Source organism: Chryseobacterium sp. HNCC26DJ240 (genome assembly GCF_057180485.1).
Genome location: NZ_JBXUGK010000001.1, coordinates 633695 through 681697, shown reverse-complemented (window position 1 = coordinate 681697; position 48003 = coordinate 633695). Strand labels below are relative to the sequence as shown.

Sequence of the window (48003 nt, the reverse complement as noted above, 5' to 3'; positions counted from 1 at the left end):
AATTAGGAAACTGTGTTACAGTCTAAGGATTGATAATCCTCAATCTTTAATTCATAACTTTTGAGATTAGTTAGAAAATCATTTAAAAATTAAAAAAATTATGACAAGAAAAAAAACATTGGCAGAAATCGCTGAACTATGGAAGAATGACAAAAAGCTGTATGTGAAAAAATCAACTTTTTCGGCTTATGTGCTGTTGCTGGAAAATCATTTATTACCTGTATTCAAAGACTATTCTGAGATTGAAGATGACGAGGTACAGAAGTTTGTATTTCAAAAACTAGAACAGGGATTAAGTCAGAAAAGTATCAAAGATATTCTCATTGTTTTGAAAATGGTGCTGAAGTTTGGGGCAAAAAATAAATGGATTGAGTTTATCAATTTTGATGTGCAATATCCTACAGTGAGGGAAACTCATACGATTGAGGTGCTGAGCAGAACACATCAGAAAAAAGTGATGAGCTATATTCAGGAGCATTTTACCTTTAGAAATCTGGGCGTTTATATTTGTCTTTGTTCCGGAATGCGGATTGGTGAAATATGTGCGTTGACTTGGGAAGACATTGATACCGATAACGGGATTATTAATATCCGAAAAACCATTCAGAGAATCTACGTCATTGAAGATGGAGCAAGAAAAACAGAATTGTTGATTGATACACCCAAAACCAAAAACTCAATCCGTGAAATCCCGATGAGCAGAGATTTGTTGAGAATGCTGAAACCTTTTAAGAAAATTGTAAATCCTGCTTTTTATGTTTTAACCAACGATTCTAAACCTACAGAGCCAAGAACTTACCGAAGTTATTATAAAAATCTAATGAAGTTTTTAGAAATTCCTGACATCAAGTTTCACGGTCTGAGACACAGTTTTGCAACCCGCTGTATTGAGAGTAAATGCGACTATAAAACCGTGAGTGTTTTGCTCGGTCATTCCAACATCAGTACAACTTTGAATTTGTACGTTCATCCTAATCTGGAACAAAAGAAAAAAGCGATTGATCAGATGTTTAAAGCCCTAAAATAATTGCTGTTATCACTGATTATTTCTTACATTTGGGAAAACTGAAACAACTTTGTCAGAATTCATACTTCTGACAAAGTTTTTAACCAAAGCTAAGCACGAATGTCAAGTCAGCCGGAATATATTTTAGAGCAGAAATTAGTAGAACAATTACTTCAATTAGGACATAAAAAGGTTACGATATGTAATGAGATTGACCTTATTAAAAATCTAAAGTCTCAGCTCGAATTACATAATAAAAAAGCATTCTCAGATACTGAGTTTGAAAAAATCCTTAACCATCTTTCCAAAGGAAATGTTTTTGAAAAAGCTAAAACATTACGTGACCGTTTTCATTTTTTTAAAGATGACGGTACTTCCGAATGGATTGAATTCATCAGCCAAGACCATTGGTGTCAGAATCAGTTTCAGGTAACGAATCAAATTGCTCAGGAGGGAAATTTTAAAAACAGATATGATATAACCATTCTGATTAACGGATTGCCTTTGGTGCAAATTGAGCTGAAACGCCGTGGTCTGGAAATGAAAGAGGCTTTTAATCAAATTAATCGTTATCATCATCAGTCTTTCAATTCTGGAAGTGGATTGTTTAATTATGTCCAGTTGTTTATCATCAGTAACGGAGTTAATACAAAATATTACTCCAACAACGCAAAGCAAACATTTAAGCAGACATTCTTTTGGTCTGATGAACACAACAATAATATCACTCAACTGGAGCAATTTGCACCTGCATTTTTAGAGCCTTGTCATATTGCCAAAATGATTACCAAGTATATCGTTTTGAATGAAACGAACAAAATACTTATGATTTTAAGACCTTATCAATATTATGCGGTTGAGAAAATTGTTGACAGGGTAAGAAATACAGATAAAAACGGTTTTATCTGGCATACAACAGGTTCGGGAAAAACCTTGACTTCATTTAAAGCAAGTCAGATTCTGAAAGAAATTCCTAAAGTTGAGAAAGTTGTTTTTGTGGTTGACCGGAAAGATTTGGATTACCAGACCCAAAAGGAATTTGATGCTTTTGAAAAAGGAAGTGTTGATGCCACTGAAAACACTGCACATTTGGTTAAGCAACTTTCTGACAATACAAAATTGATTGTTACGACTTTACAGAAGTTAAATACAGCAATTACAAAAGAAAAACACGGTAATAAAATTGACAAACTGAAGGATAAAAAGGTGGTTTTCATTTTTGATGAATGTCACAGAAGTCAGTTTGGAGACACGCATCAGAATATCAAAAAGTACTTCAAAAACGCCCAAATGATAGGCTTTACGGGAACTCCGATTTCTGAAGTTAATTCAATTGGGAAAATAGACGGAGCTCCGGCAACGACTAATAGACTTTTTGAAGATTGTTTGCATAAGTATGTGATTACAGATGCAATTCGTGATGACAATGTTTTGAAGTTTTCTGTAGAATATGTAGGAAGATATAAGGAGAAAGAAGGAAGCAATACTTACATTGATACAGATGTTGAGGCAATTGACACACAGGAACTTCTTGAAAGCCCAAAACGCCTTGAAAAAATTGCAGATTATCTCATTGCGGAATACGGGAGAAAAACGCACAGCAGTACTTTTAATGCAATGTTTTGCGTAAGCAGTATTGATGTTTTACAGAAATATTATGACCTTTTCCAAAAGAAAAAAGAGGAAGGTAAGCATCAGTTAAAGATTGCTACGATTTTCAGCTATGGAACTAATGAAGAGTCTAAAGATGCCAATGGAATCTATGAAGAACCTGAGTTTGGAATGGTTGCAGAACCGCACGCTCAATACGGAGATTCTCATAGCAGAAATGTACTGGAAAGATATATTGGTCATTACAATGAAATGTTTGGAACCAACTTTTCAACAAAAGATTCCCAGACTTTTTACAATTATTATAATGACGTTGCTAAAAGAGTTCGAAGCAAAGAAGTTGATTTAATCATTGTTGTAAATATGTTTCTAACTGGATTTGACAGTCCGCAACTAAATACTTTATTTGTCGATAAAAATCTGAAATACCACGGATTGATTCAGGCATTTTCACGTACCAACAGATTGTTAGGCGAAAAGAAATCTCAAGGCAACATTGTTTGTTTTAGAAATCTAAAATCAGCAACTGATGATGCTGTGACTTTGTTTTCTAATAAAGAAGCGATTCGGGAGATTATTATTCATCCCATTGAAGATTATATTGAACTCTTCAACGCTGCTTTAGAGACTTTAAAGATTGTCGCTCCCGAAATTGATAGTATCAACAGTTATCAAACCGAACAGGAAAAGTTTGAATTTATAACCGCTTTTCGTGAAGTAATGCGTGTTCTGAATGTTTTAAAATCATTTGCAGATTTCGATTTTGATAAACTGGAAATGACCGAATTTGAATTTGACGGCTACAAAAGCAAGTATTTGGATATTTGGACTGAATTAATTCCAGAAAAGAAGCAAGGAAAAGAGAGTATACTGAATGATGTAGATTTTGAATTAGAGCTTATCCATAGAGATGAAATTAATGTAAGTTATATTCTTACTCTCTTAGCCAATCTTACCAATTCGAATCTTAAAGGAGATAAATTAGAGAAAAAGAAAAAAGAAATCCGTGACATTCTTTCTGGTGATGCACAATTACGAAGCAAGAAAGAACTGATAGAAAAATTCATAGATGAAAATCTACCTCATATTTCTGATGGAGATAACGTCAATGAAGAATTTGACAAATACTGGAATAAAGAAAAAGAATCCGCTTTTGAAAAGATTGCCACTGAAGAATCTTTGAATAAAGATAGATTCCGAGATGCGATTGATGATTTTCTTTTTACTTCTAAAACACCGAAAATAAGCGATACGCTAAAGCTACTTGAGATAAAACCAAAGCTGACTGAAAGAAATAATATTGGACGAAGAATTATTCAGAAGGTTCAGGATTTTGTGGATGTGTTTATTGATGGGGTGGCTTCGTAGAAATTAAAAATAAAAATTTGTGTTTACGGATTCCCGTAAATTTTTGTCTATAGTATTTGATATTTTTGAAATTTAAATATTTTTCAATCTTTGTAAATGCAGAATTATACTAAAAATAAACAAAATTTATAAAATTACCCAATAAAAATATTTAAGGTCTTTTGTTTTAAAATATTAGAAATAGATAATTTTTTAAAGTGATTGGAATTTTTCAAAAAATATTAAAATAGAATAAACAAAGCATGTGATTGAAAAAGTTAAATTATGGACAAATACCTAACTAATACTGAAAAATTGATAAATCATATCTATTGGTTTTATGAAGATTTGGAAACGCTACCAAAGAAAGACCATTATGGATTATCTATAAATTATACAGATTTGAAAGAAAGAAAAGACGATTTCCTTTCGGAATTAACAAACACAGTTGTTAGTTGGGTTTACAACAATAGTAAATCTAAAGATTTATTTGATAAGAGATTTGCTGAAACTAGTGACTACGGAAATACGGCGAATTTTTTAACCAATCAAGCTTATAAAAAATTTAGGAAAGGATATCCTCAAGGGCAATTTGGAGAACTATTATTGTTCAATTTGATACAGCATTATTATAAAGCTGTTCCTATTTTAAGAAAACAGAGAATAACAACTTCTGTTGGTCACGAAAGGTTTGGAGCTGATGCTATATACAATTATTAATAAATTACTTAAAAGTAATACCATAAAATATCAATGGATTCTTCTATAAAAAACATAATAAATAACATTTTAAATTCTGAAAGTATTTCTTCTCTAAAAAAATATGAGGGCTTTTATTTTCAAAAAGCTAAAGATGCGTTAAATCATTTCTTGCAGTTAAAAGTGAATGATGAGACTAAAACGTTCCTTCTTGAAAATCGGAAGAATTATGATAACCTGAAACAACTCTTCGAAGACGACGAGGAATTTTCGGTTTTTGGTAGAGCCATTTTGTCAGTAATATCCTATTGTGATTCTAAAGCATTAAAAAAAAATATACTTAATCAATATGATGATAAACGTGTCTTGGCTTTAGCATTTGTAAGAATGAATAATTGGATTGAACAATTAATCACTTATAAATTTGAAGATAGATTAGAAACTGGCTCAATTAAAAATGCAGTTGAATATCTAATAAATCCAGAAGATAATTTTACAATGTTGAGTGAGAATCACCGAAATCAATTATGTGAAAATCTTTTTAAAAAGAAGTATGATAAAGATGATTTTAAAGATAATTTTATTAGCTTTTTTAATGAGTTTTCTATAAAAGTTAAAAATTCTTCCAACTTAACCCATCTGCTTACAAGAATTTGTTATGAAATCAATTCACAATGGAAAGAAATTATCATTGGCTTAATGAGTCCTGATTCGACAGGGTGGCAAAAAGGATCTATTGGTGATTTTAGTAATGCTGATGCTATTACTTTATGGCATCACAAGAAACCAAATGGAACAAATAATACGATTAAATTATTAAGGCAATGTATAGCAGATAATGGATTTTTTAATATTTTTTACTCTGAAAATAATCACATAAAATATGTTGCAGAAATAGTTGATTTTGTGATAAATCAAGATGAATTAGATCAAGTTGAATGGCATAATCATTATTTCAATATTGCTTGGTTTAATGATAAATTAGAAAAATATGATGATGGAAGTAGAACTGCAAGTATTGTTTATTTAGCTAATGATTTTTATGAGATAGAACCAATACATAAGGAGCAATTTAGATATTTTGGAAAATTTGGTTATCCTAGTGTAGGTTGTCAAGGTCCAGTAATAAGCTCTGAAGTTAATATTGAAAAAAAAATAAATACCCAAATGAAAGAATATAAAAAACTCCTAGACTATAAAAAACAAATAATCTTGCAAGGTCCACCTGGAACAGGTAAAACTAAATCAGCCAAGGAAATAGCTCAGATTCTAATTTCTTCAAATATTAAGCTAAAACAAAATATAGAAACTGAAGATGTAATTGTCGTGAATAAACATTTTGTGAAAAATATTTTAGCTACTGGTCAACAAATAAAAGGTCGGAATGATTTGTATGAGGTTGTTTCAATTGATGATAAAGGTGTTTTTTTAAAGACATATAAAACTAGAGAAGCAGGTTGGAAAGCTAGCTTTAAAATGATTATTGATTCTTATAATAAAAAATTGTTTGAAAATGAAAGTAGGACCGGAAGAGGATCTTATGAAGATGCTGTAGCACTTTTAATTAATGAAAAATTTAAAAATAAGGAAGCTAAGATAAGATATAAATACGAAGATTTTCAAAAAATTATTCAATTTCATCCAAGTTACACATACGAAGATTTTGTAAGAGGTGTTGTTGCAAAGCCAAATGAAAAAGGAGAAGGCATTGTTTATGATGCAGAAAACAAGACATTAGCTAAGTTTGCAGAGGATGCTACAAATGATGCTGATAATAATTACGTTCTAATTATTGATGAAATCAACCGAGCTAATCTCTCCTCAGTTTTAGGAGAACTGATTTTCGCACTGGAATACCGTGGTGAAGAAGTTGAAAGTATGTATGAATTAGATGGCTCTCAGAAATTAATTCTTCCACCAAATCTTTACATTATCGGTACGATGAATACTGCTGACAGAAGTGTTGGACATATTGATTATGCTATTAGAAGAAGGTTTGCGTTTGTTGAGGTTTTGCCGAAAGAATTGAAAGATGATAAAATTATATTTCATCAAGATTGGTTTAGAAAAGTTAGTGAGCTTTTTATTGAAAATTATGATGAGTATGTAGCTAACAACAAAGTTGCTCTTAAACGAGCTAAAACGCTTTCAGGAGAATTCAGACCTGAAGATGTTTGGATTGGTCATTCGTATTTTATCCAAAAGAAGTTGGAAAATGGTAGCTTGGAACCAGATGATTTTAGGATTCGAGTTGATTATGAAATTAAACCTATTCTTTTAGAATATGTAAAAGATGGAGTTCTTGTGGGGAAAGTTGGTGCATTAACTATAGAAGATTATATAAAATCTCTGTAATGGGTATTGTGCTAAAGGAACATATTGTTTCCACACTTTTGCTGACAAATGATGCCACTCTCATTAAATCTGAACAAGCAAAATACCTCTTTCTTGACTTAGGAGAAAAACTTGAAATTAGTCCCCGCAAATTTAAAACTGAAAGGGGTAGAAACTACCATTGTTTTTCCTGCATAGCTTCTGAAAAAGAAGTAACGTTAAACTCAGATTATTTTGTAGGTTTAGATTGGCTGACAAAAGATAGGTTCATTCAGGTGGAGCCTAAACTGAATTTTGCAGTTTTGAAAAGCTTCGAAAAGATTTGCTCCAAAATTGATCCTGATATTTCGGAGGAAGAAATTCAAAAATTAGATGAAGAGTCTGAAAAAGAAATAACTTCTACATTTGTTAATAATGATGGGAAAAATGTAGAAGTTAAAGAAATCAATGTCATTGCAATGTTGATGGATATTATGTCACACAGTGAAGTTGCAAAAGAAACCGATTCTTTATTACTGATAGATTGGGAAGCGCCTGAAATTGAAATCGAACAAAAACAAGATTTGCTAACCCCGTTTTTGGTGGTTAAGTTTCTCAAACTTCTTAAGGATATTGCAAGAAAGGGACTTAAAAAATCATATTACAAAGTTCAGGAAAACCTTAGAAACAGAGTAAAAGGTAAAATCTTGGTTGGGAAACAGATTAAACAGAATATTTTTAAAAACCGCTTTACCAACACAGTATGCGAATACCAGGTTTTTGGAGAAGATTCTCTTGAAAATCGCTTTTTGAAGAAGGTATTTTTATTCTGCACGCAGTATGTTGAAAATAACGAGTATTATTTTAAAAATAAAAATGATATTTCGTGGATTGTTAATTTTATTCGTCCGGCTTTTGAGCAGGTAGATTCGGATGTTGATGTGCAGGATATTAAACATTTAAAATACAATCCTTTTTTCAAAGAATATAAAGATGCCATCAAAATTGGACAGCAGATTTTAAAACGATTTTCATACAACATCACTACAACGACAGCTGAGAAAATTTCTACACCCCCATTTTGGATTGATATGCCTAAAATGTTTGAATTGTACGTGTATGCAAAACTGTTGAAAGATAATAGTAACCTAAATAGCAAAAATCTAAATTATCAGTTTTCTACGCATGGTAATTCTCTTGATTTTTTGATTTCTACAGCAGATAAAAAAATTGTGGTAGATACTAAATATAAGTTAAAATATAACTATGGAGAGATTCATGAAGATATTAGACAGGTTGCTGGATATGCGAGATTGAATAAAGTTAGAAAGGAAGTTGGTTTAGAAAACAGTAATGAAGAAATACCTTGTTTAATTATTTATCCAAAATCTGCTGACAGTAAAAATGATGGTAAATTAGAAATCAATAAATTACTTGATGATCAAAATAAAATAAATGCTTATCACCAAGTCTACAAAATAGGAATTGATTTACCACTTTTAAAATAATTATGCACCATACCTACCGCAGCGCACTCTTCGAAGACAATAGCCGTCAACTTGAAAAACTGGAAAGTTATCGACTTAGATTTTCTCGACACTATCCCACCATCACTGCATGCTAGGAAAGATTTCCGTTTTAGATGAGGATGGAAAACTTAATAAAAATATAGGATTCGACATATTGAAGTCAGTAAAAATTGATTAAGTTACAGGAATATTTTAAAAAATGCCCATAAAATTCTACCTCATCATCATAACCCTCCTCACCTTCCTTGCATTCGGATGGGATAAGCGATTGGCAAAAAACGGGAAGCGCAGACTTTCCGAAAGTACTCTGCTCATTCTTACGTTTTTGGGCGGTACTTTTGGAGCTCTGATAGGAATGACATTCTTCAGACATAAATACGCAAAAAAAATATTTGTCCTTAAACTGGTATTGGTGGTGGCGGTACAGTTGGCTCTTGTTTTTCTTTTAAAAGGACATCTTACAGTTGAGTAAATTTTAAACTGTAATATCTATCAGCTGTAAAACAAAAACAGGCAACCTCGTGAGGCAGCCTGTTTTTCATATATAATGTTGAGTTGGTGTCTTATTTGTAATACACGGGTCGTGCATTTTGACGGCTGGCGTTGCGGTAGGTGCGGTTGATTTTCACCTTACCTGTTTTTATATCATCCACCAATTCTACATTGAAATTCTGCAGTCCATAAATGACAGAATGGAAATCTGAACATCTCTGTTCTACTATAATTCTGCCTTCGGTCTGTACCAAAGCCAGCTGTGTCTCGCTGTCGAGTTCTAAAAATTGATCGTAAGTATACATTGTGAGTGGTTTGGAGTTTTACTTACAAGAACTATGCCTTGAATAGTAAGATGGTTGCTATGTGGTATGTTTGTTTGTGATTTGTTGAGTGTTGGGTGTTGGTGAGGGATGCGGGATTCGGTGAGCGAGGGTTTGAGGGTTTGAGGGTTTGAGAATATGGGGTGCGGAATGTGGGTGGTTATGCGTAGGTTTGGGATGCGCATTATAATTTGTGTTTCTCCTTAAAGAAGGTACATCGACATGTTATTTAAATGATGGGAGGAATGGGGGGATACGGGTGTGATCATCTAAATTTTATGAATCTGAGAATTAATAATATTTCAGATTTAAATGAGTAGATTTGCAGAAATTATACTCTATGAGCGTTCTCAAAAGAAATAATGTCACAATAAAAGGAAGTGGAGAGAATGTCATTTTCTTTGCTCACGGTTTTGGCTGTGACCAGAATATGTGGCGTTATGTTTCACCTGCTTTTGAGGAAAAATACACCACAGTTCTTTTTGATCATGTGGGTGCAGGAAACTCAGATCTTTCTTCCTATTCTTTTTCAAAATACGACCGCCTTGAAGGCTACGCCGAAGATATTGTAGAAATTGCTCAGGAGCTTAAAATCTCAGATGCCGTTTTTGTAGGACATTCTGTAAGTTCTATTATGGGTCTTATTGCCACTAAAATGGCTCCCGGCATTTTTTCAAAATTGGTCATGGTCTCTCCCTCTCCTTCCTATATTAACGATGGAGATTATGTGGGTGGCTTCAGCAGGTCGGAAATTGATGAGCTTCTTGGCTCAATGAATGACAATCACCTCGGATGGTCAGCAACAATGGCTCCGGTAATCATGGGAAATCCTGAGAGAGAGGAACTCGCACAGGAACTGACCAACAGCTTCTGCAAAACAGATCCTGAAATAGCAAAACACTTTGCCCGTACAACATTTTTAACGGACAAACGCTATCTGCTCGATGATTCAGAAATTCCCGTTCTCATACTTCAGTGCAGCAATGATGTGATCGCACCGGTAGAGGTTGGCCGGTATATGAACAAGAAAATGGCAGGAAGTACCCTGTTGGTAATGGATGCGACAGGGCATTGCCCAAACCTCAGTGCTCCCGAAGAAACAACCAAAGCGATAAGAGATTTTTTAAATGACTGATATTCCATCAAGTAATTTTTCTGAGGATTTTGAAGACTTTTTTGAATCTTCACTGTGCGGATTTGTTATCGCAGATGCTCATGGGAAAATCACCAGAATCAACACCCGTGCAGCCCAATGGCTCAGCAGCACGCCTGAACAGATGGCGGGAAAACGTTTCTCTGACCTGCTTTCTGTTGGCGGCAGAATCTATTTTGAGACACATCTCTGGCCTTTGCTGCGTATACAGGGTCATTTCGATGAAGTTTCTGTAGAACTGTCAGATACAGGTAAGGGCAGAATTCCGGTTTACATCAATGGTTATGAGAGAAAAGACGAAAGTAACAAACCGCTCTTTTTCCGGTTCACACTATTTCAGGCCACTGACAGACGTCTTTATGAGGAAAATCTTCAGATGGCCAAAAAACTTGCGGAAAAAAACTTAGATACTGAGCAGCAACAGGCAGTTATCAGGGAACAGTTTATTGCTGTGCTGGGTCATGACCTCCGGAATCCTCTTGGTGGAATTATGAGTGCTACACAACTTCTTGCCAGATCTGAACTGAGTGAGCGCGACAGAAAGCTGATGAACATTGTGCATTCCAGTTCCAGGAGAATGTATGAAATGGTCAACAATATCATGGACCTTGCCCGTGGCAGGCTGGGTGGCGGAATCACAATAACCCCAATTACCGTGGATCTGGAACAGCTGCTGAATGAAGTGAGCAGTGAACTGAAAGTTTCCGTACCGGACAGAATTATTGAATCTGATTTTAAAATAAGTACAACCATTGAATGTGATCCAGGCCGGATTTCACAGTTGGTTTCTAATCTTCTCGCTAACGCAATAACCCATGGCTCATCCGACACTCCTGTACTCATCAGCGCTGAAACTACAGAAAAATTCTGGGAAATTTCGGTAACCAATCAGGGACGGAAAATTAATGAAGAAGCAATAGGTAATCTTTTCAACCCTTTCCACCGTGAAGGTACAGACTCAAATCAAAACGGTCTGGGACTGGGGCTTTACATTTCATCAGAAATAGCCAAAGCACACAGCGGTGTATTGTCTGTACGTTCGGATGATGATTCTACCTGTTTTACGATGCGGGTGGAATTATAGGTTTGAGGTTCGAGATATGTGGGATGCGAGCTCACTTCCGTTCGGGGTGATATTGAATTAACGCAGCTCTGTAAATCCGCTACTCAATCTCAGAATTCCGAATCTGAAACTTCGAATTGCGAACCTCAAATGTCAAATCCCGAAACTTGTATCCCGAAACTCGAAACTCGAATCTCGCATCATGAACCCCGAACCTCGAATCTCGTATCCCGAACCTCGTACTCCGTATCCCGAATCACTTCGCCAATCGTATTCCCGTAAACTGCCACTGCAATCCTGTCGGGAAAAAATTACGGTAGGTTTTGCGGCTGTGATCTGGTGGTGTAGCTTCCGAAGCGCCTCTTAAAACCATTTGGTTGACCATGAATTTCCCATTGTACTCTCCCACTGCTCCAGCTTCTTTTTTGAATCCCGGGTATGGAAGATAGGCAGAGTTGGTCCACTCCCAGCGTCTTCCCCAGTCGAAATGGTCGCTGGCAACCTCCCACTCTGCTTCGGTGGGAAGTCTCATGCCTTTCCATGAAGCAAATGCTGAAGCTTCAAAAAAGCTGATATGGCAAACGGGTGCTGACAGGTCGATTTCCTGCAGACCATTGAAAGTGTAATTCATCCACACACCATCTAGGTTATGCCAATACAGTGGTGATTGTGCATTATTCACTTTTACCCAGTCCCAGCCTTCTGCATGCCAGTGTCTGAAGTCCTGGTAACCACCCGCTTCCATAAATTCAAGATATTCACGGTTTGTGACTGGTTCGGTAGAAATTTCGAAATCATTCAAATAGACTTTATGTCTTCCCAGTTCGTTATCAAAGCAGAATCCTTCCTCCTGAAAACCTATTTCGTAATCTCCCTCGGAAAAAGAAATCATTTCTGCCGGCGCTTCAGCTCGTTTTTCTGCAACATGATCATTCGTATAGGCAGGAAAAAGTGGATTGTGTCCTAAAATATATTTAATATCAGTCACCAATAACTCCTGATGTTGTTCTTCGTGATTTAAACCTAATTCAATTAACGGAGCCAGATCATTTGTGTAAAAACTACTGTCTAGAAAGTCGTTCATGTAACGGTCTACATATTCACGGTATCGGAATACGTCTGCGACAGACGGGCGGCTTAAATTCCCTCTGTCCGTGCGGATTACCCTCGCTCCTATCGTTTCATAATAGCTGTTGAAAACAAAATTATACTGATCATCAAAAACCTTATAATTCGGAAAATGGGGCTGCAACAAAAAGGTCTCAAAAAACCAGGTGGTATGACCTAAATGCCACTTTGGCGGGCTCACATCAACAATCGGCTGTACAACATAATCTTCAGTTTCGAGAGGTCTGCAGATTTCCACAGAACGGTTTCTGATTTGGGTAAAACGTTCTGATTCTGTAAGGTTAAACTTTCTGTTTTCAGTTACTATTTTTGTTTCCATTAGGTTTAGTTTAAAATTATACAGTCCAGATTGAATCTACGAACCATCCTTTGGAATCTCCAATTTCATTCACGATTCTGAACCACGATTCCTTTGCCAGATTTTGAATGTCATCCGGAGAAAACTTTTGCGAAATTTCCATGTCAATCAGTTCATTTTCTTTAAAACTGATCATGTGATTTCCGATATGGATGTCTTGTTCCACTAAACTGACTAAAAAACTTCTGCAGGCTCCGGAAACAGGATCATAATTTTGATAATGTTTAAATTTTTCCAAATCAAAATCTGCATCAAGCTCACGGTTGATTCTTTCAAGTAGATTTAAATTGAATGCTGCAGTAATTCCTGCAGCATCGTTATATGCGGACAAAATGGTGTGAGGATTTTTTTTCAAATCAAAACCCGTCAGAAGCAAATCACCCGGACTCAGTCTCTTTCTCAATTCTGTAAGGAAATTTAGAGATTCCTCCTGAGTCATATTTCCGATATTTCCACCCAGAAAAAGCACTACTTTTCTTCTGTCTGAAAGACGAGTTGCCTTATCCAGCATATCAAAATAATCACCTTCCAAAGGAATCATGTTGAGTGAAGGAATTTTCTCGGCAAGATTTTCTTTCAGAACAGACAATATATTTCCGGAAATATCAATGGGCATATAGGTGAAATCACAGTCGATATTAGATAAATGTTCCAAAAGAAAGGTTGATTTCATGGCATCACCAGCTCCCAGTTCGATCAAATCAAAAGGTATAGCATAGCCGATTGTTTCAGCGATTTCCTTTGTTTTATTTTTAAAAATATCCAGTTCGCACTTTGTGAGATAATATTCCGGCATTGCCATAATCTGCTGAAAGAGTCGGTCCCCTTTTTTGTCGTAAAAATATTTGGAAGAAAGTTTTTTGGGATGGGCAGACAAACCTTCAAGAACGTCTTTCAGGAAAGTCTGCGAAGTGCAATTCTCAATGAGAGTTGCCGGTTCGCAAGGTGCATTCATAATAATTTGATTTGGTTTGATTTTCAATGCAAGTATCTTGCCGAGGGTGGAGTAATTTGGGAAATGTGGTATTTGGGGTGCGGGGTGCGGGGTGCGAGGATTGGAGGGGGCGTGATGCAAAGTACGAACTTAGGAGTGTATTGTAGGAATGTAATCTATGCACAGCTACCTCATCTCAATTTTTAAATCGGTGTTGGCAAGCAATTTGTGTATTTATATTCAAATCAAACAATATGAAAACACCAGAGAAAATCGCATTAGGTATCGCAGCTGCGGTAGTGGTAGGTGGGATTACGGTACTTGGATTTCGAAAGAAGAAACCAACAGCCCCCAAAACTTTCACAGCACCGGATGGAAATATTTATCCTGAAAATCATATCTACCGCACTTTTGATAACCAGTATTTCAAAAACGGTAAGAAAATAAAATATCAGACGCCATCACAGAGTATTGAAGATACGCACGGGCATTTTGATTCCGCAAAAATCAAATCAGATTTTAATAACCATGATGCTCCAAACCCTTCTGTAGACTATCATCAGCGGGGCATCAGGCACAGATAAAACGATACAGATTATTTTTTACTAAGAACTTTGGCTTTCGGAATTACTGAAAGCCAAAGTTTTTTTGTTTAAAATATAGTTCAACTGATTTTGCAGTTTAATTCAAATATTCAGAATTATGAATTTTTACACCATATTCGCATCCTAAGTAGCGGGGATCACCATGCTTTTCAGACCAAAACCCATCCAGAATATTTTCACTGACGCAGCGGTAAACAGCGACTCCCTTAAAAATTTCGCCTTCATCTCCTTCATATTTAAAATTGATGACTAAAATATTGTCTTTAAAAAAACCTATTCCGTTTTGTGTGTGATCGCCGATCGTCCATTCAGCGATGATCCGGTTGTTTTCGTCCTTGTCTAAAGTCAAAATTCCCTGATAAGTAAAATCATCTTCCTCCACCTGATTGCTTCCCTGAATAATGTAGCTGCCAACTAAGTCCTGAACTGTCATTTTTTTAAATTAATGATTGCAAATGTAGAAATAGTAAAAAATATAATTCTGATTAAATTTAGATTATTTTTACTTCTTTGAAGGTTAGTTGTAAATAAAAATTGCACAAAAATTTTCTTATGAAAACGTTGGAGCAAGCTATAAAATTAAATTAACGCAAAGGCAGACAAAGAATTATAAATTATTGCAGTTTTTAAGATATACGAAGGCGTAAACTTAAAAGAGAAATACAATGAATTTCCAATTGTATTTTAATGTGCTGACAACTATTTTATCATGAACATAAAAGAACAACGCGGCTTTCAAATGATGAAAACCGCGTCGTTTTAGAAAAAAATAAATAGGTAAATTATGTATTGAATTGATCTGTCAAAATCAATATCTTTTTTTGTTTTAGTATAATACAGCAAGACTTTCTGCAGAGAAATTCTCAAGTTCTTCTGTTTTGTTGTCTTTGATTTTCAAAACCCATTCAGGATCCTGAAGGATTGCTCTTCCTACGGCTACAAGGTCAAAATCGCCTCTCTCAAGTCTGCGCGTCAGTTCAGAAAAATCTGTTTTCTTTTCTGTGCCTTCTCCTGCGAAAGCTTTCATAAAATCGCCATCAAGACCTACAGAACCTACTGTAATGGTTGGCTGACCTGTAATTTTCTTTGCCCAACCTGCAAAATTCAGATCAGAACCTTCAAATTCTTCTTCCCAAAATCTTCTCTGTGAACAGTGGAAAATATCGACTCCGGCTTCTTTTAATGGCAACAGCCACTCCTCCATTTCCGCAGGTGTATTAGCGATTCTTGCCGTGTAATCCTGCTGTTTCCATTGAGAAAGTCTTAAAATAATAGTGAAATCTTCTCCAACAGCCGCCCGGATTGCCTTCACAACATCTACTGCAAAACGGTTTCTCTCCGCAATGGTTTTTCCGCCGTATTCATCGGTTCTTGTGTTGGTTCCTTCCCAGAAAAACTGGTCAATCAGATATCCATGTGCTCCGTGTATTTCCAAAACATCGAAGCCTAAATCTTTGGCAGCCTTCGCAGATTCTGCAAATTTGGCGATGGTGTCTTTAATATCTTCCAAAGTCATTGTGGAAGCTTTTTCCATTTCTACCAACGGATAGTCTTCTGAACTTCTGGTATCTCCAACGTGCCAGATCTGAGGTCCCATTTTTCCGCCATTTTCATGTACAGCATCAATTACATTTTTCCAGCCTTTTAATGCTTCAGTTCCGTAGAAATCCGGGATATTCTGAATATTTTTTGAAGCTGGTCTGTTGATGACCGTTCCTTCAGATAAAATCAAACCTACCTCAGCGGCCGCTCTTCTACCGTAATAATCCGAAATCTGTTGTGTCGGAACTCCGTTGTCAGATTGCGCTCTGGTCATGGGAGCCATTACGATTCTGTTTTTAAGTTCTAAATTCTTGTATGTAAATGGTTTAAATAGCGATTGTATGCTCATTTTTGTGACTGTTTTATAATTGTTACACAAAGTAACTAATAATAGTTTGTATTTGTATCTTTTAAGCTTAAAAAAGTGGTAACTTTGTGGTAACTTTTGATAGTAACTTAAAAGTAACCCGATATTTTAGTGATTCTTCAATCCATTTTTTTTGAAAAATAATTTTAAAGTCGTGCTTAAAACTAAATTTTTTGAAATAATTTTTAAATTATGCTGAAAATATGTAACAAATAACTAAATTATGCTACCAATACATCAACTATAAACTAAACTTAAATTCGTATTATTATGAAAAAGAATGAACTGATGGCCTACAGCTGTCCGCTCGGAAAGGCGATGGCAGCATTGGGAAGCAAGTGGAAACCCATTATTGTGCTCGTGATTAAAGACAGAAAACTACGTTTTGGAGAACTTGCTGCAAGAATCAATGTGATTTCCAGAAAAGTACTGACCGATCAGCTGAGAGAAATGGAAAATGACGGTTTGATTATTCGGGAGGAGTTTAAAGAAATCCCACCCCGTGTGGAATATTCTCTTACCGAAAAAGGTCTCGCGCTGTTACCGATTATGTTTCAGCTTGAAGAATGGGAAGCAAAATATCCCGATAAAAAGTATGATAAAGACTGTGCTGTTACAACATAAATTTAAAACAAAAGCCGCTCAACATGAGCGGCTTTTTTATCTTAAGAAGTTGTTTAATTGTTTTGTAGTTCTTCCATTCTTTCTCTTAACAATTCAGGGTCTGAAAGCGCTTCCATACCGATTAAAGAAATATAGAAAATCATAAATGCTAAAAACAGTATGCTTAAAACTAAACCTATAATAGCTAAAATCCTTCCTGTATTTAAATTACTGTAATTGTTGTAAAGTTGCGGATTTGCCAAATAAAGCTTCTTGTCTTTGCTGTACAAAACTAGTGCGATAACGCCACAGATCATTCCGGGAATACCGTAACAAAAGCATGTTACAAGTGATAAAATTCCCAAAACCAAAACGGCAGTTGCGTTTGGTAAACTTTGTTGATTCATAATTTATTTATTGTGTAGTTTAAAAGTGTTTATAAAAATAAGAAATTACCATGATTAGTGCATTAAGTATTCCTAAAATAACTAAAATATTTCCGTAACTCCTTTTTCTGTCTACAAATGTGAGAATTACTGTTGCAAAAAAAAGCAAAAGTGTATACACCGCCGGAAACATGTGAAATGCTTCCACAAACTTACCCTGAAAAACCAGCAAAATCGCCCTTTGAGTGCCACATCCAAAGCATTCTATTCCTAAAAATTTCTTGCTTGGGCATGAGAGCATATAATCTTCGATTTTCATTTTTGAGGCTGAGGTTAAGGTTAAGGCTGAATGTATTTCTTTTAATTACAATTTTGCACGGAGGTATTGGTGAGGAAAGAAGCAATCTTTGTGCGCTGAAAACGAACTTTGAACTGCCAAAAACGGATTTCGGAGAATTTCTCTTGCCACAAAAATCAAATCTGCTTCATTTTGTCCCATAATATATTCGGCCTGTTCGGCGCTGGTAATTAATCCTACAGTTCCTGTTTTTACATCAGCTTCTTTTTTCACCTGACCCGATAAATGAACCTGATACATTGGTTTAACTTCGATTTTTGCACCGTGAATATTTCCACCGCTTGAAACATCTATTAAATTAACACTGTGATCTTTCAGAACTTTTGCAAGGGCCACACTGTCTTCAATATCCCATCCGTTTTCTGCATATTCTGTTCCTGAAATTCTTACAAACAAAGCAACATTTTCATTTAATTCTTCATTGACAGCGTCAACAATTTCAAGTAAAAAACGAATTCTGTTTTCAAAACTTCCGCCGTATTCATCTGTTCTCGTATTGGAAAGTGGTGAAAGAAACTGATGCACCAAATAACCGTGTGCCGCATGAATTTCAATCACATCAAAACCAGCATCCACAGCTCTTTGGGCTGCAACTTTAAAATTCTGAACCTGCTCCTTGATTTCCTCAACAGTTAAAACATGAGGAATTCTCTCAGTCGGGTGATAAGGAATTGGGCTTGGAGCTAATGTTTCCCAGCCTTCTTCAAGAGAAATCTGTTTGTTTTCCCATGTAGAACCTTTTCGTCCTGCGTGTGCCAGCTGAATTCCTATTTTGGATTCTGTATTCTGATGCACGAAATCAACAATTCGTTTCAATGCGTTTGCCTGCTCATCATTCCAGATTCCCATGCAGTGATTGGTGATTCTTCCTTTTGGTTCGACAGCTGTGGCTTCCACAAAGATAAGTCCGGTTCCGCCCTGCGCACGGCTTACGTAATGTACGAAATGAAAGTCGTTTGCAAGTCCGTTATCGCTGCTGTACATGCACATTGGCGACATTACCCAGCGGTTTTTAAGTTCTACATTTCTGAAGTTGATTGGTGTGTATAACATGAAGTTTTGTTTTAAAAATTTAAAAATACGAAATAACAGTGAGAGTTGGGGAGGAATTTGTTGGAAGATGGAAGGCGGGAGATGGGAGATGGAAGATTGTTGAACCCAGCGGGTTCTGTTGCATATTCGATTCATTGACTATAGATTTCTATTACGGTTATTGATATTGAACCCTGCGGGTTCTGTTCGATGCAAATGTTTTTTAACCATAGGTTTCACCTACGGCTACTCGTATTAAACCCTTCGGGTTTTGTTGCGTGTGTGTAATTATCAGTGTTAACGTTTAGTCTTGTGGGATTTTTGATTTACAATAAAACAAATTTTGTCACCGTTGGAAATTGTTTTACTTTTAGCTCCCTTTATTTAATTTGAATGAAAAAAGATTTTCAGATCCATTTTGAGCATTTTACTGCAAAAAACGAGTTGACCGAAACCGAAATTTCCCTTTTGGAAGCTGCAAAAAAAGCAAGAGAAAATGCTTATGCTCCCTACTCCGATTTTTTGGTCGGCTGCGCTGTGCTTCTTGAAAACGGTGAAATTTTTTCAGGTAACAACCAGGAGAATGCCGCGTTTCCGTCGGGACTTTGTGCTGAGCGAACTGCAATTTATTGGGTGGCTGCCAATTTTCCGAATGAGAAAATCAGTAAAATTTTTGTTGTGGGTGGTCCGAGAAAATCTTCAGAAAAAACACCTCCTATTCCACCTTGTGGCAACTGCCGTCAGAGTTTAATGGAATACGAAACCAAACAGAACCAGAATATTGAAATCTATTTTGCGAGCCTTACCGATGAAATATACAAAGTCAGTTCGGTAAAAGATTTACTGCCGTTTTATTTTGACTCAAGCTTTTTGTAGAATTTTTAAAAAAGGCATTCTTAAATTATTAATTTCTCATTGTCAGTTCTTATTTAAAAGCTTAAATTTGCAACGTTTTAAAAAGGGAATTCGGTGTGAATCCGAAGCAGACCCGCTACTGTAAGTATTTTTCTGAAATCGAGAAAATATAAGTCAGATACCTTTCTAAAGCATTTTTTTGATGAAGCTTTCGTGGAATGAAGCGCAGTCGGTCTCTTTTCCTTTTTGCATTTTGCAAAACAGGTTATTACCTTCTACCTTTTTCATTCAAAGGAATTCTTCTGAATTTTATTTAAACTGAATGAAATATTTTTACTCTTCTGCCCTGCTAATGATGCTCGCTGTACCAGCAACTGTTTTCGCACAAAAAACAGAAACCGACAGTATTGAAACCACAGTAATACGGGATATTATTTTTAACAGAAAGCGTCAGGAAACAGGAGTCATTTCTTCACAGAAACTCTCCGGAGCAGAACTGGAAAAGCTCAACAGCACTTCTGTTGCTGATGCCGTACGTTATTTTTCCGGAATTCAGGTGAAGGATTATGGCGGAATCGGTGGGATGAAAACGGTAAATATCCGTGCGATGGGAACGCAGCACGTTGGGGTTTTCTATGATGGAATTCCTGTGGGTAATGCTCAAAACGGAACCGTTGACCTTGGAAGATTTTCTTTGGATAATTTAGAATCTATTTCTCTCTATAACGGACAGAAAAGCGAAATTTTTCAGGCGGCCAAAGACTTTGGTTCTTCGGGATCTATTTATTTGCGTAGCAGAACTCCATTTTTTACAGGTTCAAAGAAAACGAATGTCAATTTTAATTACCGTTCGGGATCTTTTGGTGTGGTAAATCCTTCCATTTTATTGGAACAGAAACTGACGGATAACATCAGTATTTCTTTAAATACGGAATATCTTACAGGACACGGACGATATAAATTTCATCAAAAAGTAGCTTTACCCGACGGAAGTCTGGGGTGGGAACGAAGCGGAATCAGAGAAAACGGCGACATCGAATCCCTCCGTGCTGAGGCCGGTGTTTTCGGGAAAATCAATAACGGAATTTGGAAACTGAAAGGTTATTATTACGATTCTGAGAGAGGAGTTCCGGGCGCTATTATCAGAAATGGGGATATTTCTTCAAGCAGACAATGGGATAAAAACTTTTTTGTGCAGGGAAGTTTTGAGAAGGAAATTTCATCCAAATACAAGTTTCAGATCAATTCTAAATTTGCTGATGATTACACCAGATATTACAATGATAATCCCGGAGGAACACCCTTATTTATTGACAATATTTACAAGCAACAGGAATTTTATGTTTCAACTGCTCAACAATATTCGCCATACAAATTCTGGAAGATCAATCTTTCGGCAGATTATCAATACAATACTTTGGATGCCAACTTACGACAGTTTGCTTATCCTCAAAGACATACCGAGCTGATTGCTTTGGCAACTCAGTTTGATTTCAATAAATTTAAAATTCAGGGAAGTGTTTTGGGAACTTTTGTTCAGGAGAAAATTGAGAACACAACTTTTTCGGTTCCGCAGAACCGTTCAGAATTTACACCGACTGTTTTTGCATCCTACCAGCCGTTTGCAGCAGATTTTAAAGTTCACGGTTTTTATAAAAGAATTTTCAGGATGCCTACTTTTAATGACTTGTATTATGCAGAAGTCGGAAGTTCGCAGCTGAAACCTGAATTTACCAACCAATACGATTTAGGTTTTACCTTTAATAAAGATTTTAAAACAGGCGTTTTACAGAACTTCAATATCATCGCTGATGCTTATTACAACAGGGTTCAGGATAAAATTATCGCTTATCCGAAAGGCCAGCAGTTCCGCTGGACGATGACGAATCTGGGTGAAGTTGAAATTAAAGGCGCAGATGTTTCGGCACAGGCGATTTGGTTGCTTTCAGAAAATCTGTTATTCAGCAGCCGTTTTACCTATACTTTTACGGAAGCTTTAAATGTTACAAAAAACAACATAACTTCCTATTACAGAAATCAGATTCCATACACTGCAAAACACAACGGAAGCATGCTTTTGGGAATTACATACAAAGAATGGCAACTCAATTACAGTTACATCTATGTAGGCGAGCGTTACAATATGTCTGAGAATATTCCTGAAAATTATGAGCAGCCATGGTACAGCAGTGATATTTCAGGAACGCGGGAATTTAAAATGAAAAACTGGAAGTTCAGACTTGGACTTGAGGTAAATAATCTTTTAGACCAAAACTACAGCGTCATCAAAAATTATCCGATGCCGGGAAGAAATTACCGTGTTAACTTAAGGGTCAACTTTTAAAAGCGAGATTTAAAAATGAAAAAATTACAGTTACTTTTTGCCTTCCTTTTAATTCTCAGTATTCATTCTTGTAGAGAAGATTACGATTACATCAACTACGGAGCTACAGTTTCAGGAGTTCAGGAGCCTGAAAACATCAACATTAAAGGGCTCTACGTATTGAATGAGGGAAATATGGGAAGTAATAAAGCATCCATCGATTTCTTTGATTACACCACGGGAGCTTTTACCAAAAATTATTACAATGCCCAGAACCCAACCGTTGTAAACAGCCTTGGCGACGTGGGAAATGACATTAAAGTATATAAGGATAAACTGTATGCAGTAATTAATCTTTCCAATTTTGTGGAAGTAATGGACGCTAAAACAGCCAAACATATCGGTGAAATTCAGGTTCAGAACTGCCGCTTTATTAATTTTCATAATAATTACGCTTACATCTCCTCTTACGGTGGTGCAGTCGGAGTTTCGCAACCAGGTTATGTGGTGAAAGTGGACGTAAATACGCTGCAGATTGTCGGTCAGGTTTACGTAGGAAAACAGCCTGAAGAACTTGAAGTGGTGGGCGATAAACTTTACGTTGCCAACTCAGGCGGATACAGCTATCCGGATTATGACAACACGGTTTCTGTAATTGACCTGAATACTTTTACTGAGATTAAAAAAATTCCTGTTGCCATCAATTTAAGTAAAATTAAAAAAGACGATACAGGAAAACTTTGGGTGACTTCACGGGGAAATTTCGGAAGTATTTCGCCAAAGCTTTTTGTTTTAAATCCTCAAAATGATCAGGTGATTCAGGAAATCAATATTCCTGTAAGTGACTTTTCTATTATTGAAAACAGACTATACTATTTCAGTTACGAATACACATCAGGCGGAACATCCAGCGGTTACGGAATTATCAATACCGATACTTTCGCACAAACGAGCAGCAATTTCATCACAGACGGCACTCAATCTCAAATTGTAATCCCTTACGGTATCGCTGCCAATCCTGAAAATGGGGATATTTTTATTGGCGATGCCAAAGATTACACTTCATCCGGCGAGCTTTTCTGCTACAACAAATTCGGAAAGCTGAAATGGAAAGTACAAACTGGCGACATCCCCGGCCATTTAACTTTTTTATATAAATAATTTAAAATCAAAAATAATTCAAGAAAAATGAAACAATTTTACTCTAAAATCTTAAAGTTAAGCTTCGTCGTGGCAGGTTTTACACTGGTATCTGCACAATATTCTAACGGATATATTGTGTCTAGTGAAGGAAACTTTTTCGGAAACAATGCAGAAATTTCATATATCGATGTCAATAATAACGTCACCAATAATGTTTACAGCCTAGCTAATAACGGAGAGGCATTGGGAGATATCTTGCAGTCGATTTATTTTAATGGAGACAAGTCTTATCTGGTCGTAAATAATTCAAACAAAATAGTAGTTGCCAACAGAGCCAGTTTTGTAAAATCAGCCGTAATCACAACTAATGTAACACAGCCGAGATATACAACGATAGCCAACGGAAAAATCTACACCAGCAACTGGGGAACTCAAACGACTCAAGACGTTTCTGTACACGATGCTACCACTTTAGCATACATTACAAGCATTCCGTTGAGTCAGGATCCTGAAGAAATCATTACCGTCAACGGAAAAGTTTATGTCAACAAATCTTCATACCGGGCAGGGAACAGTATTGAGGTTATAGATCCCATAACCGACGCTATCGTAGCAACTATTACTTTAAGCAGTGGATTACAATCTATAGTAGCTGTTGGAAATGATATTTTTGCACTGTGTACAAGTTCTGCAGGTTCCACAGTTTATAAAATCAACACAACTACCAATACAGTTGCTGCAAGTATAAATAATATTTCAATAGTACCTCCCTCAGACTACGATGCTTTAAAATTTACTGCAGACGGTACAAAAATTTTCATTACCGGCGGTACCAATGTATATTCATTAAACACAGATTTAGCAACATTCAGCAGCACGCCCGCCTTCACAATCAATGCTGGAACAGGATATGGTAATTCTTATGGTTTTGCAGCCATCGACGGCAAAATTTTTCAGGCAAATGCCAATAATTTTACAGCAAACTCCACAGTAAATATTTATACCCAGGCAGGAACATTCTCAAATACCTTCACTGCTTTGGTGGGGAGCAACAACTTTTATAAAAATGTGTATACACCAGGAAATCTTTCTGTTTCTGATGCTACAAAATTCACAAACAATATTTCAATTTATCCAAATCCGGCATCAGACATTCTTTACGTAAAAAATGCTGAAGGCGCACAGTTTAAAATCGTAGACCTTTCAGGAAGAATTGTAAAATCAGGCGTTTACCAAAATGGAATTGTTGTTTCTGCATTAAACAAAGGAAATTACATTATTCAGATTTCAGGTAAGAACATTCAGACTACTGAGAAATTTATCATTAAATAATTGAATATAAATAGTTTAAACCAAATTAAAATGAAAAATATATTCATTGCAGCAGCGTTTCTCAGTGCTAATTTTCTGCTGGCTCAGACTTATCCTCCGCAGGCTAATGTGGCGGGAACAACGGCGATTCCGGCAAACAGTCCTTTATTTAAATCATGGGCTACGGGAACAACAGTTGTGAGAGGATTGCAGCAAATTAACGGTTCGCAGACATCTTATGCTTCTGCTGGAGATCCTGCCAATTCGATTGGCGCTTCTAACGGTTCAATTGTATGCCTTGGTGACGGAGGAACTGCGACGCTTACTTTTGGGAAACCAATTACCAACGATGCAGGATTTGATTTTGCTGTATTTGAAAACGGGTTTATGTCTAATCAAACCGGAAAAGCATTTTTAGAGCTTGCGTTTGTGGAAGTGAGTTCAGACGGTGTCAATTTTTTCCGTTTCCCTTCGCACAATCAGTATCCTTCAAATTATGTACAGAATGCGCCCGATATGGGCGGACCTGGTTATGCAACAATGGATGCGACCTACCTGAACAATTTTGCCGGGAAATATATTTCCGGATTCGGAACCCCTTTTGATATCAGCGATATTCCTGATAATCCGCTTTTGAATAAGGCTCAGATTACCCACGTGAAAATTATTGATGTAGTAGGAACTAATATTGAAGGTTACAGAACATTTGACAGTTTTGGAAATGTGGCAATCGACCCGTTCCCTACTCCGTTTGCTTCGTCTGGATTTGATTTGGATGCAGTAGGTGTGATTAATGAATACACCGCAGTTTTGGCAACTGCTGAAAACAAGAAAGCATCAGACAAAATCAATTTCTATCCTAATCCGGCAACAGATTTCATTAAAATCAATACCGATAAGGAAGTTTTTGTAAAAATCTACAGCATCACAGGAGCTATCGTAAAACAGGCAAAAACGGTTGACAGAGCGATGAACATTTCAGATTTAAAAAATGGAAATTACATCGTACAGTTTGAAACTGAAAAAGGCAAGCAGAACCTGAAACTTATTGTTTCAAAATAAGTTTTGTAAGCTTTTAAAATGATAAAACCTCTTTCAATTTGATTTGAAAGAGGTTTTTTATGACTTAATTTTAAAACTTTATTATTTGATAATTTTTTTTAGAATCAAGATTTCTAAACATCCAATTAGCCACCATGTAGGAAACCTGAAGTAAGTATATAAAAGTGTAAAACTATCAACAATTTCCTGATCTTTTGTTGCTTGATCAATTTCAAATCCTATTGAGAAGAAAGGAATAATAAATCCACAACACAAAATTACAGTCAGATGTAAAATCCAATTACGCTTTTTAATTATCTTATACTTCCAAACTCCAAAATTGAATAGTAAAATAATTGCTGAAATTACAAAATCAAATGTTCCGAAAAGCATTTTAGACAAGTGTTAATCCAAGCTTTTCCGCTTCAGCAATCACAAAATTTCTTGCTTGTTCGCTGTCGTTGCCAATTTCACCTTCCAAAATGGCTTCTTTTACTTTTTCTTTTAAAATCCCAATCTCTCTTCCCGGCTGTAAATTAAACATCACCATAATTTCTTCTCCGGAAATCGGTGGCTGGAAGTTTCTTACCTGGTCTTTTTCTTCAACCTCTTTGATTTTTACCGCAACATACTGGAAATTTTTCTTGAACCTTTCCTGTTTTCTTGAGTTTTTGGTTGTGATATCAGCTTTACAAAGCGTGAAAAGATCTTCCAAATCTTCGCCAGCATCAAACAAAAGCCTTCTCAATGCAGAATCTGAAGCATCATCGGTAACCAAAGCAATTGGGCGCGATGAAAGTTTGACCATCTTCTGAACATATTTCATATCGGCATTCAACGGTAATTTCAATTTTTGAAATAGTGTTTTTACCATTTTTGATCCTAAAAACTCGTGTCCATGGAAAGTCCAACCTGTTCCTTCTACAAATTTTTTGGTTGGAGCTTTTCCAATATCGTGAAGCAGTGCAGCCCAACGAAGCCAGAGATTTTCAGTATTTTCAGAAATATTATCTACCACTTCCAAAGTATGATAAAAATTATCTTTATGGGTTTGTCCTTCTACTTCTTCAACGCCTTTCAAGTCTATTAATTCAGGAATAATCAGTTTCATTAAACCAGTTTCTTCCATTAATCTCAAACCTACAGAAGGCTTTTCAGAAAGCATGATTTTATTAAATTCGACCATGATTCTTTCCATAGAAACAATTTTGATTCTTTCAGCTTCCTTTTTTATGGCTTCAAGAGAATTTTCTTCAATGGTAAAATTCAAAGTTGATGCAAAACGAACTGCTCTCATCATTCTCAACGGATCGTCTGAGTAGGTTTGTGCTGGTTCTAAAGGTGTTCTGAGAATTTCCTTCTGCAAATCACCGATTCCGTCAAAAGGATCAATCAATTCACCGAAATTATCTTTATTTAAAGAAATTGCCATCGCATTGACGGTAAAATCTCTTCTTTTCTGGTCGTCTTCAATGGTGCCGCCCTCCACTTCAGGTTTACGGCTGTCTTCAGTGTAGCTTTCTTTTCTTGCGCCAACAAATTCCAGTTCAAGGTCTTTGTATCGGATCATTGCCGTTCCGTAGGTTTTAAAAACAGACACTTTCATCTTTGGATCGATTTCTTTCCCTACATTTTGAGCCAGTTCAATGCCGCTCTGCTCGGTCACAAAATCAATATCGGTAGACGCTTTTCTTTTCATTAAAAGGTCGCGCACATAGCCACCTACTATATAAACAGATTGATTATTTGAAGCTGCAACTTCAGAAATGATTTTAAAAAGTTTGAGATTTTTATTTTGATTAAGATTGATTATCATTATTGTCAGAATATATCATTTTGGCTGTAACACCAAAATCTTTGCAAAGATAACAATTACATTAAACTTTTGCCCAATGTAAAAAGGTCTGCAAAATTTGATTAACTTTATGGTGAACTAATAACCCTTAACAATGAAAAAAATATTCTCCGTTTTATTTTTCTACGTATTTATCCTGAGCTTTTCACAGGCAAAAAATGTTTCTTACACAGATTTTATAGATTTTACCGATGCTTCCGGCACAAAGTACAGTGCTATGATTGTCACTGATGAGCACAATGATCAGGATCGAAGAGCTAATTCTACTGTAAGAATTCTCTACAATACTGATGGTAACGAGCATCTGATAGAATTTCATTCTGACTGCTATCTGGAAAAACTTTCAAACGGAAATACAAGAATTTCATTTATCCCCGTCAAAAACAGCAATGCGCAAATCATCAAAGGCAAAGATGTAAGCTACAGTCCAGATACATTTGTCTATGAAATTGAGTCGAAAACGAATAAAGTAATAGGAACACAATCTGATAAAAACAGTACTAAAACCAACGCAATTGTTTACCTAAACAGCTATATGGAGACTGAGGACAGGAAAGACGAAACAGACAAATTTTTCTTTAGAACAGAGGCCATGTACAGTCTTTTACAAAATTTTTATGATAAAAAACTACAGGACTCTGATAAGCCCTATTTTGATGCAGTAGGCTGGTTTGGAAGTGACGGAATAGCGTATCAGGCTTTTATCATATCAGTCTTGAAAAGTGGTGGCGAATTAAATTCTATAGTGAGAATTCGATACGAGAAAGAGGGCGTAATCAATATTGTGCAATATGATACTTTATCGGAAATTAAAATGAAAGGCGAGGATACCATTCAGATTTCTATTAAACCAAAAGATAAAACAGTGAAAAATATCAAAGGAAATTCAAGCTATAATCCAGACAGCTTTGTTTACACAATGGATGCAAATGATAAATTTATCAGCGGAAAACAATCTGACGAGAACTCATCGGCAGATTTATCTTACATACAAGTAAATGACAATGAGCAATTTGCACTGAAATTCTATTCAGAAAAAGATGAAATTTTCCAGAAATATTTCAAATAAGTCAACAAAAAAGCGCTTTAACAGCGCTTTTTTTATTCCCTTAAAACTTTAATTCTATTGTCGCCCCAGATTTTAATCACAGAAGAGCCCGAATATTGAGAAACTTTCTCTCTGTCTTCTTCCACTGCATAATCTACTAAATCAATCATTTCAGGAGAAATATCAGAAAATTTCAAAGGGCTTTTGTCACCACTGAAATTCGCAGATGTTGAAACCAATGGTTTATTTAATTTGGTAATCAGCTTTTTGCAGAAATCATTTTTTACCAAACGAATCCCGATACTTCCGTCTTCTGCCAATAATTCTTTAGGCAAACCTCTCGGATTTTCATAAACAATTGTGACTGGTTTTTCACTCAAATCGATAATTTCCCAAGCCATTTCCGGAACGTCTACCAAATCCTGCAGTCTCTTTTCAGATTCCACCAAAATAATCATGGATTTGTTTTTTTCACGTTTCTTGATCTCAAAAATCTTGTTGATAGCGTCTATGTTTGTGGCATCACAGCCGATTCCCCAGATGGTGTCTGTTGGGTACAATATTGTGCCGCCGGATTTTAGTATTTGTATGATGTTTTCCATAATTCAATGTAGCAATAAAATATTGTTGTTTGTCATTCCGTAGGAATCTCAGCAAAGTATAATAATGAAGTTTAGATTCCTACGGAATGACAAAAATTGTTTTGATTTTTTATTTACAATTCCGGCAAATACCTTTCCTCCACCACATTCAAATGATGAATATTATGACCAACTATCAATTTCCCAATTGTTTCAGCTGAGATTTGATTTCCATTGGCGGTTCCTATATTTTTTAATGTTGAAGAATTGGCTGTTTCCAATAATATTTGAGAAGATTTTCTTACGGATGTAAACTCTTCTAGTAATGAATTTAAACTTCTTTCATTCGCAAATGAATTTGCTGCGTACTTTTCTTCATCAAAACCCGGCAATTCATTTTGGTCACCACGCAAAAAAGCAGTAATTCGGTATTGAAAAACCCTTTCTGTATCTGACAAATGCAGTAGAACTTCTTTTAAAGTCCATTTACTTTCATCATAAGCAAAATACGATTGCTCTTCAGAAAGTTTCGAATAAATATCTAAAGTTTTAACAGCAGAATTTTGGAGCTCATCCATCCAGTTTTCAGATGGAATTAAGTCTAAATATCGCTGGATGTATTTTTGAAAATCAGTCATCTTTTTAAATTTAATAATGTATCAGTCTGGCAATGTAACAATTTTAAAAAATTGGTAAACTGTTACATTGATGTATTGTTACATTAATTATGGCTCCACTCGTAGAAATTTACTTCGTTGTAGATTTCAAAGCCACAACTTGGGTATAATTTATTTCCTATTTCGTTTGATTTTCCAGTTTCCAAGAGAATTCCTGCTGCGTCTGATGATTTCGCCAAGTCTTTTGCTTCTTCAATTAATTCTTTTGAAAAACTTTTTCCACGGAAATTTTCATTAACATACAGATCATTCAAAAGCCAATATCTTTTCATTCTTGTTGAAGAAAATAGTGGATACAACTGAACAAAACCAACCAGTTTTCCGTCACTTTCCACCACATAAATTTCAGAATCTTTACTTTCAATTCGTTCTTTCAAAAATTTATTTGCAGCAGGAATATCAGAATTTTTATGGTAAAAAACTCTGTATTGGTCAAACAATTCAGCTAATTGATTTAAATCGTTAATTGTAGCTTTTCTTGTATTTTTCATTTGAGATTTAATTTAAAAATAAACATCCGCTGTAAAAACGGATGCTTATGATTTATTATTTTAAGAAAACGCTCTCTCCAAATCTGCAATTAAATCTTCTGCATCTTCAATTCCAACGCTTAGACGAACCAAATCATCGGTAATGCCCAATTCTGCTCGTTTTTCTGCAGGAATGGAAGCGTGAGTCATCAACGCAGGATGATTGGCAAGAGATTCTACTCCACCCAAAGATTCAGCTAAAGTAAACACTTTTACTCTTTCCAAAAATCGGATAGCGTCTTCTTTTTTACCGGATTTGAAAGTGAAAGAAACCATTCCTCCAAAATCTTTCATCTGAGCTTTCGCCAATTCAAATTGTGGATGAGATTCCAACCCAGGATAAATTACCTGAGCAACTGCAGGATGAGATTCTAGGTATTTTGCTACAGCCATACCATTTTCAGAATGCCTTTGAACTCTTAATGCCAAAGTTTTAATTCCTCTTAAAACCAAGTAAGAATCGTGAGGCCCTAAAATTCCACCACTCGCAAATTGAATGAAGTGAAGTTTTTCTCCCAATTCAGCATCTTTTGCAATCAAAGCTCCAGCAATCACATCTGAGTGACCTCCTAAATATTTTGTCGCTGAGTGCATCACAATATCTGCTCCCAAATCGATGGGTCTTTGAAGATATGGTGTTGCAAAAGTATTATCCACTGCAACCAAGATATCTTTTCCTTTTGCAATTTCTACAACAGCTTTGATATCAACCAATTTCATTAAAGGGTTTGTTGGAGTTTCCACCCAGATTAATTTGGTTTTATCTGTAATTACGTCTGCAATTTTTGAAACATCATCGAAATTTACGAAAGTAAATTTCAACTGATATTTTTCAAAAAGTCTCGTAAACATTCTGTACGTTCCACCATACAAATCGTCTACTGCAATTACCTCATCACCCGGATTTAATAATTTTAAAACACAGTCAATCGCAGCCAGACCGGAACCGAAAGCCAAACCTCTCGCTCCGTTTTCGATGCTTGCCAAAGAGTCTTCCAAAGCCTGTCTCGTAGGATTCGCCGCTCTTGAATATTCATATCCCGAATGCACTCCCGGACTTTTCTGTGCGAAGGTTGATGTTAAAAAAACAGGAACATTTACAGAACCTGTTGCAGACTCGTGGTGTTGCCCGCCATGTATAACTTTTGTATTGAAATTCATTGTCTTATAATTTAACAATGTATCAATGTACCAGTTTACCAATGATTGTTACATTGTTAGTTTGGTATATTGTTACATTAATTGTTTACATTTTTATTGCCGATTTTATTGCAAACTCTTCTGCCATCTGCTCAATCCACTCTGCAACATCTTCTTCGCCTGTTGCTCTCTGGTAAGTATTTCCCATCGAAACGAAAATCTGATGCATAAACATTTTCATTTGGTCAACCGGCATTTCTTTTGTCCAAAGGTCGATTCTTAAAGCTTCTTTCGCTTTTTCGTCCCAAACAGAAATCATAAAAGCTTTCGTGTCCTGTTTGTTGATGCCGCCGTCTTCTGCGTTCCATGTGATGTTTTCGGGAACGTGATTTTCGTCCAGCTCTACATCTATTGTAATTTGAGTTTTTCTCATTTCTCTATTATTCTAATATTTATTTTTCTATCTAAATTATCCTGCTCATCTCCCAACTCCCTTCTTCCAACTTCCATCTCCCCACTTCCCTACTCCTCAAACTTCGGCTTGTACCCCGCTTCATTAAAAATCTGAGTTGCATCTTTTTTAATGAAATCAGTCAGTTTAGTATCAGGATTTTTACTGAAATAAGCTTTGCAAATCTGCCATCCCGTGAAAACTCCAATCATTGGCGAAGATTCGTTATCGATTTCCGTATAAAATTTTGAAAACGGTGCCGGATTGATGAATCTTTCCATCAAACGATGGTCGTCACCGAAAATCAGATTCCTTTCCACAAAATAATTGTAGACATTGGCTTCATTATTTTTTGCCCAGTCGTACTGTTCTTTTGTGTAATCCATTTTAAGATACTCCGGAGTTTCAGGTAAAAAAGCATCCTGAAGCATCATTACTTTTCCGCTGTAAAGTATTAAATCAACAAATTTCTGATGATCCGTTGAAAAAGGAACGATTTGTTCAGCAAAAATTCTCGATATTTTCGGAACGATATTATTCGGATTCATCGAGTTTTGAAAATAAAGTTCCAAACCTTTATAATTTGGATTTTTAAAACCCATAAATCCTGTAATGTCTACGAAAAGAAAATTCGTTTTTTCATCGTACAAAATCGGATCCTGAATCATCTGTAATGAAGATGAGAAAAGAAAGACTTTTGGAGTTTTAAACTTTGGAAAATAATATTTGATGTGAGAAAAAAGATCATTTAAATCTTTCTCAAGCTTCGCCTGATCAATTTTTGAAGCCGCTTCCTGATATAATTTAATTTCCTGAGGATCAGTACGTCTCTTTACAAAATCTTCATTCGGAACACTTCCCTGAAACCAGGGAAATTTCGTCTGAAACTGCTCCAGAGAAACTTTAGGATCAAAAAACTCTTTTGAAATATCTGTCATCGAAACTTTCTCAGCAGGTTGCGTGATTTCCACCTTCCACTGTGCTTCATTTTCTTTTTTACATGAATTTAAAGCTAAAACTAAAAGGCATGAAACTGCCGCAATTCTAAAAATCTTCATTATTTTTACATGAAATTTAAGTTTACAAAAATAAGTAAAATTAATGGCAAAAATATTCATTGAAACCGAAAGACTTATCCTAAGGGAAATAATTACTGAAGATGTGGAAGAATTTTTCGTAATGGACAGCAATCCTGAAGTTGTAAAATATGTCGGAATAAAACCTTTGACAGATATCAACCAGAGTGCAGCCATGATCGAAAGCATCCGAAATCAATATACAGAAAACGGAATCGGAAGATGGGCTGTCATTTTAAAAGAAAACGGAAAACTGATTGGCTGGAGCGGTTTAAAACTCATCAAAGAAATCAACAATCATCAGAATATTCACGATCTTGGTTACCGATTCACACCCGAATATTGGGGAAAAGGGTATGCTTCAGAATCTTCAGTTGCGGTTTTGAATTATGGTTTTAATGAAATGAAACTTGACACTATTTTTGCGTATGCCGATGTTGAAAACGGTGCCTCTACTCATGTTTTGAAGAAGCTGGGTTTTGAAGAAAAAGGAACGTTCATCGACGAAGGAGATAAATGCTTTTGGTTTGAACTTAAAAAAGAGAATTTTAAATATTAAAAAATAAATAATGCAGACACAAAAAGTAATTGATCATATTGTACAATGGCTGAAAGATTATGCCGTAAAATCTGGTGTTAAAGGTTATGTAATCGGAGTTTCCGGAGGTGTAGATTCCGGAGTGGTTTCTACTTTGGCAGCGATGACGGGTTTGAAAACTTTACTGATTGAAATGCCCATCCGTCAGAAAGAAGATCAGGTAAACCGTGCGTGGGAGCACATGAATGATTTAAAATCTAAATTCCCAAATGTTGAAGCAATGTCTGTGAATCTTACGCCCGCTTTTGAGGAACTGTACAAAACTTTTGATGTACACGATGATGAATTTCCAAACGAAAAACTCGCTTTTGCCAATACAAGATCACGTTTGAGAATGCTGACTTTATACTATTACGGACAAATCAACGGACTTTTGGTGTGCGGAACCGGAAATAAAGTGGAAGATTTCGGAATCGGTTTTTACACAAAATATGGCGACGGTGGGGTTGACATCTCTCCTATCGCAGATCTTTATAAAACAGAGGTTTATGCCTTGGCTAAAGCCTTAAATTTAGTTAAAAACATTCAGGAAGCGATCCCGACAGACGGACTTTGGGACGCGGAAAGAACCGACGAAATGCAGATTGGCGCAACCTATCCTGAGCTTGAAAAAATTCAGAAAGATTGGGGAACGAAAACAGAAGCCGATTACAGCGGAAGAGATCTGGAAGTATTTAAAATCTTCAGCAGAATGAATAAAGCTGCACAACATAAAATCAATCCGATTCCGGTGTGTAATATTCCGGAAGAGTGGAGAAATTAATAAATGTAGCAATTTAGCAATGTAACAGTTTACCAATTTAGAGGATTGTTACATTGCTAAATTGTTATATTGCTACATTAAATTATATTATATGAATCCTAAAATGCGCTCGCTTTTTTTTGCCTGCCTCGGGCTCCTTTTCGGGATGTCTGCGATGTATATTTATAATAATTTTATCGCAGCGAAAAAACCACAACCCAAGACTGAAAAGGTTTCAGAAGCATCGATTAATGAATCTGCTCAGCAATCTATTGATGCTCTGACTAATGAAAACACAGTTATTAATTATGTAAAAAAAAACCATAAGCTTCCGGATTATTATTTAACCAAAAACGAAGCAAAAAAGCAAGGTTGGAATCCTTCTAAGGGAAATCTGTGTGAAGTTTTGCCTGGAAAAGCCATTGGCGGAGATTACTTTGGAAACCGTGAAGGAAAACTGCCAAAAGGAGAAAAATATTTTGAAGCAGACGTGAATTACAGCTGTGGAAACCGAAATTCAGACCGAATTGTTTTTGCTAAAGACGGAGCCGTTTACTTAACGAAAAATCATTATGGAAGTTTTGAGAAGAAGTAGGTGGTTGCTTTTCGCATTAATCTTTTTATTAAACTGCTCTTGTAACGATAAAAAAAACGATATTTTACAGGGTAATAAAGAAGTTGTTATTTTGATTCAACCTTTCAAAGACATGAATTCGGAAACAACAAACATTGTTACAGATCAAATTAAAAAGATTTATCCGCACGTAAAAATTCTTGAATCCATCGATCTACCGAAAGAAGCTTATTTTAAAGACAGAAATAGGTACAGAGCGGATTCCATCATTAAATATTTAAGCCAAAACACGGAAAAGGGATTCGTAAAAATTGGCTTAACAACAAAAGACATTAGCACAACGAAGGGATCAGTAAAAGATTTCGGAGTGATGGGATTAGGATATCAACCTGGGAAATCATGTGTTGCCTCAAGCTTTAGATTAAATAAAAACAATAGGAACGAACAGTTTTTTAAAGTCGCAATCCACGAAATTGGGCACACACAAGGTCTTGACCATTGTACTGAAAAAACCTGTTTTATGAGAGATGCAGAGGGAAAAAACCCAACGGATGACGAGATTGATTTTTGCAAAAAGTGCAAGGATTTTCTTAAAACTAAAAATTGGAAGTTTAATTAATTTGATAACCGTAAATTTGCACTTTAGAATTTAAATTAAACTATGAATACAATATACATCGACTTTACAGACATCGGAGACTACGAAGATTTTTATACTCAGCTCAAAGAAAAAATAAAACTTCCGGAACATTTTGGGGATAATCTGGATGCACTATCTGATGTGATTTCCGGCGAGCTGGAAATGCCTTTGCACCTTGAATTCGTCAACATGAGCGTCGATCAGCTTGAGATTTTTGAAGATTTACTCACTACTTTAGAAGATATTGAAGACGGTGGTAATGAAGACGACGATTCTGAAGGATTTTCTTTTGCTTATTATTTGGAACAATACGAGGATGAGGAAGAAACTGATGCTGAGGATGAAAGCGCTGAATAATATTCATAAAATTTACTTTAGTATTTAAACCTTCAAGGTTTGTAAAAATAAAGAATCCCCGCAAAAGTGAATTTGCGGGGATTCTGTCTGTATTTAAATAAATTATTTTCCTAAAACTTCAGTCAAAGGTTGTCCAACGTTTCCGCTTGGGTTTTCAATTCTTAAAAACTGTGAGATGGTTGGAGCAATATCTGTCATAAAATGCGGCGCATTGCTTTCTCCCTGAGGCACTTTCCAGCCCATAAAGATCAATGGAATGTGAGCGTCATAAGAATTCCATACGCTGTGAGTGGTTCCTTTTTTAGCATAAGTCGGTAGCATTCCGTCATGAGAAACGATTTGAATATCACCGCTTCGTTGCCAATTATAACCATTGATCACTCTGGTTTTTATCGGCTCCGGAATCGGAGCGTTGGCAACATCTTTCAGATCAACTGCGTATAAAACCCGTGGATCTTTATTTAAATTTTCAATAATGCTTTTTTTGATGGCAACCTCATCCAGTTTTTTATCTTTGATGAGTTTGTGGTCAAGGTAAATCTGATAATTGTCTATACCTAAAATCAGTTTGCTTGCGGCATATTTTGATTCGAGTTCAGCTCCGAGGTTTTTCTCTAAACCATCGTCAAAAAATCCGGTCAGCATTTTATTTTCTTTCATGTAACCCTCTGCATGAGCGCCACCGTGATCTGCAGAAAGGAAAACAAGATATTCGCCCTTTCCTACTTTCTGGTCAAGCATTTTAAAGAAATTCGCCAGTTCAATATCCAGTCTCAGATAAGTATCTTCCACTTCAATCGCATTGGGTCCGTAAGCGTGACCCACGTAATCTGTGGAAGCCACATTGATGGCAAGAAAATCTGTAATCTGATCTTTGCCCAACTGATAACCGTCGATAGCAGCTTCAGCAAACTTCAAAGTATAGGTATTTCCGAAAGGTGTCGTTCTCAAAACGCCTTTATTCACAGCGTAGTCTTTTGCAAGATTGTTGTAAGGAAAGGTAGGCGTTATTGCTGTTCCTACAGGTTTTTCCCAAGGCACATCGTCTCTTGTACTTTCTGTATATTCTGTGATGGGCAATAAAGTATTCCATCCGTTGGCAACCAGTTTTTCGGCTAATTTTTGTTCATTAAATCTGTTTACCCATTCTGGTAGACTGCTCATGTAATAAGAACTTGTGACGAAATTTCCATTAGTTTCATCAAACCAAAAAGCGCCTGTCGGGTTATGACCGGCCGGTAAAATAGATGCTCTGTCTTTCAGTGAAACGCCGACCACTTTAGACTGAAAATTACTTGCAATCCTCAACTGATCTGTAATCGTTGTACTCCAGAGATTTTTTGGAGAATGTCCGCCAATCTTATCGTTCGTACCAATACCTTTTACTTCAGTATCTGTGGTACAGTAGACATTTTTTCCGGTTTCTCTGTCTGTCCAGTCATTTCCGGCAATCCCGTGAATCGAGGGAACTGAACCTGTATAAATAGTGGTATGACCAATGGCTGTAACCGTCGGAACATAAGGAATCATCACATTATTAAACGAAAAACCTTTGTTGAGCATTCTTTTAAACCCTTCTTCACCGTACTTATCATAAAAACGGTACAGATAATCCCACCTCATCTGATCTATCACCAGACCTACCACCAATTTTGGTCTTACCAACTCATTGGCTTTTTTATTTTTCTGAGCATTCATCGTGGCTACCGACAGAAGAGCAAGCGCGGCAACCGAAATTTTCTTAAACATTGTATATATCTTTTTGTGACGCAAATTTAATGGTTTAAAAGTTTTGGTGTGTGAAATTTTGATTAATTAATTTTACCCCTTATATGAAGACCCGCGAAATTAGAACATGCGAACCGACTATCATGAACAGTACAATACGCCCGTATTGGTCATACCAACATGAGCGTATTGTACCTCATAACACAGCCGTATTATGTATGTAAATAAAGCTTCCTTAAAGATATATGTTTAATAAGATTATTTTTAAGAGATTATTTCATACTTAAAACTCTTTCGTTAAATTTGAAACAATCCTTTTTCACACAAAAATCAACTCAGTTATGAAGTTTTTCAGACCATGTCTTTTATTCATTTCCGTCATATTATTTGGATGGCTTTTGATGAGCAATATCAACCTTATAAATGTTGCATCGTCATTAAATGAATCTGAAATCAATTCCCAGGTAGAAAAAGTTAACAGCTTTAAAGAAATTAATCAACTTAAAGAATTTGCAGTAGAAAAAATAAGTTACATTGAAGTAATCCGAAATCGGTTTTCTGAAAACGCATCTGTGAGAATTGGGATTCTTATTACGTTGGTTATTATTCAGATTGTGCTTTATACAACGAAACATCGCTTTTCACCAGTGAAATAATTTCAACTATAAAAAAATATTATCCTAGGCGCAATCTTTACAAACTCCGGCGAGAATACAATTTACACTTTCCACATAATACCCTTTTTCTAAGGAAAACTGAACTTCAATTGGCAGACATTCTATCGTTTCGCATTTTGTACATCTGAAATGAAAATGATGGTCTGCCAGTTTTTTTTCTTCACATTTGATGCAGACTGCAAAATATTGTTTTCCGTCTTCGGCAACAATTCTGTGGAGAACTCCGTCTTCGCAGAAACGGTTTAAGACACGGTAAACTGTAGCTCTATCCATATTTAACGCCACTTTCTTCATAATGGCTTCCTGGCTCATTGCTTTTTTTGAGCCTGCCAAAACATTCAAAACGGCATCTTTCGTAGGTGTACTTCTTCTGTTCATTCTTGTTAATGCGATTATGTTGCAATAATAAAAAATTATTCTAACTTTGGCAAATAATTCAAAGAGGAAATGATTCAATTAAACCCAAATCAAAAATTATGTTCAAGACAGAATATGAAGTAATCATCATCGGTGGAAGTTATTCAGGGCTTTCTGCAGCAATGGCATTAGGCAGATCTTTGAGAAAAACTTTGGTCATCGACAGCGGAAAACCATGTAATAGACAAACGCCTCATTCTCAAAATTTCCTGACTCAGGATGGAAAAACACCACAAGAAATTTCTGATTTAGCTAAAAATCAAGTTTTAGAATATGAAACTGTAGAATTTTTTAATGGAAAAGCCATTTCGGCTCTAAAAACAGATTCCGGTTTTGAAGTTACGACTGAAAATGGAGAGAAATTTAAGTCAAAAAAACTGATTGTTGCCACAGGAATTGTTGATGAGATTCCTAACATCAAAGGTTTTAAAGAAGCCTGGGGTATTTCACTTATTCATTGTCCGTATTGTCATGGATATGAATACAAAGGCAAAAAAACAGGAATTATTGCTAATGGTGACAGAGCTTTTCATATTACTTCTCTAGTAAAAAATTTGACTGAAGATGTTTCGATTCTTACGGGAGGAAGAGCCAATTTTAGTCCAGAACAATTAGAGAAACTCAATAATAATCAAATTGAAATTATTGAAACTGAAATTACAGAGCTGAAGCATGAAAATGGTTATGTGAAAAGTCTAGCTTTCAATGATGGAAGTGAAATTGAATTTGAGGCGGTTTATGGTGCGTTTCCATTTCAGCAACATTCTGGGATTCCGCAGATTTTGGGTTGTGAGTTTACGGAAATGGGACATATTAAAACTGATTTTATGCAGAAAACAAATATTCCCGGAGTTTTTGTCTGTGGTGACAATTCTTCACCAATGCGTTCGGTTGCCAATGCTGTAATGACTGGAAATGTTGCCGGAGCAATGGTGAATATGGAATTGGTGACGGATTGTTTTTAAACTTAATTTTAAAGAATGTAAAAAGTAATTAGTCTCTTTTTAAACTCAGATAATCATATTTATATTAAGAAAGGCTGCAGGAGACCCCGACAGCCTTTTACTTTAATTTGTATAAGGTTTTAAGCCTTCCAAAAAGACCAAACCGTTCCGTTGAAAATGGCTAAAGACTTTGTGGTAGTATCATAAACCATCATTCCCGGCGAAGGGTTGACAATGTTTCTTTCCGGACTGGCAACTTTTGGTAAAACCATTGCTTTGTTGCTGTCTTCCAAAACTAAAATCCCCGGTGTAGATGTTGGTGTACCAATGCTTACTTTTGCTGAACCACTTTCTGAGGCTGAGTTTTGTATTGTGATTCCGTTTACACCACTTACCGGATCCGTAGTTTTCCCTGTTGTGTCTATTGTAAGATCTTTCCAGCCGGTTGCGTATTTTACTTTTACCTTTAATGATGTAAGATCATAAACCATAGTTCCGTTCACTGCGGTAGTCATATCATCTGATTTGGTAACCCATGGGAGGATGACCCCTCTTTTTTCTGTATCTCCAAACTCAAGTGATACTGTAGAATTGGTTACATTTGCTTTACCAATCGCCACTTGAGCCTGCGCAGATAGTGTGCTCAGTATAATACTGAACGTTAATAAAATTCTCATTTTTTTTCTTTTTTTCTTTTTTCTTGAGTGTAATTTTGTGTGCTTAGATTCTTTGTACGTGTAATTCTGTGTACGGTTTATTTTTTATTTCGTATTAAAAATATTTTAGTAAAGATCTGGGCAGGTTTGATCTTTGAAGCATTTCCAGCCAGCTGCTGTACCGTTTGTATTGATTTGAAGACAATCCAGATCGACATTGTAAACCATCATCCCTTCTATTAAATCTGCAGCTGGTAAATTTCCAATCTGCTGAGTTGTAAGTCTGTTGGGTACAAAGCCTTTGGTTTTAGATTCCATCACCGTCCATGCTCCTCTTCTCACCATTGGCCAGTTACCATTTGTAGCGCCTGCTCTTTGCAGAGATGTAATTCCTGAGTTTGTGGGTAGTCCTTGACCTGTAATTACAGAGTTTTTGTAGCATCCACATCCGTCAATATTTTTATCTTGAGATACCCCTATTCCCTGTCCGGCATCACCGCCAATATCTGCAGCACCACCAGAATTTACAATCACAGGAATTCCGTTTGAATCAACAGTTCCCGTAATTCTTCCGATAGAATTTACCTGGGAGTAGATTACATTTTCATCACCTTCAATAGCATCAAAACAAGCATCGTTATCAGAGTTTAAATCTAATCTGTTTGGAGTTCCATCTGAATCTGTATCAAGATCTCCACAAAATGACTGCTGTACCACAAATGCCCAGATATTGGCAAAAAGCCGGTCTCCGTTTGAAGTGATATTAGCACCGTTGGTCACATTATTCCCACCCAAATTCGTAAGAATATCAACGTCTGCAATAATTAAATCATTATAAAGTCCGTCGATATACATTACGGCTCTGTTACTATTATCCACCGCCAATGGCTGGGGTGAGCAAACGGAATTGATGCTGTTGAAATAAGCCTGATATGTACCTGCCTGCTCAAATTGTGTGATTGTGCCAAAAGGCCCGTTAAAAATCGGTGAAGCACTTCCATAAGAAGTTGGTTTGTCAGGATTTACATTTCCTTGAGTAATCGTAGCTCCCCACGCTTTAGCCTGAATCTGTGTAACAACTACAAAATTTTGCAAAGCATCATCTGACCAATCTTTAATAGCGTTTAATTCGGCTGTTGATAAATAAGAATCCACCGAATTATCTATGCCTCCTAAAAATATTGCATTCAAATTTAAATTTTCAATAGATGTTTTGGTTATTGTTCCGGTCATTGGCACAAGCACAATGTTTGCTTTTACTGTTCCGTTGGCACCAAAATTGGCAGCAGTTAGCAGTTTTGTTCTGCCAGAATTATTCATATACTGACCATCAAAAGTATATCCGTTATCAGTATCAGTATCTCTGGCGTTAGGAATGTAGCCGATTCTTACTGTTTGACCATTCAGCACACAACTGTTTTCGTTAATATCCAGAATTCCGTCGTTGTCATCATCAAGATCACAAATATCCGCAATTCCATCTCCATCAGAATCAAGAGTGTAGTTTGATGGGCAGCTTACTGTAGTGGTATTATTAGGTGTGTTAGAAACTTTTTCTAAAGCGATATTATCAATAAAATAATCATTGTTAGCATCTTGTGCCAGATTATTTCTAAGAGAAATTTTAATTTGATTTCCCACACATGCAGAAGAAGTTGCAGGCATTCTGAAATAAAGTTCATAAGCATTTCCCCAGTTGCCGCCTGTATTTGCATTATTGACATAACCAGAACTTACTGTTCCTAAAACATTTCCTGTAACAACATCTTTTACATCAAGGCTGATCCACATTGGGCTGTTTACCAAATAAGCATAAAATGAAACTTTATAGGTTTGCCCCAATTCAACTGATGCATTTCTTTCATAGAAACTATTGAGTGTAGTTCCTGCGTTGACAACCATCACAGCACCCGTCGAAGTACCAGACATGTCCTTTACAACAGTAGTCTGCGGTGTTAAACCCAAAGCATCAACACCTGTAGCATTGTATGCTGCCGTCCAGAAATAATAATCAGTTGTACTCGGTCTTACCTGAGATTTTATATATCCCGGAGCAACTACAGCATAACGATTATTATTAATCATATAGACATCATAATTTGTATTTGAAGTGGCATTGTAAGGTGTACCAAAAGAAAAACTGCCTGACGGCATATAAGGTGAAGTTTGTCTTGTAGTCGCAGTTCCAAAGTCTTCAAAAAAGACTGTTTGGGCATTGTAATTTGCGCCAATCACCATAAAAACAAACAGATACAGTAATAAATTGATTTTATTCATAAGCATAGATTTTCTATGACGGTACTTTTGAGTACAGTCAGTTTTTTTGAGTTTAAAAAAAGCAGGATTTTGTCAAAAAGATATGCGTACAAAATTTCCCAAAAGGAAAAAATTGCATTCATATTAAAATAAAAATCACTGAATTGCCTTACAACAAGCCGAAGCATGTGCAGGATCAATCTCGAAATTTAATAGCTTAGTGTTTGGGAGCTGGTGATTAGATTATTAATCAGCAGGAATTGCTTAGCGCAGAATTTTTTTGAAGGTAGTGTAACATTTTTTTTCTTTTTTTTTTTAGTGTATCATCTATTGAAATACCTATTGTTACATGTGCTATTTGATTTTGTGTTAAGAAACCAAATAACAGTTAAGTTTAAAATACTCAGTAAAAATTACTTTAAATCACAGAAAGGAATTCTGATGTTTCTAAAGACAGATTGTTTCTATTATATTTTAAATAACAATAAGAATAATTTCATCAAAAGAGTGTGTTTTATTTCGAATGCAAATTTACTGTGACTACAATCATAACAGTTTGTAAAAAAAGATAAATTAATTGTAATTTTTTTTGTTGCAATTCTAAGTTTCAAAATGTATTTTTATTCAAAACAAGAAAAATTATAAAAAAAATAAACAAAATTTATATAATAGGATTATTTAAAAAATTAATCTATAGAATAAAATGAAAAAAATTCACAAAACACGAATCAATATAGGAAGAAAAAAAATTATCAAAAAATGTTAATTTTTCATTAACAAATTAACCAAATCTCTTAAACATAAGTAAATATGAAAATTGAAATTGAAAAATAAGTATCTGAAAAATTGAAATATCTTAAAAAGAACACCTTTACAAAACGAGAATTATAACAGCTGAAAAATAGAGTTAACAGTAAATTATTAATTAATAATCAAAACTGAACCATGGTTCCAGAATCACTCATTGCCTTTATTTCACTCGGATTTTTTCCGGTATTTTTCTTTATGAAATGAGTAAAATTTCCTTCATTGGAAAAACCTAATCTATAAGATATTTCAGATATCGTAAATCCACTGTATTTTAAAAGTTTATAGCATTCTGCGATTACTTTTTCGGTGATAATCTGCTTTGCTGTTTTACCGGTGACAAATTCTGTCATTTCTGTAAGCTTGCGCGATGTTACATGAAGTGCCTGTGCGTAATATGATACAATTTTATGTTCTTTAAAATCTTTCTGTAAAAGCACACGAAATCTATTTACGCATGACACATAATCAAGATTGTCTGTAATCTCAATTTGATGATCATCCGCAAACAACATAGCATCCAAAATCAAAGCTTTAACTGTATGGTGAGCCGCAGAAATATAGAGTGTTTCACTTTTATCTAAGAATTTCCCTAATCTATCAATAATAAATTTTCTTATAATTTCTTTACTAGGATTCATCGGAACTATAAAAACATCAGATTCGTAGTTGAAAAACAATGTTGAATTTAAAAACAGGGAATCGATAGAACTTTGTTCATAAAATGCCGCAGAAAATGCGATATTATAAATTTCTTTATTTTCAACATTTCTCAAAGAAACTTCTTTATGAGGCCCTGCAAACAACATACTGCTTTCTTTCACATAATGTGGTCTGCCTTGAATATTGATTTCAAAATCATCCATGGCTACGAGGATACAGAAATATTCCTGGGTATTGATATCCAGACTGCCGTTATTTCTTTCAACAATCCATTTTACAGTATTAATACTAAAACCTGTTTTCTTGAGCTCATCGGTAACATCGTACATAGGAGAAATACAATTACTTATTCTTAATAAATATAGTAAACATTTTCCGAATAAAGCAAAAAAAATCTACATACCCTTTGGATATGCAGATTATCTATGAATTCGTAATTCCAATTAGAATTTCAAATCTCCGTTTACTTCTCTTACGGCTTGTGCAGCTTCAGCAAACTTAGCTTTTTCTTCTTCAGTTAAAGTGATGTTTACAATCCTTTCAACACCGTTTTTCCCGATGATTGCAGGAACACCTAAACAGATATCGCTTTCGCCATATTCTCCGTCAAGCATTAATGAACAAGGAATCATTTTCTTCTGATCGCAAGCGATTGCCTGAACCATTACAGAAACTGCCGCACCCGGAGCATACCAAGCTGAAGTACCCAATAATTTAGTTAATGTAGCACCACCAACTTTAGTTTCTTCAATTACATATTTTTGTTTAGCATCATCCAGAAACTCCGTTACAGGAACTCCGTTTCTTGTTGCTTTGCTCAATAAAGGTAACATTCCAGTATCACTGTGAGCAGCGATTACCATACCGTCTACGTCTGAGATTGGAGCCTCAAGAGCTTCTGCCAATCTGTATTTGAATCTTGCAGAATCCAAAGCACCACCCATACCGATGATCTTGTGCTTAGGAAGACCTGAAGTTTTGTGTACCAAATAAGCCATAGTATCCATTGGGTTTGAAACCACGATGATGATTACTTCTGGAGAATTTTTTACTAAGTTTTCAGTAACTTCTTTTACGATTCCCGCATTGATACCGATTAATTCTTCTCTCGTCATTCCCGGTTTTCTTGGAATTCCGGAAGTGATTACTGCTACATGAGAACCTGCTGTTTTGCTGTAATCTCCTGTTGTACCAGTAATTTTTGTATCAAATCCGTTCAAAGATGCAGTCTGCATCAAGTCCATTGCTTTTCCTTCAGCAAAACCTTCTTTGATATCTACCAAAACTACCTCTGAACAGAAGTCTTTCATTGCGATGTATTCTGCACAACTTGCTCCTACAGCACCTGCACCTACTACGGTTACTTTCATAATATTACTTTTATTATTTATTTGTTAATTTAAATTTTTGCTTCCCAAATGTACAAATTCCCGAAAAATTGAGCAATCTTTCGGGAATTTTAATTATAATTTAAGAAAATTAATTAATATTTAATAGAAGCGTATACAGCTTTTTAGCTCCTGAAAGCACTTCGTCATAGCCTTCTTCCTTCACCTCAGTATCTAAAACTTCTTTGAAATTTTTCCACATTGAGCCGGTATTCTCTTTGTAACATCCGAAGAAATTGAAAGTAACATCCTCAAAACCTTCCGTTTTTGAAAGTTGTTTTGCAATTACGTTTCCACCTAAAGTAGAACCTTCAATCACATAAAGCATTCCTAAAGCTTCATTTTGATTGGAAATTTCCACTTTCTGTGAAGCCTGCTCTGCTTCTAATGAAAGACTTGATAAATCTTTTTCAATCACAGATAATTTTTTACGCTGATCGAGCTGAAGTTTATCTGAAAAGTTAAATGATAAACTTTCAATTATTTGATTTTCAGAATTTAAAAGCATTAAATAATTATTTCTGATGATTTTTTTATAATCATCAAAAGTAAAAGTTTTGTTGAAAATTTTGTCTGAATTGAATAATTTCTCAGCTGCATCGTGAAGGTCTGCCGTGTTTTGTTTTAGATATTCTGAAACCATTTTTTATTTTGCTAAAAGATTTATATTTCAGCAAATTTAGGTTTTTGAAACGTTAAAATAAAACAAGTTCCTCCATTATTGCTTTCATACTCCACTTTTCCGCCGAGTCTGTTCATTATTCTGTGAACAATAGATAATCCAACACCGTTTCCTTTGAATTTTTTGGCATTGTCCATCCTGTTGAAAATCTTAAACATTTTATGCTGCTCAGATTCCGGAATTCCGATACCGTTGTCTCTCACATGGTAAATAATATAATCGCCACTTTCTGAACCTTCAATTTCAATTAAAGGCTGTTCTTTATCAGAAGAATATTTAATCGCATTGTTGATGATATTCAGGAAAACCTGATGGAGCATGGTACGATCCGCAAGCACTTCCGGACATTCTTTTATAACTACAGTACTGTGCGGAGTATTGTAAGTCATTTTGGCATTTTCTGTGATTTTTTCTATGGTACTTTCAGTTTCGATTTTTTCTAGAAGAATCTCACTGTGTTTTGCACGGCTGAGCTGAAGAACATTCTGCATCATTTCTGCCATATTATCAATCTCACCAATGATAGACCTGATCTTCTTTTTATCTTTTTCATCTGCATTCACAAGGCTTTTGAGAAGCATCTGTGCATTCAGTTTCATTACTGTAAGCGGTGTTCCCAAATCGTGCGAAATTGTGTAAGAGAAACTATCCAGTTCTTCATTTACTTTTTTAAGCTGATCATTCAGCTTTTTGATCATGATATACTGTTTGTGAGAAGTTCCCAAAATCAGATCTCTGATCGACTTTACTGCAATATCGCTTTTAGAACTCCATCTTTTCGAGTTTCCTTTAATATTTTCTGTGAAAACCTGAAACGAGGTGCGTGGCGATACTGTTTTTCTGTCTATTCCGTTTTGAGAGAAAACTTCTATTTTCTTTTCGGGATTTCCTGCCCAATTGATATGTTCGTCAAATTCTTTTCTGAACCAGATTAAGATTTCATTTTTACTCCTTTCAACAAAGTAAATAATCACTCCTGCAGCTTTACTGTCAAGGCCCAGTTCATCTCCGTAATCCTTTAAAAAACTACTGCTGATAAAGATATTTTCCGAAGTATTATCGTACGCCCAATCAACAATTTTCTGAATTGTTTCACAAGTCGGAACTACCCCATCGGTAATTTTATCAGCATCTGAAATAACCACAAAACCATCGGCTTTAGGTAGATTTCTGAGCTCTCTTTTATTAGAAGCCAGACTTTCGAAAAGTGTATTGTATTTTAAAAATTCAGATTTCAGAAAAGACAATTTTACATCAAGATCCAAACGGTATTCCAGATCTTTTTTAGATTTAAAAGACGAAAACGCATTGGATGCCAAAACAGTAAATATACCAGCCTGCACACGGTCTTCGAGATCCACATGCTTCGCTTCCTTATTTTGGCAAGTCACCAATCCCCAAAGTTTATCATCTATAATAATTGAGATACTGAAACTGGATGCGGCACCGGAATTTTTAACATACTGCCCATGAATAGGCGACATTGCTCTTGCGCTGGCATATGTAAGGTTAACAGGTGTATCTATTTTGCTGATGATAGCTACAGGCTCTGCGTAAGCATTGCTGAATATTCTTTTTCTTTTTTTCAGGTAGAGTTCTCTTGCCTGTCTTGGGATGTCGTGCTCGGGATAATGCAGACCTGCATAACTTTCCAGAACGCCGTTATTGATTTCTGAAATCACTTTACCGGAACCATCATCCATAAATTTATAAACCATCATGCGGTCATAATTGATGATATTGGAAACCGTAGTAAGCAACTGATCCCAAATTCCCTGATCGTTGTCTATAATATAAAAGTTATCATATTTATTGGTAATTCTTTTGTGAGGATTGTCAACAACCTCTTCAAATTCCAAAAAAATATTAAAACCATTTCTAAAAAGTGAAAAATGGTATTTCTTTTGATCTATATTAATTTTATCAAAATAAGTTTCGTTTTCCCTTTTTGTATAATCATTTACATGTCTGTATATGTCAGACTCAGAAAGCAA

At 35.7% G+C, this 48003-nt stretch carries 46 protein-coding genes and 1 riboswitch (1 of these 47 running past the window's edge); of the genes, 23 read left to right on the top strand and 23 right to left on the bottom strand.

Features of this window, described 5'->3' with window-relative positions:
- Positions 1–100: 100 nt before the first annotated feature.
- From AC2A1G_RS03090 to AC2A1G_RS03065, 6 genes are all read left to right on the top strand, one after another.
- Positions 101–1027 (top strand): tyrosine-type recombinase/integrase, encoded by a 927-nt coding sequence (locus AC2A1G_RS03090; RefSeq protein ID WP_484045487.1) that lies wholly within the window; start codon positions 101–103, stop codon positions 1025–1027.
- Positions 1028–1126: 99 nt separating this feature from the next.
- Complete coding sequence (locus AC2A1G_RS03085; RefSeq protein ID WP_484045486.1) at positions 1127–3985, top strand: type I restriction endonuclease subunit R; 2859 nt, start codon at positions 1127–1129, stop codon at positions 3983–3985.
- Positions 3986–4249: 264 nt separating this feature from the next.
- Positions 4250–4684 carry a Hachiman antiphage defense system protein HamA gene (locus tag AC2A1G_RS03080; RefSeq protein ID WP_484045485.1) on the top strand — a complete coding sequence of 145 codons (435 nt, stop codon included), beginning with the start codon at positions 4250–4252 and terminating at the stop codon, positions 4682–4684.
- 33 nt (positions 4685–4717) lie between these two features.
- Positions 4718–7018 (top strand): AAA family ATPase, encoded by a 2301-nt coding sequence (locus AC2A1G_RS03075; RefSeq protein ID WP_484045484.1) that lies wholly within the window; start codon positions 4718–4720, stop codon positions 7016–7018.
- A complete protein-coding gene (locus tag AC2A1G_RS03070; protein WP_484045483.1) occupies positions 7018–8484 on the top strand; it encodes a 5-methylcytosine restriction system specificity protein McrC in 1467 nt (488 codons plus the stop codon). The genes AC2A1G_RS03075 and AC2A1G_RS03070 overlap by 1 nt, the downstream gene beginning before the upstream one ends.
- Before the next feature lie 220 nt (positions 8485–8704).
- Positions 8705–8977 (top strand): DUF1294 domain-containing protein, encoded by a 273-nt coding sequence (locus tag AC2A1G_RS03065; protein WP_484045482.1) that lies wholly within the window; start codon positions 8705–8707, stop codon positions 8975–8977.
- Between the two features lie 91 nt (positions 8978–9068).
- Here the strand turns inward: AC2A1G_RS03065 and AC2A1G_RS03060 are convergent, their stop codons facing one another.
- On the bottom strand, positions 9069–9302 hold the full coding sequence (locus AC2A1G_RS03060) for a hypothetical protein (RefSeq protein WP_484045481.1): 234 nt from the start codon (positions 9300–9302) through the stop codon (positions 9069–9071).
- A 358-nt stretch (positions 9303–9660) separates the two neighbouring features.
- Between AC2A1G_RS03060 and AC2A1G_RS03055 the strand changes: the two genes are divergently transcribed.
- Positions 9661–10455: an alpha/beta fold hydrolase gene (locus AC2A1G_RS03055; RefSeq protein WP_484045480.1), complete on the top strand. Its 795-nt coding sequence runs from the start codon at positions 9661–9663 to the stop codon at positions 10453–10455.
- Positions 10448–11557 carry a PAS domain-containing sensor histidine kinase gene (locus tag AC2A1G_RS03050; protein WP_484045479.1) on the top strand — a complete coding sequence of 370 codons (1110 nt, stop codon included), beginning with the start codon at positions 10448–10450 and terminating at the stop codon, positions 11555–11557. The genes AC2A1G_RS03055 and AC2A1G_RS03050 overlap by 8 nt, the downstream gene beginning before the upstream one ends.
- 235 nt (positions 11558–11792) lie before the next feature.
- Here the strand turns inward: AC2A1G_RS03050 and egtB are convergent, their stop codons facing one another.
- Complete coding sequence (gene egtB, locus AC2A1G_RS03045; protein ID WP_484045478.1) at positions 11793–12983, bottom strand: ergothioneine biosynthesis protein EgtB; 1191 nt, start codon at positions 12981–12983, stop codon at positions 11793–11795.
- A 16-nt stretch (positions 12984–12999) separates the two neighbouring features.
- Complete coding sequence (gene egtD / locus AC2A1G_RS03040; protein ID WP_484045477.1) at positions 13000–13977, bottom strand: L-histidine N(alpha)-methyltransferase; 978 nt, start codon at positions 13975–13977, stop codon at positions 13000–13002.
- Between the two features lie 233 nt (positions 13978–14210).
- Between egtD and AC2A1G_RS03035 the strand changes: the two genes are divergently transcribed.
- The gene (locus tag AC2A1G_RS03035; protein ID WP_484045476.1) at positions 14211–14540 is read left to right on the top strand and encodes a hypothetical protein; all 330 of its coding nucleotides are present in this window, start codon (positions 14211–14213) and stop codon (positions 14538–14540) included.
- 97 nt (positions 14541–14637) lie between these two features.
- On the opposite strand, the gene AC2A1G_RS03030 is transcribed toward AC2A1G_RS03035, so the two are convergent.
- Together AC2A1G_RS03030 and AC2A1G_RS03025 are read right to left on the bottom strand one after the other, a co-directional pair.
- A complete protein-coding gene (locus AC2A1G_RS03030) occupies positions 14638–14994 on the bottom strand; it encodes a hypothetical protein (RefSeq protein ID WP_484045475.1) in 357 nt (118 codons plus the stop codon).
- A 393-nt stretch (positions 14995–15387) separates the two neighbouring features.
- Positions 15388–16452, bottom strand: a complete 1065-nt coding sequence (locus AC2A1G_RS03025; protein ID WP_484045474.1) for an NADH:flavin oxidoreductase — start codon at positions 16450–16452, stop codon at positions 15388–15390.
- A 288-nt stretch (positions 16453–16740) separates the two neighbouring features.
- On the opposite strand from AC2A1G_RS03025, the gene AC2A1G_RS03020 reads away from it, so the two are divergent.
- Positions 16741–17094 (top strand): winged helix-turn-helix transcriptional regulator, encoded by a 354-nt coding sequence (locus AC2A1G_RS03020; RefSeq protein WP_484045473.1) that lies wholly within the window; start codon positions 16741–16743, stop codon positions 17092–17094.
- A gap of 53 nt (positions 17095–17147) precedes the next feature.
- On the opposite strand, the gene AC2A1G_RS03015 is transcribed toward AC2A1G_RS03020, so the two are convergent.
- The 3 genes from AC2A1G_RS03015 to AC2A1G_RS03005 are packed head-to-tail and all read right to left on the bottom strand — an operon-like array spanning position 17148 to position 18870.
- Positions 17148–17480, bottom strand: a complete 333-nt coding sequence (locus AC2A1G_RS03015) for a CCC motif membrane protein (RefSeq protein WP_484045472.1) — start codon at positions 17478–17480, stop codon at positions 17148–17150.
- A gap of 19 nt (positions 17481–17499) precedes the next feature.
- Complete coding sequence (locus AC2A1G_RS03010) at positions 17500–17778, bottom strand: DUF2752 domain-containing protein (RefSeq protein ID WP_484045471.1); 279 nt, start codon at positions 17776–17778, stop codon at positions 17500–17502.
- Between the two features lie 45 nt (positions 17779–17823).
- Positions 17824–18870, bottom strand: coding sequence for an NADH:flavin oxidoreductase/NADH oxidase (locus AC2A1G_RS03005; RefSeq protein WP_484045470.1), 1047 nt, complete (start codon positions 18868–18870; stop codon positions 17824–17826).
- A 372-nt stretch (positions 18871–19242) separates the two neighbouring features.
- Between AC2A1G_RS03005 and cdd the strand changes: the two genes are divergently transcribed.
- The 5 genes from cdd (at position 19243) to AC2A1G_RS02980 (ending at position 25543) form a co-directional block, all read left to right on the top strand.
- Complete coding sequence (cdd, locus tag AC2A1G_RS03000) at positions 19243–19725, top strand: cytidine deaminase (RefSeq protein ID WP_484045469.1); 483 nt, start codon at positions 19243–19245, stop codon at positions 19723–19725.
- Between the two features lie 47 nt (positions 19726–19772).
- Positions 19773–19908: riboswitch (cobalamin riboswitch) on the top strand.
- A gap of 118 nt (positions 19909–20026) precedes the next feature.
- Positions 20027–22048 carry a TonB-dependent receptor plug domain-containing protein gene (locus AC2A1G_RS02995; RefSeq protein ID WP_484045468.1) on the top strand — a complete coding sequence of 674 codons (2022 nt, stop codon included), beginning with the start codon at positions 20027–20029 and terminating at the stop codon, positions 22046–22048.
- 15 nt (positions 22049–22063) lie between these two features.
- On the top strand, positions 22064–23188 hold the full coding sequence (locus AC2A1G_RS02990; RefSeq protein WP_484045467.1) for a YncE family protein: 1125 nt from the start codon (positions 22064–22066) through the stop codon (positions 23186–23188).
- Between the two features lie 27 nt (positions 23189–23215).
- Complete coding sequence (locus AC2A1G_RS02985) at positions 23216–24502, top strand: DUF5074 domain-containing protein (protein WP_484045466.1); 1287 nt, start codon at positions 23216–23218, stop codon at positions 24500–24502.
- A gap of 30 nt (positions 24503–24532) precedes the next feature.
- Positions 24533–25543: a T9SS type A sorting domain-containing protein gene (locus AC2A1G_RS02980; protein WP_484045465.1), complete on the top strand. Its 1011-nt coding sequence runs from the start codon at positions 24533–24535 to the stop codon at positions 25541–25543.
- Positions 25544–25916: 373 nt separating this feature from the next.
- Here AC2A1G_RS02980 and AC2A1G_RS02975 read toward each other — a convergent pair whose 3' ends face one another.
- Positions 25917–27338 carry a CCA tRNA nucleotidyltransferase gene (locus AC2A1G_RS02975; protein ID WP_484045464.1) on the bottom strand — a complete coding sequence of 474 codons (1422 nt, stop codon included), beginning with the start codon at positions 27336–27338 and terminating at the stop codon, positions 25917–25919.
- A 133-nt stretch (positions 27339–27471) separates the two neighbouring features.
- Here AC2A1G_RS02975 and AC2A1G_RS02970 point away from each other — a divergent pair, with 133 nt between their 5' ends.
- Positions 27472–28446: a hypothetical protein gene (locus AC2A1G_RS02970; RefSeq protein ID WP_484045463.1), complete on the top strand. Its 975-nt coding sequence runs from the start codon at positions 27472–27474 to the stop codon at positions 28444–28446.
- Positions 28447–28478: 32 nt separating this feature from the next.
- Here the strand turns inward: AC2A1G_RS02970 and AC2A1G_RS02965 are convergent, their stop codons facing one another.
- The 6 genes from AC2A1G_RS02965 to gldB form a co-directional block, all read right to left on the bottom strand.
- Positions 28479–29027 (bottom strand): L-threonylcarbamoyladenylate synthase, encoded by a 549-nt coding sequence (locus AC2A1G_RS02965; RefSeq protein WP_484045462.1) that lies wholly within the window; start codon positions 29025–29027, stop codon positions 28479–28481.
- A 113-nt stretch (positions 29028–29140) separates the two neighbouring features.
- Entirely contained in the window at positions 29141–29644 is a 504-nt protein-coding gene (locus tag AC2A1G_RS02960; RefSeq protein ID WP_484045461.1) for a DinB family protein, read from the bottom strand.
- An 83-nt stretch (positions 29645–29727) separates the two neighbouring features.
- A complete protein-coding gene (locus AC2A1G_RS02955) occupies positions 29728–30174 on the bottom strand; it encodes a GNAT family N-acetyltransferase (RefSeq protein WP_484045460.1) in 447 nt (148 codons plus the stop codon).
- Between the two features lie 60 nt (positions 30175–30234).
- Positions 30235–31374, bottom strand: coding sequence for a cystathionine gamma-synthase (locus AC2A1G_RS02950; RefSeq protein WP_484045459.1), 1140 nt, complete (start codon positions 31372–31374; stop codon positions 30235–30237).
- 85 nt (positions 31375–31459) lie between these two features.
- Positions 31460–31786 carry a gliding motility protein GldC gene (gldC, locus tag AC2A1G_RS02945; RefSeq protein ID WP_056028746.1) on the bottom strand — a complete coding sequence of 109 codons (327 nt, stop codon included), beginning with the start codon at positions 31784–31786 and terminating at the stop codon, positions 31460–31462.
- Between the two features lie 89 nt (positions 31787–31875).
- The gene (gldB, locus tag AC2A1G_RS02940) at positions 31876–32862 is read right to left on the bottom strand and encodes a gliding motility lipoprotein GldB (RefSeq protein WP_484045458.1); all 987 of its coding nucleotides are present in this window, start codon (positions 32860–32862) and stop codon (positions 31876–31878) included.
- Positions 32863–32905: 43 nt separating this feature from the next.
- Here gldB and AC2A1G_RS02935 point away from each other — a divergent pair, with 43 nt between their 5' ends.
- The 5 genes from AC2A1G_RS02935 to AC2A1G_RS02915 all read left to right on the top strand — a co-directional run bounded on the left by AC2A1G_RS02935 (position 32906) and on the right by AC2A1G_RS02915 (position 35791).
- Entirely contained in the window at positions 32906–33439 is a 534-nt protein-coding gene (locus AC2A1G_RS02935) for a GNAT family N-acetyltransferase (protein WP_484045457.1), read from the top strand.
- Positions 33440–33449: 10 nt separating this feature from the next.
- Complete coding sequence (nadE, locus tag AC2A1G_RS02930) at positions 33450–34241, top strand: NAD(+) synthase (RefSeq protein ID WP_484045456.1); 792 nt, start codon at positions 33450–33452, stop codon at positions 34239–34241.
- A gap of 91 nt (positions 34242–34332) precedes the next feature.
- Positions 34333–34815 (top strand): ribonuclease domain-containing protein, encoded by a 483-nt coding sequence (locus AC2A1G_RS02925; protein WP_484045455.1) that lies wholly within the window; start codon positions 34333–34335, stop codon positions 34813–34815.
- Between the two features lie 112 nt (positions 34816–34927).
- Entirely contained in the window at positions 34928–35413 is a 486-nt protein-coding gene (locus AC2A1G_RS02920) for a matrixin family metalloprotease (protein ID WP_484045454.1), read from the top strand.
- 42 nt (positions 35414–35455) lie between these two features.
- A complete protein-coding gene (locus AC2A1G_RS02915; RefSeq protein WP_484045453.1) occupies positions 35456–35791 on the top strand; it encodes a barstar family protein in 336 nt (111 codons plus the stop codon).
- A gap of 102 nt (positions 35792–35893) precedes the next feature.
- On the opposite strand, the gene pafA is transcribed toward AC2A1G_RS02915, so the two are convergent.
- Positions 35894–37540 (bottom strand): alkaline phosphatase PafA, encoded by a 1647-nt coding sequence (pafA, locus tag AC2A1G_RS02910; protein ID WP_484045452.1) that lies wholly within the window; start codon positions 37538–37540, stop codon positions 35894–35896.
- 320 nt (positions 37541–37860) lie between these two features.
- On the opposite strand from pafA, the gene AC2A1G_RS02905 reads away from it, so the two are divergent.
- A complete protein-coding gene (locus AC2A1G_RS02905) occupies positions 37861–38175 on the top strand; it encodes a hypothetical protein (RefSeq protein ID WP_484045451.1) in 315 nt (104 codons plus the stop codon).
- 24 nt (positions 38176–38199) lie between these two features.
- Here the strand turns inward: AC2A1G_RS02905 and AC2A1G_RS02900 are convergent, their stop codons facing one another.
- Positions 38200–38574 (bottom strand): Fur family transcriptional regulator, encoded by a 375-nt coding sequence (locus AC2A1G_RS02900; protein ID WP_484045450.1) that lies wholly within the window; start codon positions 38572–38574, stop codon positions 38200–38202.
- Positions 38575–38672: 98 nt separating this feature from the next.
- Here AC2A1G_RS02900 and AC2A1G_RS02895 point away from each other — a divergent pair, with 98 nt between their 5' ends.
- On the top strand, positions 38673–39578 hold the full coding sequence (locus tag AC2A1G_RS02895; protein ID WP_484045449.1) for an NAD(P)/FAD-dependent oxidoreductase: 906 nt from the start codon (positions 38673–38675) through the stop codon (positions 39576–39578).
- Positions 39579–39697: 119 nt separating this feature from the next.
- On the opposite strand, the gene AC2A1G_RS02890 is transcribed toward AC2A1G_RS02895, so the two are convergent.
- From AC2A1G_RS02890 to AC2A1G_RS02865, 6 genes are all read right to left on the bottom strand, one after another.
- Entirely contained in the window at positions 39698–40234 is a 537-nt protein-coding gene (locus AC2A1G_RS02890) for a hypothetical protein (RefSeq protein WP_484045448.1), read from the bottom strand.
- A 105-nt stretch (positions 40235–40339) separates the two neighbouring features.
- Complete coding sequence (locus tag AC2A1G_RS02885; RefSeq protein ID WP_484045447.1) at positions 40340–42490, bottom strand: hypothetical protein; 2151 nt, start codon at positions 42488–42490, stop codon at positions 40340–40342.
- A gap of 911 nt (positions 42491–43401) precedes the next feature.
- Positions 43402–44268 carry a helix-turn-helix domain-containing protein gene (locus AC2A1G_RS02880; RefSeq protein WP_484045446.1) on the bottom strand — a complete coding sequence of 289 codons (867 nt, stop codon included), beginning with the start codon at positions 44266–44268 and terminating at the stop codon, positions 43402–43404.
- 114 nt (positions 44269–44382) lie between these two features.
- Positions 44383–45309: a malate dehydrogenase gene (locus AC2A1G_RS02875; protein ID WP_484045445.1), complete on the bottom strand. Its 927-nt coding sequence runs from the start codon at positions 45307–45309 to the stop codon at positions 44383–44385.
- A gap of 109 nt (positions 45310–45418) precedes the next feature.
- The gene (locus tag AC2A1G_RS02870; RefSeq protein WP_484045444.1) at positions 45419–45970 is read right to left on the bottom strand and encodes a biliverdin-producing heme oxygenase; all 552 of its coding nucleotides are present in this window, start codon (positions 45968–45970) and stop codon (positions 45419–45421) included.
- A gap of 20 nt (positions 45971–45990) precedes the next feature.
- Positions 45991–48003 carry the 3' portion of an ATP-binding protein gene (locus tag AC2A1G_RS02865; RefSeq protein WP_484045443.1) on the bottom strand. 195 nt of this gene lie beyond the right edge of the window, so the window shows 2013 of its 2208 coding nt (coding positions 196–2208); the start codon falls outside the window, past its right edge — the gene reads right to left on this strand; the stop codon is at positions 45991–45993.

Coding starts and splice junctions, on each gene's coding strand:
- AC2A1G_RS03090 (WP_484045487.1), top strand. CDS start 101: ATGACAAGAAAAAAAACATTGGCAGAAATCGCTGAACTATGGAAGAAT.
- AC2A1G_RS03085 (WP_484045486.1), top strand. CDS start 1,127: ATGTCAAGTCAGCCGGAATATATTTTAGAGCAGAAATTAGTAGAACAA.
- AC2A1G_RS03080 (WP_484045485.1), top strand. CDS start 4,250: ATGGACAAATACCTAACTAATACTGAAAAATTGATAAATCATATCTAT.
- AC2A1G_RS03075 (WP_484045484.1), top strand. CDS start 4,718: ATGGATTCTTCTATAAAAAACATAATAAATAACATTTTAAATTCTGAA.
- AC2A1G_RS03070 (WP_484045483.1), top strand. CDS start 7,018: ATGGGTATTGTGCTAAAGGAACATATTGTTTCCACACTTTTGCTGACA.
- AC2A1G_RS03065 (WP_484045482.1), top strand. CDS start 8,705: ATGCCCATAAAATTCTACCTCATCATCATAACCCTCCTCACCTTCCTT.
- AC2A1G_RS03060 (WP_484045481.1), bottom strand. CDS start 9,302: ATGTATACTTACGATCAATTTTTAGAACTCGACAGCGAGACACAGCTG.
- AC2A1G_RS03055 (WP_484045480.1), top strand. CDS start 9,661: ATGAGCGTTCTCAAAAGAAATAATGTCACAATAAAAGGAAGTGGAGAG.
- AC2A1G_RS03050 (WP_484045479.1), top strand. CDS start 10,448: ATGACTGATATTCCATCAAGTAATTTTTCTGAGGATTTTGAAGACTTT.
- egtB (WP_484045478.1), bottom strand. CDS start 12,983: ATGGAAACAAAAATAGTAACTGAAAACAGAAAGTTTAACCTTACAGAA.
- egtD (WP_484045477.1), bottom strand. CDS start 13,977: ATGAATGCACCTTGCGAACCGGCAACTCTCATTGAGAATTGCACTTCG.
- AC2A1G_RS03035 (WP_484045476.1), top strand. CDS start 14,211: ATGAAAACACCAGAGAAAATCGCATTAGGTATCGCAGCTGCGGTAGTG.
- AC2A1G_RS03030 (WP_484045475.1), bottom strand. CDS start 14,994: ATGACAGTTCAGGACTTAGTTGGCAGCTACATTATTCAGGGAAGCAAT.
- AC2A1G_RS03025 (WP_484045474.1), bottom strand. CDS start 16,452: ATGAGCATACAATCGCTATTTAAACCATTTACATACAAGAATTTAGAA.
- AC2A1G_RS03020 (WP_484045473.1), top strand. CDS start 16,741: ATGAAAAAGAATGAACTGATGGCCTACAGCTGTCCGCTCGGAAAGGCG.
- AC2A1G_RS03015 (WP_484045472.1), bottom strand. CDS start 17,480: ATGAATCAACAAAGTTTACCAAACGCAACTGCCGTTTTGGTTTTGGGA.
- AC2A1G_RS03010 (WP_484045471.1), bottom strand. CDS start 17,778: ATGAAAATCGAAGATTATATGCTCTCATGCCCAAGCAAGAAATTTTTA.
- AC2A1G_RS03005 (WP_484045470.1), bottom strand. CDS start 18,870: ATGTTATACACACCAATCAACTTCAGAAATGTAGAACTTAAAAACCGC.
- cdd (WP_484045469.1), top strand. CDS start 19,243: ATGAAAAAAGATTTTCAGATCCATTTTGAGCATTTTACTGCAAAAAAC.
- AC2A1G_RS02995 (WP_484045468.1), top strand. CDS start 20,027: ATGAAATATTTTTACTCTTCTGCCCTGCTAATGATGCTCGCTGTACCA.
- AC2A1G_RS02990 (WP_484045467.1), top strand. CDS start 22,064: ATGAAAAAATTACAGTTACTTTTTGCCTTCCTTTTAATTCTCAGTATT.
- AC2A1G_RS02985 (WP_484045466.1), top strand. CDS start 23,216: ATGAAACAATTTTACTCTAAAATCTTAAAGTTAAGCTTCGTCGTGGCA.
- AC2A1G_RS02980 (WP_484045465.1), top strand. CDS start 24,533: ATGAAAAATATATTCATTGCAGCAGCGTTTCTCAGTGCTAATTTTCTG.
- AC2A1G_RS02975 (WP_484045464.1), bottom strand. CDS start 27,338: ATGATAATCAATCTTAATCAAAATAAAAATCTCAAACTTTTTAAAATC.
- AC2A1G_RS02970 (WP_484045463.1), top strand. CDS start 27,472: ATGAAAAAAATATTCTCCGTTTTATTTTTCTACGTATTTATCCTGAGC.
- AC2A1G_RS02965 (WP_484045462.1), bottom strand. CDS start 29,027: ATGGAAAACATCATACAAATACTAAAATCCGGCGGCACAATATTGTAC.
- AC2A1G_RS02960 (WP_484045461.1), bottom strand. CDS start 29,644: ATGACTGATTTTCAAAAATACATCCAGCGATATTTAGACTTAATTCCA.
- AC2A1G_RS02955 (WP_484045460.1), bottom strand. CDS start 30,174: ATGAAAAATACAAGAAAAGCTACAATTAACGATTTAAATCAATTAGCT.
- AC2A1G_RS02950 (WP_484045459.1), bottom strand. CDS start 31,374: ATGAATTTCAATACAAAAGTTATACATGGCGGGCAACACCACGAGTCT.
- gldC (WP_056028746.1), bottom strand. CDS start 31,786: ATGAGAAAAACTCAAATTACAATAGATGTAGAGCTGGACGAAAATCAC.
- gldB (WP_484045458.1), bottom strand. CDS start 32,862: ATGAAGATTTTTAGAATTGCGGCAGTTTCATGCCTTTTAGTTTTAGCT.
- AC2A1G_RS02935 (WP_484045457.1), top strand. CDS start 32,906: ATGGCAAAAATATTCATTGAAACCGAAAGACTTATCCTAAGGGAAATA.
- nadE (WP_484045456.1), top strand. CDS start 33,450: ATGCAGACACAAAAAGTAATTGATCATATTGTACAATGGCTGAAAGAT.
- AC2A1G_RS02925 (WP_484045455.1), top strand. CDS start 34,333: ATGAATCCTAAAATGCGCTCGCTTTTTTTTGCCTGCCTCGGGCTCCTT.
- AC2A1G_RS02920 (WP_484045454.1), top strand. CDS start 34,928: ATGAATTCGGAAACAACAAACATTGTTACAGATCAAATTAAAAAGATT.
- AC2A1G_RS02915 (WP_484045453.1), top strand. CDS start 35,456: ATGAATACAATATACATCGACTTTACAGACATCGGAGACTACGAAGAT.
- pafA (WP_484045452.1), bottom strand. CDS start 37,540: ATGTTTAAGAAAATTTCGGTTGCCGCGCTTGCTCTTCTGTCGGTAGCC.
- AC2A1G_RS02905 (WP_484045451.1), top strand. CDS start 37,861: ATGAAGTTTTTCAGACCATGTCTTTTATTCATTTCCGTCATATTATTT.
- AC2A1G_RS02900 (WP_484045450.1), bottom strand. CDS start 38,574: ATGAACAGAAGAAGTACACCTACGAAAGATGCCGTTTTGAATGTTTTG.
- AC2A1G_RS02895 (WP_484045449.1), top strand. CDS start 38,673: ATGTTCAAGACAGAATATGAAGTAATCATCATCGGTGGAAGTTATTCA.
- AC2A1G_RS02890 (WP_484045448.1), bottom strand. CDS start 40,234: ATGAGAATTTTATTAACGTTCAGTATTATACTGAGCACACTATCTGCG.
- AC2A1G_RS02885 (WP_484045447.1), bottom strand. CDS start 42,490: ATGAATAAAATCAATTTATTACTGTATCTGTTTGTTTTTATGGTGATT.
- AC2A1G_RS02880 (WP_484045446.1), bottom strand. CDS start 44,268: ATGTACGATGTTACCGATGAGCTCAAGAAAACAGGTTTTAGTATTAAT.
- AC2A1G_RS02875 (WP_484045445.1), bottom strand. CDS start 45,309: ATGAAAGTAACCGTAGTAGGTGCAGGTGCTGTAGGAGCAAGTTGTGCA.
- AC2A1G_RS02870 (WP_484045444.1), bottom strand. CDS start 45,970: ATGGTTTCAGAATATCTAAAACAAAACACGGCAGACCTTCACGATGCA.